65 protein-coding genes and 1 riboswitch (2 of these 66 only partly in view) are annotated in these 54,526 nt (G+C 71.8%); of the genes, 15 read left to right on the forward strand and 50 right to left on the reverse strand.

The genetic code is table 11. From position 1 onward, the window contains the following. From ACFZA2_RS02120 to ACFZA2_RS02130, 3 genes are all read right to left on the reverse strand, one after another. Nucleotides 1–306 carry the beginning of a phytoene desaturase family protein gene (locus tag ACFZA2_RS02120; RefSeq protein WP_391399982.1) on the reverse strand. It extends 1,176 nt beyond the left edge of the window, so 306 of the gene's 1,482 nt are visible here — the first part of the coding sequence; the start codon lies at nt 304–306; the stop codon falls past the left edge of the window. Continuing rightward, complete coding sequence (locus tag ACFZA2_RS02125; RefSeq protein WP_391399985.1) at nt 303–806, reverse strand: SRPBCC family protein; 504 nt, start codon at nt 804–806, stop codon at nt 303–305. The genes ACFZA2_RS02120 and ACFZA2_RS02125 overlap by 4 nt, the downstream gene beginning before the upstream one ends. Nucleotides 807–945: 139 nt before the next feature. Then, entirely contained in the window at nt 946–2,121 is a 1,176-nt protein-coding gene (locus ACFZA2_RS02130) for an ATP-binding protein (RefSeq protein ID WP_391399988.1), read from the reverse strand. Between the two features lie 110 nt (nt 2,122–2,231). On the opposite strand from ACFZA2_RS02130, the gene ACFZA2_RS02135 reads away from it, so the two are divergent. Then, nucleotides 2,232–2,510 carry a hypothetical protein gene (locus ACFZA2_RS02135; protein WP_391399990.1) on the forward strand — a complete coding sequence of 93 codons (279 nt, stop codon included), beginning with the start codon at nt 2,232–2,234 and terminating at the stop codon, nt 2,508–2,510. A 66-nt stretch (nt 2,511–2,576) separates the two neighbouring features. Here the strand turns inward: ACFZA2_RS02135 and ACFZA2_RS02140 are convergent, their stop codons facing one another. The 5 genes from ACFZA2_RS02140 to ACFZA2_RS02160 form a co-directional block, all read right to left on the reverse strand. Beyond that, nucleotides 2,577–3,893, reverse strand: a complete 1,317-nt coding sequence (locus ACFZA2_RS02140; protein WP_391399993.1) for a hypothetical protein — start codon at nt 3,891–3,893, stop codon at nt 2,577–2,579. 129 nt (nt 3,894–4,022) lie between these two features. Continuing rightward, on the reverse strand, nt 4,023–4,346 hold the full coding sequence (locus ACFZA2_RS02145) for a multidrug efflux SMR transporter (RefSeq protein ID WP_315993216.1): 324 nt from the start codon (nt 4,344–4,346) through the stop codon (nt 4,023–4,025). 13 nt (nt 4,347–4,359) lie between these two features. Further along, nucleotides 4,360–4,423: riboswitch (guanidine-III (ykkC-III) riboswitch) on the reverse strand. Nucleotides 4,424–4,589: 166 nt separating this feature from the next. Then, nucleotides 4,590–5,450, reverse strand: coding sequence for a CPBP family intramembrane glutamic endopeptidase (locus ACFZA2_RS02150; protein ID WP_391399997.1), 861 nt, complete (start codon nt 5,448–5,450; stop codon nt 4,590–4,592). After that, entirely contained in the window at nt 5,447–6,169 is a 723-nt protein-coding gene (gene trmB / locus ACFZA2_RS02155) for a tRNA (guanosine(46)-N7)-methyltransferase TrmB (RefSeq protein ID WP_391401488.1), read from the reverse strand. Before trmB ends, ACFZA2_RS02150 begins: the two co-directional genes overlap by 4 nt. A 59-nt stretch (nt 6,170–6,228) precedes the next feature. Further along, nucleotides 6,229–7,062, reverse strand: coding sequence for a DUF3097 domain-containing protein (locus tag ACFZA2_RS02160; RefSeq protein WP_391400000.1), 834 nt, complete (start codon nt 7,060–7,062; stop codon nt 6,229–6,231). Between the two features lie 125 nt (nt 7,063–7,187). On the opposite strand from ACFZA2_RS02160, the gene ACFZA2_RS02165 reads away from it, so the two are divergent. From ACFZA2_RS02165 to ACFZA2_RS02180, 4 genes are all read left to right on the forward strand, one after another. After that, nucleotides 7,188–9,296: a TPM domain-containing protein gene (locus ACFZA2_RS02165; protein ID WP_391400003.1), complete on the forward strand. Its 2,109-nt coding sequence runs from the start codon at nt 7,188–7,190 to the stop codon at nt 9,294–9,296. Between the two features lie 89 nt (nt 9,297–9,385). Beyond that, nucleotides 9,386–10,141: a PspA/IM30 family protein gene (locus ACFZA2_RS02170; RefSeq protein ID WP_315993221.1), complete on the forward strand. Its 756-nt coding sequence runs from the start codon at nt 9,386–9,388 to the stop codon at nt 10,139–10,141. 62 nt (nt 10,142–10,203) lie between these two features. Next, nucleotides 10,204–11,016 (forward strand): arginase family protein, encoded by an 813-nt coding sequence (locus ACFZA2_RS02175; RefSeq protein ID WP_391400007.1) that lies wholly within the window; start codon nt 10,204–10,206, stop codon nt 11,014–11,016. Beyond that, on the forward strand, nt 11,013–11,468 hold the full coding sequence (locus ACFZA2_RS02180; protein WP_391400010.1) for a Fe-S oxidoreductase: 456 nt from the start codon (nt 11,013–11,015) through the stop codon (nt 11,466–11,468). The genes ACFZA2_RS02175 and ACFZA2_RS02180 overlap by 4 nt, the downstream gene beginning before the upstream one ends. A 140-nt stretch (nt 11,469–11,608) precedes the next feature. Here ACFZA2_RS02180 and ACFZA2_RS02185 read toward each other — a convergent pair whose 3' ends face one another. The 3 genes from ACFZA2_RS02185 to ACFZA2_RS02195 form a co-directional block, all read right to left on the reverse strand. Next, nucleotides 11,609–12,073, reverse strand: coding sequence for an SIP domain-containing protein (locus ACFZA2_RS02185; RefSeq protein ID WP_315993224.1), 465 nt, complete (start codon nt 12,071–12,073; stop codon nt 11,609–11,611). A 69-nt stretch (nt 12,074–12,142) separates the two neighbouring features. Continuing rightward, nucleotides 12,143–12,853: a tyrosine-protein phosphatase gene (locus ACFZA2_RS02190; protein WP_391400014.1), complete on the reverse strand. Its 711-nt coding sequence runs from the start codon at nt 12,851–12,853 to the stop codon at nt 12,143–12,145. Continuing rightward, nucleotides 12,850–13,401 (reverse strand): carboxymuconolactone decarboxylase family protein, encoded by a 552-nt coding sequence (locus ACFZA2_RS02195; RefSeq protein ID WP_315993226.1) that lies wholly within the window; start codon nt 13,399–13,401, stop codon nt 12,850–12,852. The genes ACFZA2_RS02190 and ACFZA2_RS02195 overlap by 4 nt, the downstream gene beginning before the upstream one ends. 177 nt (nt 13,402–13,578) lie before the next feature. Here ACFZA2_RS02195 and ACFZA2_RS02200 point away from each other — a divergent pair, with 177 nt between their 5' ends. From ACFZA2_RS02200 to ACFZA2_RS02235, 8 genes are all read left to right on the forward strand, one after another. Further along, the gene (locus tag ACFZA2_RS02200; protein WP_391400018.1) at nt 13,579–14,562 is read left to right on the forward strand and encodes an alpha/beta fold hydrolase; all 984 of its coding nucleotides are present in this window, start codon (nt 13,579–13,581) and stop codon (nt 14,560–14,562) included. A gap of 157 nt (nt 14,563–14,719) precedes the next feature. After that, a complete protein-coding gene (locus ACFZA2_RS02205; RefSeq protein WP_391400021.1) occupies nt 14,720–16,231 on the forward strand; it encodes an ABC transporter substrate-binding protein in 1,512 nt (503 codons plus the stop codon). Further along, the gene (locus ACFZA2_RS02210) at nt 16,228–17,178 is read left to right on the forward strand and encodes an ABC transporter permease (protein ID WP_391400024.1); all 951 of its coding nucleotides are present in this window, start codon (nt 16,228–16,230) and stop codon (nt 17,176–17,178) included. The genes ACFZA2_RS02205 and ACFZA2_RS02210 overlap by 4 nt, the downstream gene beginning before the upstream one ends. Next, a complete protein-coding gene (locus ACFZA2_RS02215) occupies nt 17,175–18,044 on the forward strand; it encodes an ABC transporter permease (protein ID WP_391400027.1) in 870 nt (289 codons plus the stop codon). The genes ACFZA2_RS02210 and ACFZA2_RS02215 overlap by 4 nt, the downstream gene beginning before the upstream one ends. Beyond that, nucleotides 18,041–18,907, forward strand: coding sequence for an ATP-binding cassette domain-containing protein (locus ACFZA2_RS02220; protein ID WP_391400030.1), 867 nt, complete (start codon nt 18,041–18,043; stop codon nt 18,905–18,907). The genes ACFZA2_RS02215 and ACFZA2_RS02220 overlap by 4 nt, the downstream gene beginning before the upstream one ends. Then, nucleotides 18,904–19,695, forward strand: a complete 792-nt coding sequence (locus ACFZA2_RS02225; RefSeq protein WP_391400033.1) for an ATP-binding cassette domain-containing protein — start codon at nt 18,904–18,906, stop codon at nt 19,693–19,695. The genes ACFZA2_RS02220 and ACFZA2_RS02225 overlap by 4 nt, the downstream gene beginning before the upstream one ends. A gap of 91 nt (nt 19,696–19,786) precedes the next feature. Further along, the gene (locus tag ACFZA2_RS02230) at nt 19,787–20,845 is read left to right on the forward strand and encodes a M4 family metallopeptidase (protein WP_391400036.1); all 1,059 of its coding nucleotides are present in this window, start codon (nt 19,787–19,789) and stop codon (nt 20,843–20,845) included. Then, nucleotides 20,832–21,164 (forward strand): protealysin inhibitor emfourin, encoded by a 333-nt coding sequence (locus ACFZA2_RS02235; RefSeq protein WP_363392866.1) that lies wholly within the window; start codon nt 20,832–20,834, stop codon nt 21,162–21,164. The genes ACFZA2_RS02230 and ACFZA2_RS02235 overlap by 14 nt, the downstream gene beginning before the upstream one ends. A 56-nt stretch (nt 21,165–21,220) precedes the next feature. Here ACFZA2_RS02235 and ACFZA2_RS02240 read toward each other — a convergent pair whose 3' ends face one another. The 4 genes from ACFZA2_RS02240 to ACFZA2_RS02255 form a co-directional block, all read right to left on the reverse strand. Further along, a complete protein-coding gene (locus ACFZA2_RS02240; RefSeq protein WP_315993235.1) occupies nt 21,221–21,832 on the reverse strand; it encodes an N-acetyltransferase family protein in 612 nt (203 codons plus the stop codon). A gap of 68 nt (nt 21,833–21,900) precedes the next feature. After that, a complete protein-coding gene (locus tag ACFZA2_RS02245; RefSeq protein WP_391400041.1) occupies nt 21,901–22,587 on the reverse strand; it encodes a uracil-DNA glycosylase in 687 nt (228 codons plus the stop codon). After that, the gene (locus ACFZA2_RS02250) at nt 22,584–23,069 is read right to left on the reverse strand and encodes a phosphoribosyltransferase (protein ID WP_315993237.1); all 486 of its coding nucleotides are present in this window, start codon (nt 23,067–23,069) and stop codon (nt 22,584–22,586) included. The genes ACFZA2_RS02245 and ACFZA2_RS02250 overlap by 4 nt, the downstream gene beginning before the upstream one ends. 85 nt (nt 23,070–23,154) lie before the next feature. Continuing rightward, a complete protein-coding gene (locus tag ACFZA2_RS02255) occupies nt 23,155–23,703 on the reverse strand; it encodes a hypothetical protein (protein WP_391400044.1) in 549 nt (182 codons plus the stop codon). Between the two features lie 347 nt (nt 23,704–24,050). Here ACFZA2_RS02255 and ACFZA2_RS02260 point away from each other — a divergent pair, with 347 nt between their 5' ends. Continuing rightward, nucleotides 24,051–25,136, forward strand: coding sequence for an AAA family ATPase (locus tag ACFZA2_RS02260; RefSeq protein ID WP_315993239.1), 1,086 nt, complete (start codon nt 24,051–24,053; stop codon nt 25,134–25,136). Nucleotides 25,137–25,203: 67 nt separating this feature from the next. Here ACFZA2_RS02260 and ACFZA2_RS02265 read toward each other — a convergent pair whose 3' ends face one another. From ACFZA2_RS02265 to ACFZA2_RS02435, 35 genes are all read right to left on the reverse strand, one after another. Beyond that, on the reverse strand, nt 25,204–25,542 hold the full coding sequence (locus tag ACFZA2_RS02265; protein WP_391400048.1) for an HU family DNA-binding protein: 339 nt from the start codon (nt 25,540–25,542) through the stop codon (nt 25,204–25,206). A 431-nt stretch (nt 25,543–25,973) separates the two neighbouring features. Beyond that, a complete protein-coding gene (gene fliW, locus ACFZA2_RS02270; RefSeq protein ID WP_315993241.1) occupies nt 25,974–26,390 on the reverse strand; it encodes a flagellar assembly protein FliW in 417 nt (138 codons plus the stop codon). Beyond that, complete coding sequence (gene flgL / locus ACFZA2_RS02275) at nt 26,387–27,274, reverse strand: flagellar hook-associated protein FlgL (RefSeq protein ID WP_391400053.1); 888 nt, start codon at nt 27,272–27,274, stop codon at nt 26,387–26,389. Before flgL ends, fliW begins: the two co-directional genes overlap by 4 nt. A gap of 13 nt (nt 27,275–27,287) precedes the next feature. Continuing rightward, a complete protein-coding gene (gene flgK / locus ACFZA2_RS02280) occupies nt 27,288–28,694 on the reverse strand; it encodes a flagellar hook-associated protein FlgK (RefSeq protein WP_391400056.1) in 1,407 nt (468 codons plus the stop codon). 4 nt (nt 28,695–28,698) lie between these two features. Then, nucleotides 28,699–29,181, reverse strand: coding sequence for a flagellar protein FlgN (locus ACFZA2_RS02285; protein WP_391400058.1), 483 nt, complete (start codon nt 29,179–29,181; stop codon nt 28,699–28,701). 131 nt (nt 29,182–29,312) lie between these two features. Then, entirely contained in the window at nt 29,313–29,561 is a 249-nt protein-coding gene (csrA, locus tag ACFZA2_RS02290; RefSeq protein WP_391400061.1) for a carbon storage regulator CsrA, read from the reverse strand. Between the two features lie 92 nt (nt 29,562–29,653). Further along, nucleotides 29,654–31,714, reverse strand: a complete 2,061-nt coding sequence (locus ACFZA2_RS02295; RefSeq protein WP_391400064.1) for a flagellar biosynthesis protein FlhA — start codon at nt 31,712–31,714, stop codon at nt 29,654–29,656. An 88-nt stretch (nt 31,715–31,802) separates the two neighbouring features. Continuing rightward, nucleotides 31,803–32,906, reverse strand: a complete 1,104-nt coding sequence (locus tag ACFZA2_RS02300; protein WP_391400067.1) for a flagellar biosynthesis protein FlhB — start codon at nt 32,904–32,906, stop codon at nt 31,803–31,805. Beyond that, a complete protein-coding gene (locus ACFZA2_RS02305) occupies nt 32,903–33,664 on the reverse strand; it encodes a flagellar biosynthetic protein FliR (RefSeq protein WP_391400070.1) in 762 nt (253 codons plus the stop codon). Before ACFZA2_RS02305 ends, ACFZA2_RS02300 begins: the two co-directional genes overlap by 4 nt. After that, nucleotides 33,661–33,939, reverse strand: coding sequence for a flagellar biosynthesis protein FliQ (fliQ, locus tag ACFZA2_RS02310; RefSeq protein ID WP_391400073.1), 279 nt, complete (start codon nt 33,937–33,939; stop codon nt 33,661–33,663). Before fliQ ends, ACFZA2_RS02305 begins: the two co-directional genes overlap by 4 nt. Next, nucleotides 33,936–34,769, reverse strand: a complete 834-nt coding sequence (gene fliP, locus ACFZA2_RS02315) for a flagellar type III secretion system pore protein FliP (RefSeq protein ID WP_391400076.1) — start codon at nt 34,767–34,769, stop codon at nt 33,936–33,938. The genes fliQ and fliP overlap by 4 nt, the downstream gene beginning before the upstream one ends. 115 nt (nt 34,770–34,884) lie before the next feature. Further along, nucleotides 34,885–35,346 (reverse strand): flagellar biosynthetic protein FliO, encoded by a 462-nt coding sequence (locus tag ACFZA2_RS02320; RefSeq protein ID WP_391400079.1) that lies wholly within the window; start codon nt 35,344–35,346, stop codon nt 34,885–34,887. Beyond that, nucleotides 35,343–35,999, reverse strand: a complete 657-nt coding sequence (locus tag ACFZA2_RS02325) for a FliM/FliN family flagellar motor switch protein (protein WP_391400082.1) — start codon at nt 35,997–35,999, stop codon at nt 35,343–35,345. The genes ACFZA2_RS02320 and ACFZA2_RS02325 overlap by 4 nt, the downstream gene beginning before the upstream one ends. After that, a complete protein-coding gene (locus ACFZA2_RS02330) occupies nt 35,996–36,892 on the reverse strand; it encodes a flagellar motor switch protein FliM (protein WP_391400085.1) in 897 nt (298 codons plus the stop codon). The genes ACFZA2_RS02325 and ACFZA2_RS02330 overlap by 4 nt, the downstream gene beginning before the upstream one ends. Before the next feature lie 29 nt (nt 36,893–36,921). Next, nucleotides 36,922–37,734: a flagellar motor protein MotB gene (locus ACFZA2_RS02335; RefSeq protein ID WP_391400088.1), complete on the reverse strand. Its 813-nt coding sequence runs from the start codon at nt 37,732–37,734 to the stop codon at nt 36,922–36,924. Continuing rightward, nucleotides 37,731–38,534: a motility protein A gene (locus ACFZA2_RS02340; RefSeq protein ID WP_391400091.1), complete on the reverse strand. Its 804-nt coding sequence runs from the start codon at nt 38,532–38,534 to the stop codon at nt 37,731–37,733. The genes ACFZA2_RS02335 and ACFZA2_RS02340 overlap by 4 nt, the downstream gene beginning before the upstream one ends. A gap of 5 nt (nt 38,535–38,539) precedes the next feature. Next, on the reverse strand, nt 38,540–38,758 hold the full coding sequence (locus ACFZA2_RS02345) for a flagellar FlbD family protein (RefSeq protein ID WP_363392904.1): 219 nt from the start codon (nt 38,756–38,758) through the stop codon (nt 38,540–38,542). 105 nt (nt 38,759–38,863) lie between these two features. Then, nucleotides 38,864–40,027, reverse strand: coding sequence for a flagellar hook protein FlgE (locus ACFZA2_RS02350; protein WP_391400094.1), 1,164 nt, complete (start codon nt 40,025–40,027; stop codon nt 38,864–38,866). A gap of 66 nt (nt 40,028–40,093) precedes the next feature. Continuing rightward, nucleotides 40,094–40,525 (reverse strand): flagellar hook capping FlgD N-terminal domain-containing protein, encoded by a 432-nt coding sequence (locus tag ACFZA2_RS02355; RefSeq protein ID WP_391400097.1) that lies wholly within the window; start codon nt 40,523–40,525, stop codon nt 40,094–40,096. A 12-nt stretch (nt 40,526–40,537) separates the two neighbouring features. Next, nucleotides 40,538–42,772 carry a hypothetical protein gene (locus ACFZA2_RS02360; protein WP_391400099.1) on the reverse strand — a complete coding sequence of 745 codons (2,235 nt, stop codon included), beginning with the start codon at nt 42,770–42,772 and terminating at the stop codon, nt 40,538–40,540. Next, nucleotides 42,769–43,152 (reverse strand): hypothetical protein, encoded by a 384-nt coding sequence (locus tag ACFZA2_RS02365; RefSeq protein ID WP_391400102.1) that lies wholly within the window; start codon nt 43,150–43,152, stop codon nt 42,769–42,771. Before ACFZA2_RS02365 ends, ACFZA2_RS02360 begins: the two co-directional genes overlap by 4 nt. Continuing rightward, the gene (locus ACFZA2_RS02370) at nt 43,149–43,574 is read right to left on the reverse strand and encodes a hypothetical protein (protein WP_391400105.1); all 426 of its coding nucleotides are present in this window, start codon (nt 43,572–43,574) and stop codon (nt 43,149–43,151) included. The genes ACFZA2_RS02365 and ACFZA2_RS02370 overlap by 4 nt, the downstream gene beginning before the upstream one ends. Then, nucleotides 43,571–44,896 (reverse strand): FliI/YscN family ATPase, encoded by a 1,326-nt coding sequence (locus ACFZA2_RS02375; RefSeq protein WP_391400108.1) that lies wholly within the window; start codon nt 44,894–44,896, stop codon nt 43,571–43,573. Before ACFZA2_RS02375 ends, ACFZA2_RS02370 begins: the two co-directional genes overlap by 4 nt. Continuing rightward, a complete protein-coding gene (locus ACFZA2_RS02380) occupies nt 44,893–45,519 on the reverse strand; it encodes a FliH/SctL family protein (protein WP_391400111.1) in 627 nt (208 codons plus the stop codon). Before ACFZA2_RS02380 ends, ACFZA2_RS02375 begins: the two co-directional genes overlap by 4 nt. Before the next feature lie 133 nt (nt 45,520–45,652). Beyond that, entirely contained in the window at nt 45,653–46,747 is a 1,095-nt protein-coding gene (gene fliG, locus ACFZA2_RS02385; protein WP_391400113.1) for a flagellar motor switch protein FliG, read from the reverse strand. Next, nucleotides 46,744–48,381, reverse strand: coding sequence for a flagellar basal-body MS-ring/collar protein FliF (gene fliF / locus ACFZA2_RS02390; protein WP_391400116.1), 1,638 nt, complete (start codon nt 48,379–48,381; stop codon nt 46,744–46,746). Before fliF ends, fliG begins: the two co-directional genes overlap by 4 nt. Nucleotide 48,382: 1 nt before the next feature. Beyond that, complete coding sequence (locus ACFZA2_RS02395) at nt 48,383–48,709, reverse strand: flagellar hook-basal body complex protein FliE (RefSeq protein ID WP_315993265.1); 327 nt, start codon at nt 48,707–48,709, stop codon at nt 48,383–48,385. After that, nucleotides 48,709–49,101, reverse strand: coding sequence for a flagellar basal body rod protein FlgC (gene flgC, locus ACFZA2_RS02400; protein ID WP_391400119.1), 393 nt, complete (start codon nt 49,099–49,101; stop codon nt 48,709–48,711). Before flgC ends, ACFZA2_RS02395 begins: the two co-directional genes overlap by 1 nt. Continuing rightward, a complete protein-coding gene (locus tag ACFZA2_RS02405; RefSeq protein ID WP_315993267.1) occupies nt 49,098–49,445 on the reverse strand; it encodes a flagellar biosynthesis protein FlgB in 348 nt (115 codons plus the stop codon). The genes flgC and ACFZA2_RS02405 overlap by 4 nt, the downstream gene beginning before the upstream one ends. A 104-nt stretch (nt 49,446–49,549) precedes the next feature. Then, nucleotides 49,550–49,825, reverse strand: coding sequence for a hypothetical protein (locus ACFZA2_RS02410; RefSeq protein ID WP_315993268.1), 276 nt, complete (start codon nt 49,823–49,825; stop codon nt 49,550–49,552). A gap of 6 nt (nt 49,826–49,831) precedes the next feature. Continuing rightward, a complete protein-coding gene (gene fliS, locus ACFZA2_RS02415; RefSeq protein ID WP_315993269.1) occupies nt 49,832–50,215 on the reverse strand; it encodes a flagellar export chaperone FliS in 384 nt (127 codons plus the stop codon). A 35-nt stretch (nt 50,216–50,250) separates the two neighbouring features. Then, complete coding sequence (fliD, locus tag ACFZA2_RS02420; protein WP_391400124.1) at nt 50,251–51,615, reverse strand: flagellar filament capping protein FliD; 1,365 nt, start codon at nt 51,613–51,615, stop codon at nt 50,251–50,253. A 99-nt stretch (nt 51,616–51,714) separates the two neighbouring features. After that, nucleotides 51,715–52,539: a flagellin gene (locus ACFZA2_RS02425; RefSeq protein WP_315993271.1), complete on the reverse strand. Its 825-nt coding sequence runs from the start codon at nt 52,537–52,539 to the stop codon at nt 51,715–51,717. 143 nt (nt 52,540–52,682) lie between these two features. Then, nucleotides 52,683–53,510 carry a sigma-70 family RNA polymerase sigma factor gene (locus ACFZA2_RS02430; protein WP_315993272.1) on the reverse strand — a complete coding sequence of 276 codons (828 nt, stop codon included), beginning with the start codon at nt 53,508–53,510 and terminating at the stop codon, nt 52,683–52,685. 132 nt (nt 53,511–53,642) lie between these two features. Then, nucleotides 53,643–54,389 (reverse strand): hypothetical protein, encoded by a 747-nt coding sequence (locus ACFZA2_RS02435; RefSeq protein WP_391400128.1) that lies wholly within the window; start codon nt 54,387–54,389, stop codon nt 53,643–53,645. Between the two features lie 105 nt (nt 54,390–54,494). Here ACFZA2_RS02435 and ACFZA2_RS02440 point away from each other — a divergent pair, with 105 nt between their 5' ends. After that, nucleotides 54,495–54,526 carry the 5' portion of an MFS transporter gene (locus ACFZA2_RS02440; protein WP_391400131.1) on the forward strand. It continues 1,468 nt past the right edge of the window, so only the first 32 of its 1,500 coding nucleotides appear in the window; the start codon lies at nt 54,495–54,497; its stop codon lies beyond the right edge, outside the window.

Raw genomic sequence — 54,526 nt, forward strand, 5'->3', positions numbered from 1 at the left:
GAACGCCAGCGCGGCGCGCCCCCCGTCGAGCGGGTGCGCGTACGACACCTCGGGCACGATCAGGGGCACGCGACGGTCGAGACCGAACTCGCGGAAGAACCACGACTCGAGGGCGAGGGGGTGCACCGCCGACCCCACGTCGTGGTGGAAGCCCGGGAGCGTCAGCTCCGCGGTGGACGCGGCTCCGCCGAAGGTCGGCGCCTTCTCGTAGACGCCGACCGAGAGCCCGGCGCGTGCGAGGGTGACGGCGGCGGCCAGGCCGTTCGGACCGGAACCGACGATGACGGCGTCGTAGGTCTCGCTCATCGTCGGATCGGCTCCCTCTCGGCGCTCGACTCGTGGCCGATCGCGTCGGCACCGCCCTCGGTGCCGGGTGCGCCGCCCTCCGCGAGGTAGGCGAGACGGTGCAGCGTCTCGGCGTTGCGCCAGCGGGTGATGGCATCGAAGACGGTGTCGGGCAACAGCCGGGTCGGCCCCGTGACGGGCTCCTCCTGGATGCGCACGACGCATCCCTCGCCCCGTCGTTTGACGTCGATGGCGACGCGCGCGACGCCGATCGGGCCGCCGTGCGGTTCCAGGACCGCGCGATGCGGCGGATCCCACACGCGCATGATCGTGGTGTCGTTCACGAGCAGGGGCCACGACCCGAACGAGTGGTGCAGCGTCGCCCCCACCTGGGGCCAGGACTCCCCCACATCGCGCATCCGCGAGGTGCCGACCACCCACAACGGATAGAGCCAGCCGTTCTCGAGGACGCGGAAGACGTCTTCCGGGGTGCAGTGCAGCAGACGGGCGTTGCGGGCCATGCGTCGCTCCTCCTCGTCGTCTCGGATGCGGACGGATGCCGAGGACTTCCCCGACAGCCCTCACGCTACGGTCCGCCTCCGACATCCGTCGCGGTGGTTGCGCCTCAGCGCCTCGGCCGATATCGGCGCCGCGGTCGGCTCACGCGGCCGCGGGCAGGACGAACCACGCGCGCGTCCCACCCGCCGGGGAGGCGTCGAGACCGATCGTCCCGCCGTGCGCCTCGACGATACGTCGACATGTCGCGAGACCGATGCCGATGCCCTGCACGTCGGCGCCGTGCCCGCGCTGCATGGGCTCGAAGACACGCTCGCGCAACTCCGTCGGCACCGCATCGCCGTTGTCGTCGACGCTGATCCGCCAGCCGTCGGGCAGGGTCTCGACGCTCACGCGGACGTCGGGCACCTTCTCGGCCGCGACGGTGAACTTGACGGCGTTGGCGATGAGGTTCTGCAGGAGGACGCGCAGCAGGGTGTCGTCGCCCCGGACGAACGTCGAGGCGTCCACCGTGACCTCCGCGCCCGTGCGCACCAGCGCGCCGTCGAGGTCTTCGAGCACCGCGTCGACGGTCTCGGCCACGTCGACCTGCGTCATGTGGGGGCGGGCGCCGCCCATCCGGGCGAAGTCGAGCAGGTCGGTGACCATCGACGTCATCCGACCGGCCGCGGCTTCGGCGCGGGCGAGGGACTGCGCCGCGCGCGGGGCGTCGGCCATCTCGGGGCTGTCCGCGGCGAGCTCGAGGAAACCCGTCAACGCCGTGAGCGGGTTGCGCAGGTCATGGCTGACCTGGGTCGCGAAGCTCTCGAGCTGCTGGTTCGACTCGAGGAGGTCGCGCTGGACGCGGCGCAGCTCCAGCACGTCGATCACCTGATGGGCGAGCAGGTCGAGAGCGTGGGCGCTGGCATCCGAGAGCTCTCCCACCTCGTCGTCGAAGACGCAGAGCGTGCCGATCGCCACGCCCGACGGCGTGATGAGCGGGCTCGAGGCGTAGAAGCGCACGTTCGCGACCTCGCCGGTGACGAAGGCATTGTGGGCGAAGCGGTCATCGAGCCGGGCGTCGGCGACGACGACGCGACCCGGCCGGGAGATGACGGCCGCGCACATCGAGTCCTCGCGCTCGCACGACGCGGCCTGGATGCCGACGGCGGCGACCTGATGCTGCATCCGGTCGTCGATGATGTTGATGACGGCGGTGGGTACTCCGCACACGGTCGCGGCGAGTTCGACGAGCCCCTGGAGATCGGGTTCGGACGGTTCGCCCACGAGACGGTACTGAGCGATCGCGTCTCGCCTGGTCACATCGTGCGCAGTCGACACGGCATCCCCCTGATGTTCTCGCCGAAGAGCCTAGCGGTTGTCGATTACACCGGGACGGCCGGGAGAGGAAGGGGCTCGCGCGCAATGGACGTGTGGCGCAGAGTCGCGGCATGAGCACCCCGACCTTCCCCCAGACCCCGTCCGAGCCCACCGCGCCGACCCCCGCGGAGCCGACCACGCCGGCGCCCTCCGAGCCGACCGTTCCCCTCCCGCCCGAGACGCAGCCCGCCCCGGCCGGCGGGGTCGGCGACGATGCGAAGGGGTCCGACGCAGCCGGCGCCTTCGCCGAGGACGACGACGAGGCGATCGGCTCGGCCGAGACGGTCGCCGACAACGCGGTCGAGGAGGCCGTGGTCGACGCGGTCGACCCGGGCGGACGGCCCGACTGAATCCGAACACACGCGAAGGGGGCGATGCCGGATCGGCACCGCCCCCTTCCGCCGTTCAGGGGAGGATCACGGGTTGCCGCGCGTCCACAGCAGGAGGATCGCGACGGCCTGCAACACGAGGCAGCCGACGAGGATGGCGGTGCGCCGGCGCGGGGTCGACGACCATCGCTCGTCGCCCATGAGCGGCGCCATGGGCATGAGCAGACGGAACGTGCTCTGCTGGGGCAGGAACACCGCGAAGATGTACACGCCGTAGCTGAAGCCGTACGCGACGACCATGAGGCCGAGCTTGCGGACGGGCCGCGACCACATCAGCGCGAGGAACGCCACGATGAGGGCGATCACCAGCACGATGCCGACGACACCCAGGTGCGTACCCGCCTGACGGAACCATGGAGTGAAGGGCGTGAACTCGTCGTTGCCGACGTAGTCGAGCCACCACCCGAGCTCGGTGCGGATGTAGGCGTTGTGCGTACCCGTGACGAACTGGGCGATGTGGTTCCAGGAGAGCCCCGCCACCGCGATGACCAGCCCGGATGCCATGAGCGACGCCCATTCGCGGACCGGGAACGGGTCGACCCGACGGCGGAAGAAGCGCACGAGGAACACGATGCCCAGGGCCAGGCCCAGGGCGAGCACGCCCGGCCGCGTGTATGCGGTGATGAGGCCGATGGGCAGGATCCACAGATAGCGCCGCTTGATCGCCAGCAGCATGCCGGCGAACATCAGCAGCATGAACAGGCCCTCGCTGTAGCCGATCACGAAGAGGAACGACATCGGCGCGAAGGAGAAGAACACCACGGCCCACCACGCCGGTTGCGGCTTGGCGACGGTGCGCAGCAGGACGAACAGCAGCCATGTGGCGCCGAGACTGGCCCCGAGGCTCAGCAGGATGGCGACCGGCTGCCAGCCGAGACCGGTCGTGCCCGAGATGACGCGCACCACCGTCGGGAACACCGGCAGGAACGCCCAGTTGTTGGGGAGGATGTCACCCGAGACGTTCATCGGCAGCGACATCGGGTAGCCCTGGGCGGCGATCTGGCCGTAGCGATCGGCATCCCACCCGGTGAGGTAGTCGAAGAACGTGCCGAGACGCTCGCTGTCGGGGCCGAAGCCCCAGCGCGCCGCCTTGGCGATCGAGTAGAAGCCCCACAAAAGTCCGAAGTTCACCGTGCGTGCGATCGCCCACAGGATCAGGATGCGAGTGAAGGCCCCGCGCTCGATGGGGACGATGCCCTCAGGCCGGCGCAGGACGTCACTGCCGTACTGCCGCAGCGCGCGACCGACGCGGGATTCGCGCAGACGATCGAGACGTCGCGACGGACGCCCGATGACCCTCGACGGTTGCGTCGGGGTGACAAGCTCGCTCGGCGGTGCGCTCACTCGGAACCTTTCACAGGGGAAGACGAGGGCGAGTGACGACGGTGTCTGGCCCGGGGAAGTGCAATTGGGCGTGATCGTACCGGATCAAACTGACCGTTCCATCCGGTTGACTTCTGCGGAAACCCCAGGTCAGTGGGTGTCGCCCACGAGCTTCAGGCCGATCACGCAGCCGACCAGGCCGAGCACCAGGAGCACCTTCACCACCGAGATCGCCTCGGTGCCGGTCACCATGGCGACCACGACCGTCAGCGCGGCCCCGATCCCGACCCAGACCGCGTAGGCCGTGCCGGTGGGGATCTCGCGCATCGCCACGGCGAGCCCACCCATGGATGCCACGAGGGCCACGCCGAAGATCACGCTCGGCCAGAGCTTGGTGAAGCCCTCCGACCGACCGAGGGCGGTGGCCCAGACGGCTTCGAGGACACCGGAGAGGATGAGGATGATCCACGACATGACGATGCAGCTCCTTGGCCAGTCTTGTCGCTGTCCGGGTACTGATCCCTCGTCCGGGGACGCGGTGGGCGTCCGGTGCCCAGGCTAGCGTCCGCGCCTGGGCAGGACCCGTGCAGCGCGACTCGAGTGAACGCCGCCCCGCGGGGGAACGCTCCGGCCGGGCGTTTCCCCCACGCCGGAGCGTTCACACGGGGTCGCCCGGGCCTCGCCCGCAGACGGGCTCCCGGCATCCGGCGTCCGGCATCAGATCAGGAAGAGGGATGCCGCACCGGGATTGTGGGCGTGGACGAGCACGCCGAAGACCACGGCGTCGAAGAGCAGGTGCACCGTCACGACGTACCAGAGGGAGCGGGTCTTGAGGAAGAGGAAGCCCTGCACGATCGCGAACGGGATCGTGAGCAGCGGTCCCCAGGCCTGGTAGCCGAGTTCCCACAGGAACGAGACGAACACGATCGCCTGCAGCAGGTTCGCCGTCAGGTCGGGGAAGTGGCGGCGCAGCAGCACGAAGACCGTGCAGATGAAGAAGAGCTCGTCCCAGATGCCGACGGCGCCGACGCCGACGAACAGCCGCGCGATGAGGTCGGGCGTGGTCACCTCGGGCCAGTTCGTGTAGACGCCGGAGGTGATGAAGTAGAACGGCAGGATCAGGTAGCCGAGCACGATGACGCCGGCCAGCCACGCCCACTGCCACCAGGTCCAGCGTCCGCCGCCGCGCCAGGGGAACGCGATCGCGCGATCCCGGTAGACGAAGCGCGAGATCACGTACGGCACGACGACCGCCCCGCCGAGAGCGAGCGTGAACCGCACGAAGGCCGCGTTGTCGAGCTCGGCGTGCAGCGGGATCAGGCTGACGATGAACTGGCCGATCGCGACGAGCGAGACGTCGCGGGCGATGCTCGGCTCATCGGAGCGGGCGAGGGCGACGCCGCCCAGGCGATCCACGAGAACGGCGGATGCCACGGCGAGAGCGAGCAGGACCCACCCGAGCCACACGACCTGCACGACGAACAGCACCGGGGCGGCGAGGCACACCAACAGCGCCGGGACGAGCTTCGGCGTCCACGTGGAACGCTCGCGGACCGGCACCGCGGTGTGCGCGGTCACGGCGAGACCCGCGTGTAGGTGAGGTCGCGGATGTCGCGGCCGACCCGCAGCCCCTTGCGCTCGAACGCGGTGAGGACGCGACCTTCGAAGCGCTCGGCCCACTCCCCCGAGAACGCCCGCTCGAAGCCGGGAGCCTCGTCGAGCACGTCGCGCATCTGGTCGGCGTAGTCCTGCCAGTCGGTCGCGAGGCGCAGGGTGCCGCCGGGGCGGAGCGCCTGGGCGGCGATGCGCGCGAAGTCGGGGGCGACCAGCCGGCGCTTCGTGTGCTTGTTCTTGTGCCAGGGGTCGGGGAAGAACACCCAGAGCTCGGAGGCGCTTGCCGCGGGCAACAGATGCTCGAGCGCCTCCGGCGCGTTGGCCTCGACCAGGCGCAGGTTCTTCACGCCCTCGCGGTCGGCGTCGAGCATCGTGCGGGCGAGTCCCGCGGTGAAGACCTCGACGGCCAGGAAGTCCGCCTCGGGATGGGCGGCTGCGGCCGAGACGATCTGGTGCCCCTGCCCCGAGCCGATCTCGACGACGAGCCGCGCGGTGCGGCCGTAGACCTCCTCCAGGTCGACGGTGGCCCCGGCCTTCACGCTCGTCGCGGCGGCGGCCCGCTCGACGGGCAGCAGGTAGAACGGCGAGAGCTCGGCCCACGCGCGGTCCTGCGCCTCCGACATGCGGCCGCTGCGGCGCACGAACGACACCGGCTTGTCGCGGAACACGGGGGCGGAGTCCATGGCATCCAGGGTATTCGGCTGCCCCTCGGGGGTGTGGCGCACGGGCACCTTGCGGCCGCTCACGGGACGGTCACGAAATCGATGAGTTCCTCGACCCGGCCGAGCAGGGCCGGTTCGAGGTCGCGGAACGTGGTGACCTTCGACAGGATGTGCTGCCAGGCGCGGGCGGTGTCGGCCTGCTCCTCCGCGGGCCAGCCGAGGGCGCGGCACACGCCCACCTTCCACTCGATCCCGCGCGGCACCTCGGGCCACGCGGCGATGCCGAGGGCGCGCGGGGTGACGCACTGCCACACGTCGACGAAGGGGTGACCGACGATGCGCACGTGGGCGCCGTGGCGGCCGCGCGCGATCTTCTCGGCGATGCGCGACTCCTTGGAGTTCGGGACGAGGTGGTCCACGAGCACGCCGTAGCGTCGCTCGGCGGTGGGGGGCTCGGCATCCAGCTTCTCTTCGAGCAGATCGACGCCCTCGAGGAACTCGACCACGACGCCCTCGGCGCGCAGGTCTGCGCCCCAGACCTTCTCGACGAGCTCGGCGTCGTGCTTGCCCTCGACGAAGATGCGGCTCGCGCGGGCGGTGCGGGCGCGCTGGTCGTGTGCCGCGAACGAACCGGATGCGGTGCGCGTGCGCCCCCTGGGCGCCGCGGCGGGCGCGGTGAGCACCACGGGCTTGCCGTCGACGAGGAATCCCCCGCCGAGCGGGAAGAGGCGGCGCTTGCCGAAGCGGTCCTCGAGCTCGACGTTCATGCCCTCGACCCGCGTCACCGCGCCGACGTAGCCGTCGCCCGCGACTTCCACGACGAGATCCGCGGATGCCGCGACCTCGGCGGGCTTGATGCGTCCGGCGTCGCGCCATCCGCGGGCGAGCACGTCCGTTCCGTACCGGTCGTCCATGGTGCGTACCTCCGAGCGTTCGAGCCTAGGCGTCGCGCCTGTCCGCCGGCAGCGGACGCGCCGCGCCTATCCCGCTGTCGGCGGTCGTTTATAGGGTGGATCCGTTGCGCACCGAAGGGGGATGCATGCGGGTGCCGAAAGTGGTCCGGGCGGTCGCCGTCGCCTTCCTGACGCTCGTCGCGATCCTGGGGGTGCCGCTCGCCGCGGTCGCCGTCCCCCCTCCCTCCCTCGGCTCGAGCTACGTCGTCGACCGCATCGACGCGCTCACCGATGCGCAGGAGTCCGAGGTGCAGTCGCGGCTGGTGGCGCTGTCGGAGCAGACGGGCCTCGATCTGTGGGTCGTCTACGTCGACGCCTTCACCGATCCCGCCGACGCGCAGGACTGGGCGAACGACACGGCCAATCAGAACAAGCTCGGACCGCACCAGTACGTGCTCGCGATCGCCATCGATGGCGACACCTTCTCCTTCTACCTCTCCGGCGATGTCGATGACGGCGAGCTCTCAGCCGCCCAGCTGACGTCGATCGAGCAGGACCGCATCCAGCCGGCACTGGAGGCCGGAGACGACGCGGGCGCGGCGATCGCCGCCGCCGACGGCATCCGCACCGCGCACGCGCAAGCCGGGGGCAACATGCCCGTTCCCCCTCCGACTCCCGCCACCGACAGCGGGCCCGCCCTCGGGCCGATCATCCTCGTCGCGGTGCTCCTGCTGGCCATCGCCGGCGTGCTGCTGTGGCTCTTCCTCCGCAAGCGTCGGTCGGCCGCCACCGCGACGCCGCCCGCGGAGAGCGTCGACGACCTCGCCCGGCGCGCAGGCTCCGCGCTCGTCGCGACCGACGACGCCGTGAAGACCAGCGAGCAGGAGCTCGGTTTCGCCCGCGCCCAGTTCGGCGACGAGGCCGCGGCCCCGTTCGCCGACACCCTCGCTCAGGCCAAAGCCGACCTCGACCGGGCCTTCGCCCTGCAGCAGCAGCTCGACGACGACACCCCGGAGACCCCCGATCAGCGACGAGCCGGCTACGCCGAGATCCTGCGCCTGTGCCAGAGCGCCGACGAGGCCCTGGATGCCAGAGCCGCGGCCTTCGACGAGCTCCGCGCCCTCGAAGCGGACGCCCCGGCCGCCCTGCAGACCGCCCGCACCCGGCGCGAGGCCGTCGCCTCCGCCCTCGCCGCGGCGGAGCACGAGCTGCAACGCCTGCGCGCCCGCTTCGCCGACGACGCGCTCAGCCCCGTCGCCGACAATCCCGCCCAGGCCCGCTCGCGTCTCGACCTCGCCGCCGCCCAGGAGACGGAGGCCGACGCCGCCCTCTCCGCGGGACGCACCGGCGAAGCGGCCGTCGCCATCCGCGCGGCCCAGGCAGCCGTCGCCCAGGCCGACACGCTCGAGAACGCGATCACCACCCTCGGCACCGCCCTCGATGACGCCGCCCGGCGCGCAGGGGCCCTGGTCGCCGAGATCGAGGGCGACCTCGTCGCCGCCGAGGGCCTGCCCGACCCCGACGGCCGGGTCGCCGCCGCGGCCGCATCGACCCGCTCGCAGCTCGACGCCGCGCGGGCGCTCCTCTCGGCCGAGCGTCCGAGCCCGCTGCGCGCGGTCGACGGACTGCAGCAGGCGAACGCCACCATCGACGGCGTGCTCGACGCCGCGCGCGACGCCGCGGAGCGCCGCCGACGCGCCGAAGGCCAGCTCGACACGGTGCTCGCCCAGGCCCGCGCGCAGGTCAGCGCGACCGAGGACTTCATCGCGGCGCGGCGAGGCGCCGTGGGGCCGACCGCTCGCACCCGCCTCGCCGAGGCCGGTGCCGCGCTGGTGCAGGCCGAGCAGCTGCGGGCGAGTGATCCGGCGGCGGCGCTGACGACGGCCCAGCGTGCGGCGCAGAAGGCCGGCGAAGCCGCCTCGCTCGCCCAGAACGACGTGGGGTCGTTCGGCGGGAGCGGGGGCGGCGGCGACCTCATGGGCGCCATCCTCGGCGGCATCGCCATCAACGCGCTCTCCGGCGGCGGACGACGCCGTGGCGGCTTCGGGGGCGGCGGTCTCGGCACCCTCGGCGGGCTGGGCGGACTGAGCGGCCTGGGCGGCGGCGGATTCTCCGGCGGACGTTCGCGTTCCGGCGGCGGTGGGTTCGGCGGTGGGTTCTCGGGCGGCGGACGATCGCGCAGCGGAGGCGGCCGCGGCTTCTCGAGCGGAGGCGGCCGCGGCCGCACCGGGGGCGGAGGAGGCCGACGCCGCTGATCCCCTCGCGGCGCAGCCGCCGATCACAGAGAATTCGTAGCATCCGACACCAGACTCGACATCGTCGCCCTCAGGAAGGAACACCCCGAATGGCCAAGCAGTCCATCTTCGGTCGCATCTCGACCCTCGTCCGCGCGAACATCAACGCGCTCCTCGATCAGGCCGAGGACCCGCAGAAGATGATCGACCAGCTCGTGCGCGATTACTCGAACTCGATCGCCGACGCCGAGTCCGCCATCGCCGAGACCATCGGCAACCTGCGTCTGCTCGAGCGGGACCACCAGGAAGACGTCCAGGCCGCGGCCGAGTGGGGCAACAAGGCCCTCGCCGCCAGCCGCAAGGGCGACGAGCTGCGCGCGGCCGGCAACGTCGGCGAGGCCGACAAGTTCGACAACCTCGCGAAGATCGCCCTGCAGCGCCAGATCACCGCCGAGGGCGAGGCCAAGGCCGCCGCTCCCACGATCGCGTCGCAGACCGAGGTCGTCGACAAGCTCAAAGACGGCCTGAACGGCATGAAGACCAAGCTCGAGCAGCTCAAGGCCAAGCGCAACGAGCTCACGGCCCGCGCCAAGGTCGCCGAGGCGCAGAACAAGGTGCACGACGCGGTCAAGTCGATCGACGTCCTCGACCCCACCAGCGAGCTCGGGCGCTTCGAAGACAAGATCCGCCGCGAAGAGGCCCTCGCCGCGGGCAAGCAGGAGCTGGCCGCATCGAGCATCGACGCGCAGTTCAACGCGCTCGAAGACGTCGGCGAGCTGACCGAGGTCGAGGCGCGTCTGGCCGCTCTGAAGGTCGGCGGCCCGCAGCGCGCGGCGATCGACGCCCCCAGCCCCGACCAGCTCTGATCGACCCTCGAGCGCGCCGTCCGTCCACCGGGCGGCGCGCTCCCGTCTCCGGCGAGGACACCATGGCCAGATTCATCGTCGCCCCGCAGTGGCAGGGCTCCTCGTCGTCGCGTGCGATGCAACTCGTCGACGGTGCCGAGGCCATCGCCGGCGACCTCCCCCGCGCCTCGACGACGGTGCTCGCCGCACCGACCGAGGCCGGGGACGCACAGGGCACGCGTGTGCACCGCCTCAGTGCTCTCGTCCGCATGCGCGAACGCATCGAAGACGCCGTCCGCGGAGCAGACGGGCCCGCCGTGGTGATCGGCGGCGACTGCGGAGTCGCACTCGGGGCCGTATCGGCCGTCGCGGGCGACGACCTGGCGGTGGTGTGGATCGACGCGCACGCCGACCTGAACACCCCGGAGTCCTCCCCCAGCGGGGCGTTCCACGGCATGGTGCTGCGCGCCATCGCCGGCGAGGGGGAGTCACCCCACCGCCTCGAGCCCGCAATCTCCCCCTCCCGCATCGTCCTCGCCGGAACGCGGGCCCTGGATGCCGAGGAGCAGCGCTACATCTCGGAGCACGGCATACGTGTCCTCGCCCCTGCCGACCTGGCGGATCCCGATGCCCTCGCCGACGCGGTCCTCGCGACCGGCGCCGCGCGGGTCCACGTGCACGTCGACCTCGACGTGCTCGACCCGGCGGAGATGACGGGCGTCGCCCTGCCCGAGCCGTTCGGTGCGCGCGCGGCCGACGTCGTGGCATCCGTCCGCCGTCTGCGCGAACGCCTGCCGCTCGCGGGGGCCACGCTGACCGAGTTCTCGCCGTCGAGTCCCGCGGCGGCCGTCGACGACCTGGGCACCATCCTCCGTCTGATCGGAGCGCTCGCGTGAGCCCGATCCCCCGCCCGCCGGCCGGCTGGCGCGAGCGCGCCGATCGCGCCGTGGCTCGGGGTCGCCGTCTCGACCGGTTCATTCCCGGCATCCTGCTCGACTCCCCGATCAGCCGCGTCGGCTACTGGTACGGGTGCACCGTGGGATGGGTATGGGGCTCGATCTGGAGCACCGGGCGCATCGAGAGGCGCGACGGCCTGTGGGTGTTCCGCGGCCTGCCCGCGTGGGCGTTCCCCCGCGGGGGCGTGTGCGTCGGCGAATGCTTCTTGACCGGCGACGACCGGCCCACCGACGTGGTCCTCGGACACGAGGCCGTGCACCGGCGGCAGTGGCAGCGCTACGGCTTCCTCATGCCCCTGCTCTACGCGCTCGCGGGACGGGATCCGCTGCGCAACCGTTTCGAGATCGAGGCCGGGCTCATCGAGGGCAACTACGTGCCCCGCGGCAGCTGACCCGCCCTCCCTTCACCGCCCGCCCCGCTCACCGCGACCGCTACCGCGGATCGAGTGTCCAAGACACACCGGCCTGGCCCCGGGGATCCGGCGTGTCGTGGACACTCGACCGAGGGCGACGGGATCGCGCGGCGGAAACGTCAGCGCGCGGTGGCGAGGCCGAAACGCTCGGGCGTGTGGATGGCGAGCGGATCGACGCCGTGGCGCGAGATCAGATCGTCGACAATCTCGGCGGTGCCGAGGTATCCGCCGAGCAGGATGACGCGGGTCGCGTCGTCGTCGCAGCAGAGCATCTCGCCCGCCCAGCCCGAGACCGCACGAGCGAGGGCCTGCCCCGGAGCGCAGCCACGACCCGTACCGGGCGCCCCGCCGCGGCGCGAACGGTCGAGCCACGCGATCGTCATGCGGGCGGGTGCGGCGACGCGACCGATCCACGACTCGTCGGGGACCTCGATGAACACGCGCCCGGTCGAGCAGATGGGCAGCGTCGCCAGCAGCGCCTCGAGCTCGGCGAGAGAGGTCTCGTCGGCGGTCACGAGGTGCTGCACACGGGTGTGCCGCGACGCACGGCAGGCGGCGTCGTTGTGCTCGGAAGAGGTGGGCATGATGAGGTCGAGTATACCCCCGACGAAGGGTTGCCTAACCTGGGTTCCGGCTGGTGATCCACACGTGGATCACTCCACGAGCACCTCGCGCAGACGGTCGATCTCGGCATCCGTCATGCCGTGCGCACGCAGATACCCGGCGGCGGAACCGTAGGTGCCGTCGAGATGCGCCAGCAGCGCGCGCATGGCCCGCGCCGGTGAGCGGGTCGCGAGATCCTCGGCGTGCACGTTCTCGGGGTGCAGCGCTCGGATCGCCGAGAGCACCCGCGCGTTGCGACCGGCGGGGAGCAGGCCTTCGGTGCGCGCGTAGTCCGCCACGACGGCCTCGGCGTCGACGCCCGCCGCGGCGAGCGCGATCCCGACCGTCACGCCCGTGCGGTCTTTGCCGATCGTGCAGTGCACGAGCACGGGCTGATCGACCAGGATGCCGCGGACGGCGGCGACGACGCGGTCGGCGGAGGCGTCGGCGATCTCGATGTAGAGCTGCTCGAGACTGAGGTCGCGCGCGAAGAACGAAGCGACGGATCCCAGGAAGAGGGGCTCGTGCTGCACCTCGACGGGCAGATCGTCGAGCCTGCTGGGGTCGACGGCGAGCTCGCTCTCGTCGCGGAGATCGATGACGCGACGCAGGCCGATCGCGCGCAGGGTGTCGATGCCGTCGTCGTCGACCGCGACCAGGTTGCCCGAGCGGAACAGGACGCCCTCCCTGGTGCGGCCCGCGCCCGCCGGGAGCCCGCCGACGTCGCGGAAGTTGACCGCCCCCGAGACCAGCGAGCTCACGCGGTGCCGTCCACGTGCACGTGCGGAGCGCGCGGCGCGGTCGTCGCGGGAGGAGCGGCATCGTCCGCGACGACAGCGCCCGCGGGCGTGCGGGGCGGCACCGGATAACGGCCCGCGATCGCGACGCGGTTGAAGGCGTTGATGGCCACGAGCACCCAGCTGAGGGCGACGTACTCGGCCTCGCTCAGGATGCCGCCCGCCTGGTCGTACACCTCGTCGGGGATGCCGTCCTCGTGGATGAACGTGAAGGACTCCGTCAGCTCCAGCGCCGCCCGCTCGCGGTCGTCGAACACGCCCGACTCGCGCCACGTCGCGATCTGGGCGATGACGTCGGCGTCGAGCCCCGCCTTCACGGCGCCGTCGACGTGGACGCGCACGCAATACGCGCAGCCGTTCAGCTGGGAGGCGTGGATCTGGACGATCTCGCGCAGCCGCGCATCGATGCCCGCGTCGGCGGCGAGCCGGCCCACCGTCGTCGAGAACGCGCGCAGCGCCGCGTACGCCTCCGGAGCCGACTTCGACAGGTGCACACGCCGTTCCTCGCCCATGGCGACAGCCTAGGACGACCGTGGTCGACCGGCGCGGGAACGGTCGGCGACACCTCGGCATCCGCCCGAGCCGCGGGACCCGGGGACGGGCCACCGCGCGCAGGATGCGGCGCACCGCGTGACGCCGCGCGGCACCCCGGTGGCGGCGTCCGGGCGACGGGTGACAGGCTGAACCCCATGCCCGAGCTCGACGAGTTCTCGTTCCTCCCCGCCCAGGCCGCCGGTCTCGGCGCCGCCGTCCCCGCCGTCTCCCGCGTCGACCTCGTCCTCGCCGACGGGCGTCGATTGAGCGCGCTGCGGTGGGGCGCCGCTCCCCCGGCGGTGACGCTGCTGCACGGCGCCGGACTGAACGCGCACACGTGGGACACGACCCTGCTGCACCTCGGGGTGCCCGCCCTCGCGCTCGATCTGCCGGGGCACGGCGATTCCTCCTGGCGCGACGACGCCGCCTACGTCGCGCGCGTCCTCGCCCCCGACGTGGTGCGCGCTCTCGAGACCTGGACCGATCGGCCGCAGGTGCTGGTCGGCCACTCGCTCGGCGGTCTCACGGCGGCGGCCGTCGCGGCATCCCGTCCCGACCTGGTCTCACGACTCGTCGTCGTCGACATCACCCCCGGCGTCGATCCGAGCGCGGGACCCGCGCAGATCCGCGCGTTCTTCGCCGGCCCGACCGACTGGGCGTCGCGCGAGGAGCTGGTGCAGCGCGCCCTGTCGTTCGGACTCGGCGGCTCGCCCGAGGCCGCCGCGCGCGGGGTCTTCCTCAACTCCCGGGTGCGCGAAGACGGACGCGTGGAGTGGAAGCACCACTTCGCCCACCTCGCCGCCGCCGCCGCGAACGCGGCATCCCTGGATGCCCCCGCCGCGAACGAGGGCTCCCCGGTCGCCCCCGCCGCGGACGCGGGCGCCGAGCCCACGACCCCGGATGCCGTGCGCGCGGTGCTCGCGAGCACCGGGTGGGACGACCTGGCCGAGGTCGGCGCGCCGGTGACCCTCGTCCGCGGCGAGCGCGGTTTCGTCACAGAGACGGATGCCGAGGAGCTCCGGCGTGGCGTGCCCGGTGCGGGCGTCCGCGTGCTCGCCACCGGTCACAACGCGCAGGAGGAGGATCCCGCCGCCCTCGCCGCGCTCATCCGCGAGGTCGTCGCCGACGCCTCCGCGTGAAGCGGTCGGCGAGACCCTCGCGTGCGCGCACCGTCATACACCGTCGCGCATCGTCACACGGGGCGATGAGGGAATGCCGGTGAAAGTAGGCTGTTTCCACCCCTGCACGGCATCCACAGCACTCGGATGCCCTCGGCCTGCGAAAGGACACCCCGCAATGCTGCGCCGCACCGCCCTCGCCTCGAGCGCGCTCCTGATCGGAGCGCTTCTGCTCACCTCGTGCACCGGCACCACCACCTCGCCCGGACCGGTCGGCGACCCCGACCCCAACGCGACCCTCACCGTGCGCCTGTCGCTGGAGCCGTCGAACCTCGACATCCGTCGCACCAGCGGCGCGTCGTTGGAGCAGGCGCTGATCGACAACGTCTACCAGGGTCTCGTGACCCGTGACGGCGACCAGGACAACGCGATCGTCCCCGCCCTCGCCACGGCCTGGGAGGTCTCCCCCGACGGCCTCACCTACACCTTCACCCTCCGCGAGGGCGTGACCTTCCACGACGGGAGCGCGCTCACCGCCGACGACGTCGTGACCTCGCTGCAGACGGCCAAGGACGACGCGACCGTCCAGAACAGCGCCGACCTCGCCGGAGTCGCCTCCATCGCCTCGCCGGACGCGACGACCGTCGTCGTCACGCTGGCGCAGCCGAACATCGACTTCCTCTTCGCACTCACCGGCCGCGCCGGGCTGATCTTCAAGAACGGCGACACCACGGACTTCCAGACCGCGGCCAACGGCACCGGGCCGTTCCGCGTCGAGAGCTGGAGCACCGGGCAGAGCCTGACCCTCACCCGTTTCGACGACTACTGGGGGGAGAAGGCGGGCGTCGCCGAGGTCGTACTCGACTACATCCCCGATCAGAGCGCCGCCACGAACGCCGCCGTCAGCGGTGACGTCGACGTCGCGCTCGAGATCGACCCGGAGCTGCAGAGCCAGATCGAGGGCACCGGGAACTTCTCGATCGTGTCGGGCCTGACCACCGACAAGGGCACCCTCGCCTTCAACAACGCCAAGGCCCCGTTCACCGATCAGCGCGTCCGCGAGGCCCTGCGTCTCGCGATCGACCACGACGCCCTCGCCGAGACGCTCGTGACGGCGCAGCCTCTGAACGGACCGATCCCCCCGCTCGACCCGGGGTACGAAGACCTCACCGGCAGCATCTCGTACAACCCTGACCGCGCGCGCGAGCTGCTCGCCGAGGCCGGTGCGGAGAACCTGAACCTGACGCTGACCATCCCCAACGTCTACCCCGGCACCCTCGCGACCTTCCTGGTGTCGTCGTTCGCCGACGTGGGCGTGACGCTGAAGGTCGACCAGGTGGACTTCTCGACCTGGCTGACCGACGTCTACCAGAACCACGACTACGACCTGAGCTTCGTGCGCCACGTCGAGGCGCGCGACTTCGGCAACTGGGCCAACCCCTCGTACTACTTCGGCTACGACAACCCCGAGGTGCAGAGCCTCTACGCCCAGGCGCTCGCGACCACCGACGAGCAGCAGTCCTCCGACCTGCTCGCCGAGGCCGCCCGCATCGTGGATGACGAGGATGCCGCCGACTGGCTGTTCCTGTCGACCCCGCGCACCGCGGTCGCGAACGACGTCGCCGGCTTCCCGAAGAACTCGCTCAATGTGCGTCTGCCGTTGGCGGGCGTGACGGTCGCGGCGGAGTGATCCGCTACACGCTGACACGGCTGGGCCTGCTCGTGCTGGGCCTGGCCGTGGCCAGCGTGCTGATCTTCCTCTCGCTCCGCGTGCTCCCCGGCGACGTCGCGCAGCTGGTCGGGGGCACCCAGGCGAGCCCGGACCAGATCGCGGCGCTGCGTGAGAGCCTGGGCCTGAACGTGCCGCTGTGGCAGCAGTACACGGCGTGGATCGGCGGCCTGTTCCGCGGCGATCTGGGCACCTCGCTGATCACGGGGACGCCGGTGGCCACCGAGCTGCTCGACAAGGCGCAGGTCACCGTCCCGCTCGCCGCGATGTCGCTCACGGTGGCGCTCGTCGTCGGCATCCCGTTCGGCGTCCTCTCGGCGCTCGGCCGTCGCCGGGCCGGGGGGACCGCGTTGAGCGTCGGCGCTCAGGCCCTCGCCGCGGTCCCGGTGGTGTGGGCCGGGATGATGCTGGTCGTCGTCTTCGCGGTGTGGCTCGGGTGGCTGCCGCCGCAGGGCTTCCCGCGCGTCGGGTGGAACGATCCGGGGGCGGCGGTGCGCGCCCTGATCCTGCCCGCCCTGACCATCGGCGTCGTCGAGGGGGCGATGCTGCTGCGCTTCGTGCGGAGCGCGACCCTGCAGGCGCTGGGCGAGGACTACGTCCGCACGGCCGCGGCCAAGGGGCTCACCCGCACGCGCGCGCTGCTGAGCCACGGTTTGCCCAACGTCGGCCTCTCGGTCATCACGGTGCTCGGTCTGCAGATCGCGGGCATCATCGTGGGAGCCGTCGTCATCGAGCAGCTGTTCACGCTGCCCGGGGTGGGCCGCATGCTCGTCTCCGACGTCGCCGGGCGCGATCTGCCCAAGGTGCAGGGCGAGCTGCTCGCCCTGACGGCGGTCGTCCTGATCGTGGGAGCCGTCGTCGACCTCGTGCACCGTCTGATCGACCCCCGCCAACGGGAGGCCGCATGAGCACCCTGAAACGCCTCTTCGCGCTGGGGACCGGCCGGTTCGGCATCCTCGTGGCGGGCCTGGTCGTCGTGGTCGCGCTGATCTCGCTCGTGTGGACCCCGTTCGACCCGGGGGCGGTCGATGCGCGCAACCGGTGGGCCGACCCCTCCTGGCCGCACGTGCTCGGCACCGACAACAGCGGACGCGACATCGCCAGCCTCCTCATGGCCGGAGCCCGCACGACGGTCGTCGTCGCGGTCGGCGCGGGGATCGTGGCGTCGCTCCTCGGCATCGCCCTGGCGGCGCTCGGTGCGCTCACCGCCCGATGGGTCCGCGAGAGCGTCGCGGTTCTGGTCGACATCCTCGTGGCCTTCCCCGTGCTGATCATCGCGATGATGATCTCCGCGGTCTGGGGCGGGTCGCTCGCGGTCGTCATCTGGTCGGTGGGCATCGGGTTCGGCGTCAACGTCGCCCGCGTCACGCGCCCCGAGCTGCGGAGGGTGCTGCACAGCGACTTCGTGCTCGCCGGGCGGGCGAGCGGGCTGTCGACGTGGCAGAACCTCACCCGTCACCTGCTGCCGAACGTGGCCCCGGTGTTCATTGTGCAGTTGTCGTGGGCGATGGCGGTGGCCGTGCTCGCGGAGGCGGGCCTGTCGTACCTCGGCTTCGGCGCCCCCGTGACGCAGCCGTCGTGGGGCGTGCTGCTGAGCGACCTGCAGGCGTACATCGCCGTGCACCCCCTCACGGTCGTGTGGCCGGGAGTGGCGATCACCCTCACCGTGCTCGGACTCAACCTGCTCGGCGACGCTCTGCGCGAGGCCGCCGACCCCACCCTCGCCGAGCGGACGCCGTCGGCGCGGACGCCCGTTCCGGGGGTGGTCGCGTGAGCCTCGCGGTGAAAGACCTGCGCGTCGAGATCGGCGGGCACGCCGTCGTGGACGGTGTGTCGTTCGACGTCCCCGACGGCGCCCGCGTGGGTCTCATCGGCGAATCCGGTTCGGGCAAGTCGCTCACCGCCCTCGCGATCCTGGGCCTGCTGCCCGAGGCGGCGCGCGCGACGGGCAGCGTGCGCTGGGACGACCGCGAGATCCTGAACCTGCCCGACGCCCGGCTCGCGGCCCTGCGCGGCGACGACATCGGCATCGTGTTCCAGGAGCCGCGCACGGCACTCAACCCGATCCGCACCGTCGGCCGCCAGATCGGCGAGTCCGTCCGCATCCACGAGGGCGTCTCCCGCCGCGAGGCCCTGCGCCGTGCGGTCGTCGAAGCCGAGCGGGTCGCCCTCCCCGACCCGGAACGGCTCGTCTCGCGCTACCCGCACCAGCTGTCGGGCGGACAGCGCCAGCGCGTCGCGATCGCCATGGCCCTCGCATGCCGCCCGCGCCTGCTGATCGCCGACGAGCCGACGACCGCGCTCGACGTCACCATCCAGGCCGGGATCCTGTCGCTGCTTCGGACCCTGGTCCAGGATGCCGGCATGTCGCTCGTGTTCATCACGCACGATCTGGCGGTACTGGCCCAGGTCGCCACCCACGCCGTCGTGCTCGAGCGCGGGCGGGTGGTCGAGGAAGGCGCGGTGACCGACCTGCTCCGCGCACCGTCGTCGCCGATCACGCAGGCGCTGCTGCGCGATGCGACGGCGACCCTCTGGCATCCGGAGCGCTCCGTCTCACGCGCTCCGGCGTCGAACGAACCGGATGCCGAGATCTCGGCGGCGGCGGACCGCAGCGATGGCGAGGCGGAACGGTGAGCGACACGGTGATCCGGGCGCGCGGGCTCTCGCGCGACTACCTCGCGCCGCGCACCCGCGGCTTCGGTCGCACCGAGCGTATCGCGGGACTCGCCGACGTCGATCTGTCGGTCACGGCGGGCTCCGCGGTGGGGATCATCGGCGAGTCGGGCTCGGGCAAGTCGACCCTCGTGCGTCTGCTGCTGGGTCTCGACGTGCCGAGTGCCGGGAGCGTCGAGGTCGAGGGGCGTCTCGTCGACGGCCGCGGCTCCGCGCGCTCGCTGCACTGGCTGCGGCGTGCGACGGGCATCGTCTTCCAAGACCCGTACGCCTCCCTCGACCCGCGCATGAACGTCGGGCGCATCGTGGGCGAGCCACTGTGGGCGCTCGGCATCGACGGCGACCGTTCGCAGCGCGTTCGCGACGTGCTCGAGCAGGTGGGCCTCGACGCCGACATGTCGGCGCGCTTCCCGCACGAGTTCTCGGGAGGCCAGCGGCAGCGCATCGCCCTCGCGCGGGCGATCGTGCATCGTCCGCGCATCCTCGTGGGCGACGAGCCGCTGTCCGCCCTCGACGTCACCGTGCGCGCGCAGATCCTGCGTCTCATCGCGCGGCTGCGCGCCGAGGAGCAGCTGACGCTCGTGCTCGTCTCGCACGACATCGGCGTGGTGCAGAGCGTCTGCGATCAGGTCGTGGTCATGAAGGACGGGCACATCGTCGAGCAGGGTCCCACCGAGAAGGTGCTGCTGCAGCCGCAGGCGGCCTACACCCGCCAGCTGCTCGCGTCGATCCCGACGCTGCCGGCCTGAGGCTCCTCCCCCGTCCGCGTGAGTGAGAATCCGCTCACAGGTCAGGGGCAAGGGATGCCGCGATGTCGGGGGTCGGCGTTAGCCTCGCCCCATGACCCCCGGTATCGTCCCCCCGTTCCTGCTCGACCGCCTCGCGCAGACCGACGACCCCCGCCTCGCGCGGGCGGCGGCCGCCGCGCGCAAGACCCTCGCCCTGCCGCGTCCGCCCCGCCCCACGCGCACGCGCCTGCGCCTGTCGATCGAGGGCGACGCCCTCGTGGCCGAGACCGGCCCCGCCCCCGATCGCGTCATCTCCGACGCCGCCAACACCGAGAACCTGCCGGGGCGTCGCGTGCGCAGCGAAGACGACGCGCCCACCGGTGACAGCGCCGTCGACGAGGCGTACGACGGCCTCGGCGAGACCTACGACTTCTTCTGGGACGCGTTCGCGCGCGACGGCATCGACGCGGCGGGCGGATCCCTGCTGGCCACGGTGCACTACGGCGACGACTACGACAACGCGTTCTGGAACGGCGAGCGCATGGTCTTCGGCGACGGCGACGGCGACGTGTTCGTCGGCTTCACGCGCTCGCTCAGCGTCATCGCCCACGAGCTGGGGCACGGGGTCACGGAGGCCGCCGGAGGACTCGAGTACCAGGGGCAGTCGGGAGCCTTGAATGAATCGCTGTCCGATGTGTTCGGCGCCCTCGCCGAACAGCACCATCGGAGCCAACGCGCCGACGAGGCGTCCTGGCTCATCGGCGCGGGCATCTTCGCCGCTGCGGTGCAGGGCGACGCCTTGCGATCGATGAAGGCCCCGGGCACCGCATACGACGACGACGTGCTCGGGAAAGACCCGCAGCCGGGCCACATGCGGGATTACGTCGAGACCGAGGATGACAACGGGGGCGTGCACATCAACTCCGGCATCCCCAACCGCGCGTTCTACCTCGCCGCAACGGCTCTCGGCGGCTTCGCCTGGGAGCGCGCCGGGCTCATCTGGTATCGCACGCTCACCGGCGGCGCGCTGTCGCCCACGGCCGATTTCCTCGCCTTCGCCTCGGCGACACTGCGCACCGCCGCCACGGAGTACGGTGAGGAGTCCGAGGAGGTCGCCGCCGTCCGAGCCGCATGGGCCGGGGTCGGCGTCGTGAAGGATGCCGCAGCCTGACGCCGACACCGCCGAGCACGAGCGTCTCGTCGTCGTGGTGGTGCGGTCGGGCGGCATCGCCGGGCTGTCGAAGCAGTGGCGCGCCGAACCCGCACCGGAACGTGTCCCGCACTGGCGGGACCTCGTGGAGCGTTGTCCGTGGGACGCCGCGGAGGCCCCGTCGACGGGCGCCGACCGGTATCAGTGGCGCATCGACGTCCACCGGGGCGACACCGCCGTGCATCGCGCGCGCCTCGGCGACGGGCAGATCGAGGGACCGTGGCGCGCGCTCGTCGATGAGGTGCGCCAGGCCGCGGCGCCTCCGTCGCGAGATTCCTGAACCTCGGCGGCGTAGGCCGAGGGCACGCGACGGGTCGATCGCGTTATTCCGACCGCTCAGCCGAACAGCTTCCGCCGCTTCTTCTTCGACGGGATGCTCTTCTGCAGGTAGACGACGCCGAGCCAGCGTCCGAACTTGAAGCCCACGCGCCCCATCCGCCCGACCTCGGTGAAGCCGAGCTTCTCGTGCAGGGCGATCGACGCGTCGGCGCCCTTGTCGCTGATGGCGGCGACCATCTCGCGGATGCCGAGGTCCTGGCACGCGGCGATCAGTGCCTCGAGCAGCGCTCGCCCCAGCCCTTTGCCCGCCGCGGCCTGCCCGAGGTAGATCGAGTTCTCGACCGTGTAGCGGTAGGCCGACTTGGACTGCCACGGTTGCACGAGCGCGTAGCCGAGGATCTGGCCGCTGGGCGACTGCGCCACGAGAAAGGGCAGGCCCAGCTTGTGCAGGGTGGCGAACTTGTCGCGCCACTTGGCGATCGTCCAGGCCTTCTCGTCGAAGGTCACGACGGAATTGCGCACGTAGTAGTTGTAGATCTCGCGGATGTCGGGGATGTCGGCCTCGGTGGCCGGGCGGATCTCGAACGAGAACGGCCTCTCCGGCTCGGGCGCGCGGCGCAGGTGCGCGGGCAGACGCCGACGGCTCTTCTCGTACTCCTCTTCCAGCACCCCGCCACTCTACGGGCGCGGCGGTTTCGGGCGTGTGTCCGCCATCCGTCCCGCGGGGCGCGGGGGTGTCAGGCCGGAAGCCGCCAGTCCACGGCATCCGCGCCCTGCTGCTCGAGCAGAGCGTTCACCTGTGAGAACGGGCGCGATCCGAAGAAGCCGCGGCTCGCCGACAGCGGTGACGGGTGCGGTGACGACACCGTCGCCGTCGCGCCGAGGAGCGGCGCCAGGTTCGTGGCATCCTTCCCCCAGAGCACGGCGACCAGGGGCTGATCGCGCGCGACGAGCACCCGGATGGCGTGCTCGGTCACGCGCTCCCACCCCCACCCGCGGTGGGATGCCGGCTGCCCGGGCGCCACGGTGAGCACCCTGTTCAACAGCATCACGCCCTGCGCCGACCAGGCGGAGAGGTCGCCGTGCGGCGCGGGGGCGATGCCGAGGTCGTCGTGCAGCTCTCGGTAGATGTTCGCCAGACTCCGCGGGAGGGGCCGCACGTGCGGGTCGACCGCGAACGACAGCCCGATCGGGTGGCCGGGCGTCGGGTAGGGGTCCTGCCCCACGATGAGCACCCGCACGGCATCGAGAGGGGTGCGGAAGGCCCGGAGGACGAGCTCACCGGCCGGGAGGTAGGGCACTTTCTCGGCGCGCAGTCGCTCCCCCAGGGCCGCGATGTCGTCGGCGACGGGGGCGAGGGGCTCGACCCACGAGGCGTCGATGAGCCCCGCGTCGGCGAGCTCGGCGAGCGACTTCGCTGTCACGCGGCGTCTTCTTCGTGCACCGATCCCTGGTGCGACCACGGGAAGTCGATCCAGAGCGAGGTGTCTTTCCAGGCGTAATCGGGCTGCACCACGGTCGTCGGCTTGGTGTAGATGACGGCTGAGCGCGCCTCGGCCCCGTGACGATCGAGCAGCTTGATGGCCAGATCGAGGGTGCGGCCGCTGTCGGCGACGTCGTCGACGAGCAGCACACGGCGCCCCGAGAGGTACGACAGATCGAGCGCCGGAGGCAGCACCTCGGGGGCATCCAGCACCGTGCCGACACCGGTGTAGAACTCGACGTTCAGGGCACCGCAGTTCTTCACGCCCAGGCCGTAGGCGATCGCCCCGCCGGGCAGCAGACCTCCGCGCGCGATGGCGACGACCACCTCGGGGTGGAATCCATCGGCGACGATCGCGCGGGAGATGTCCCTCGTCGCGATCCCGAAATCGTCCCAGCTCAACCGTTCGCGTTCGTCAGCCACCCGCGGGCCCCTCTCATCGTCTCCCCTCACCCTAGAGCGCACGGCCTCCCGCACCCGCCCGGAGCCGGCGGTGCGGGGGCGCTGCTCACGGTCGGGAGCCCACGGGCAGCAGCATCGCCGCGGTTCCGGGAATGTCGACGAAGCCGATACTCGCCCAATGAGCGCGGCGGGCGGCTACCTCAGCCGGGTCGACCACCGGCCCGCCCATCGCGGCGGGAAACGCCCCCGTCAGGAGGATCGCGATCGTGTCTCCGTCGAAGACGCGGGCGACGCCGCGGACGAGCGCGTGGCTCACGAGCGAGCCGACCGCGGCGGCGTCGATGTCGACGGAGGAGATCACGCACAGGCTGTCGGTGAACAGCGAGGACTCGTCGATCATCGAGATCAGCTCGCGATCGGCGAACGCGGACCCGATCGACGACAGGTCCGGCACGGCCTCGCGCAGTTGTTCGGCCCACGATGGATCGGCGTAGTGGACGCGGTGGAGCGTCGCGGCCGTCAGGACACGCGCGCCCGCACCGGACTCTTCGCCGGAGCGGATGACCGCACGCCAGACTTCCGGCTCGGTCCGTCGCTCATCGATCCGGACGGTGAGATGGAGCGCCATCGCCCCGACATCGGCGTCACCGTGCATGTGGCCCCCAGGGGTCGTCGCGCGTCATCCGATCGCCGCCCCTCGTCATTCGATCCATCGTTCTTCGTCTTTCACGGGCATTGCGCGCACGGGCACCGCAGGGCCGCGAGCGGCGCCGGTCGTCGCATCCGGCCCTCTCACACCCCCGCCGCGTTTCCTCTCCTTTTCGAGTCGTTTCGCGCCCTCCGCGCTCAGCCGACCCCGCAACGCTCCCGTCTCCCATTCCTTCACCGCAAATGGTCTTGCGGCACGCCTTCCGGGGCTTACATTAGAAAGTACTCATCTCATTCTTAGGGTATTGACAGCCCTTTCGGAACGCCCCTTCCCCCCTAGAGGAGCACGACCACGTGAGCAGCACCTACATCGAGACCGGCGGTCAGGTCCGCGTCTACGATTCCGCCGTCAAGGCTCACGATCGCCTTCCCCTCGGCACCTATCGCGTGCGCTTCAGCAGCAAAGAGGGCTTCAGCCTCGTGCGCACGGCGGATCTCGCCGTCGGCGCGGAGAAGGTGTACGGACAGCGCGAAGCCAAGGTCGACAAGATCTTCCGCACCTACGCCCGACTCGACCGCAACCTGGGCGTGATGCTGTCGGGGAACAAGGGGCAGGGGAAGTCGATGTTCCTCCGCATGGTGGCGGAACGGGCGATCGCCCAGGAGCTGCCGGTGGTGCTCGTCACCGAGGATGCCGACGGCATCGTCGACTTCCTCGACACCCTCGACGAATGCCTCGTCATCTTCGACGAGTTCGAAAAGGTCTTCGCATCCGGTCGCGGTCACCTCGCGGAGCCGAACCGCCAGAATCAGTTCCTGACGCTCTTCGACGGGATGTCGTCGGTGCGACGCATCTATTGCGTGACGGTCAACGACGTGCAGGACGTCAGCCACTACATCGTCAACCGGCCCGGTCGCTTCCACTACCACATGCGCTTCGACTACCCCGGCCCGGACGAGGTGCGGGAGTACCTCGCCGACCAGGCCCCGCACGCCGCGCCCTCGGAGGTCGAGAACGCCGCACTGTTCTCGCGTCGGGTGAACCTGACGTACGACCATCTGCGGGCGATCGCCTTCGAGATGAACCACCCCGAGGCGAAGTTCTCCGAGATCGTCGAAGACCTCAATATCAAGGCGATCGAACCGAGCACCTATCGCGTCGAGGCGAAGTACCCCGACGGCACGATCCTGGCGGACGAATCGGTGCTCAACCTGCACGAGCGCAGCGATGTGCAGCGCACCATCGAACTGCGCAGCACCCAGCGCACACTGTTCTTCTCCTTCGCCCCGCGCGACGTCGTCTTCGAGGACGACGGCAGCATCTCGATCCCCGTCCACACGATCGACGCGATGGACGAAGACGAGGAGATGCCCGACGAGCTTCCGGCGCGGATCACTCTGACCCTCGTGGGCCAGGTCAGCTACTCGTTCGATCGCTGAACACGACACCGCGCTTCGCGCGATCCCCCACGCGTCGGCGTGGGGTCGAGGATGCGCGCCGCGCGGGCTACGAGTCGTCGCGGGAGCGGGGCGGAACCGTCACCCTCTTGTTGACGTCGCGCGTCGCCGAGAACTTCAGTACCGCGTAATCGTCGACGTGCCCGCGGGCGTGGGCGTCGTCGCGGATGTTCAGGACGACGTCGTGCCCCTTGTGCGGCTGTGCGTAGAACTTGCCGAACCCGGTCAGCGTGACGCGGTTGCCCGCGTTGACCAGCTCGAGGATCTCCTCGAAGATCGCGTCGTACGCGAGCTGGGTCGTCCGCAGGGACAGACCCGCGCGCTTGGACACCCGCTGGACGAACTCGCGCTTGCTCACCTTGGGCTCGTCGGACCTCGTGACAGGCATATCTTCACCATCCAATGCTCTTGCTCGTGAACGAGCGTATGTGTCGACCCTCCGACCGGCATCGGGGTTGCCGAACGGGGGCGACAGGTAGACCGTGCTGCGACGCGTGAGCGGATCCTTCGGGTGAAGACGCCGGCGGTACGCGTCGTCGCCCGCTGAGGTGGCCCGTCTCCGCGGACGCGACGGACGCTCCGGCGGCGCGTGCGCACTGCCGGTCTCGCCGCCGACGCCCCCTCGGAACCGAGGTCACGCACCGCGGGCTGACTCCGACCCGCGCCCCTTCGGGAGGGCGCACACCGCATTCGGGTTGCGATGCTCGTCGGTTTTCTGCTCGTTTTCGTGATGATCTTAGCGCCTCGCAGCACCTTCCGCGCGAGATGTTCCGCCGCGGATCCCCGCGGTCGCCCGTGCGGCTCAGGGTACGCCGGCGGTCAGGCCGTCCCCAGCTGCGCGCGCAGAGGGTACGACGTGTCCTCGAAGATCAGCTGCGCCGCCGATCCCGTCCGCGCGTTGATGAGGACGGGCGCACGCAGGTTCACGAACACCCCCTCCTCCGAGGGGTTGGCCACGACGAACAGGCGGACGGCATCCTCGTCGGCGCCGACCTCTCCGCGCATCCCGGCGGTGATGCGCGGGCGATAGTCCGCGACCACGGTCGCGGGGTCGACGAGGAACAGCCGCACCTCGTCGCCCCTCGAGCGCAGCGAGTACAGCCCCCGGGCGCCCTCGATGCGCGCGAGACGGAAAGAGGTGAGCGGGCCGAGCCCCGGAAGGGATGCCGCGAACTCCACGTCGAGATCGCCGAGCTCGGCGGTGGTCCCGGGGGCGGTCGTCGGGGAGGTGGTCATCGCAGGAACTCCAGGAGGTTGGTCTGCAGGGTCTTCGCGGTCACCTGCAGGGCGGATTGATACACGAGCTCGGCGGATTGCAGGGCGATGTACACCTCGAGGGTGTCGACGTTCTCGACCTCGGCGCGGCGCGCCTCGAGGTCGACGGCGACGCTGGTGTTCGCCGCCGACGCCCTCTCGATCTGGGCCTGGCGGGCCCCGGCGACACCCCGCGCCGTCGCCAGCTCCTTCAGGTGCGCGTCGATCGTGGCCAGTCGCGGTCCGACCTCCTCGCCCGCGCGCAGATCGGCGGCGATCGCCCGCAGAGCCGCGAAGACGCTGTCGGCACCCTCGCCGAACACCTGCGCGCCGTCGAGGTCGACACGCACCTGCTCGCCGTCGGAGAGGCGCCGCTGGACCCCCGCACCGCTCGTGCCCGAGAATGCGAAGGTCGCCGGGTCGAAGGCCGAGCCGCTGTCGTCCGTCCCCGCGAAGACCGTACGTCCGAGCACCGTCGTGTTCGCCTGCGACAGCAGCTCGGTGCTGAGACTGTCGAGTTCGGCGGCGATCGATTCCCGGGCCGACGCGCTCAACGCGCCCGAGTTGGCGCCCTGGGCGGTGAGGTCGCGCGCGCGGTTGAGCAGGTCGATGCTCGCTCCCAGCGCCGTGTCGGCGGTGGTCACCCAGGCGAGACCGTCGCTGATGTTGCGAGCGTACTGCGACGTGCGCGCCTGCTCGCCGTGCACCCCCAGAATCGCGGCGGCGGCCGCCGGATCGTCGCTGGAGGTGCGGATGGCGCGCTGCGAGGTCGCCTGATCCTGCAGCCGCGCCCGGTCGGCGAGGCCCGCCTGCAGGGTGCGCAGCGCCTGCTGATTGACGGTGCTGCTGGTGATGCGTCCGATCATGGCCACTCCGGGGTCAGCGGCCCACGAGGCCGACGCGGTTGATGAGCAGGTCGAGGGCCTCGTCCACCGCGGTCAGCACGCGGGCCGCCGCCTGATACGCGGTCTGGTACTTCAGGAGGTCGATGGTCTCTTCGTCGCCGTCGACCGAGGCCTGCGACTGCTGCCCGCTGATCGCCGCGATCGCGCTGCGATCCGCCGTGTCAGCGCGCTGCACGTCTCCCCCGACCGCCACGCCGTACCCCGTCACGAAGCTCGACCACGTCGCCGACGGACCGGTGGGAGAGGTTCCGAGCACCGAGAGGCGATCGGCGATCGAGGTGTCCCGCGCACCCGCTCCCGGTGCCGCGAGGGCGAGCTGGTCGAGCCCCGTCGGCACGACCCGCAGTCCGCGTGCGGCCGGACCCGTGGCATCCACCGAGAAGAAATCCCCACCGGCGGCGCCCGTCGCGGTCTGACCGGAGCGATGGATGCCGTTGACCGCGGTCGCGAGCGAGGTCGCGACGGCGTTGTACGCGTCGGCGACCGCCGCCAGCGTGCCCCCCTCGGATGCCGGTGCGAGGACGCTCAGCGCACCTCCGACCGACCCGCCGGTCACGGCGACGGGGACGTCGGGACGGTCGGTCCAGGAGATCGAGAGGCGCGTGGGATCGGTCATCTCGCGCGGTCCCGCAACGGCCAGGGCGCGGCTGGAATCGCCCGCGACCAGCGCGTTGCCGTCGAGGCGGAGGGTCATCGTGCCGTCGTCCTCGAGCCGTCCGGTGGCCCCCACGACGGTGGACAGCTGCTGCGCCAGCACGTTGCGCTGGTCGATGAGTTCGTTGGCCGAGCGCCCCGACTGCAGCGCCGTGCGGATCTGCCCGTTCAGGGTCGCGACCTGGGCCGCCGTGACGTTGACGTCGGCGATCTGCCGATCGACCTGAGCGCGCAGGTCGCTCCACTGCCCCACCACACTGTCGTAGCCCGAGGCGATCTGCGCGGCCAGCACCGAGGCGTTGGTCAGCACCACCTGCGCGGCGGCGGGCTCGGGGGTGTTCGCCAGATCGGCCCAGCCCGCCCAGAATCGGTTGAGGTTCGCGGCGAGACCGTCTTTCGTCGGCTCGGCGAGCACGGCCTCCGCCGCGCTCGCAGCGGCGGCGCGCGTCGACCAGAACCCGGATGCCGACAGCGCATCGCGCACGCGGGCGTCCAGCACCTCGTCGCCCAGCCGCGCCACGCCCGTCACCGCGACGCCGCCGCCGACGTTCAGGCCCGATCCCCACGCCGCGACGGTGCCGGCGGGCGCGACCGAGGTCTGCTCGAGGCGCTGGCGGGTGTACCCGGTGGTGGTCTCGTTGGCGATGTTCTGCCCGGTGACGGTCATGCCGGCGCGCGCGGCGGCGAGGCCCGACGCGGCGACCTGGAGTCCGGCGAAGGTCGACATGCGCTCAGACCTGCACGTCGAGGAGACGCGATCCGCCACCGCCGACGAGCGCCCCGCTCGCGGCGTACTCGCCGGTGGGTTCACCCAGCCCGGCGATCGTGTCCTGCGTCACGCGCAGCGCCGTGCGCAAGTGCTGATTGACGGTGTTCCTCTTCTGGGCGATCTCGTCGGCGAGCCCGGTCATCACCGCGTGGTGGGAGCCCATGACCTCGCGCCACGCCTCGGTCGGCGCGATCTCGACGAGCTCGCGCAGCGTGGTCGCCTCCGGAGCGCCCCACTCCGTCGCGACGTCGACGAACATCGTGTCGCGCAGGATCGCCCCCGAGGCGAGGGCCTTCGCGACGCGCTCGACCTCGGTCGTGGCGTGCTGCACCCAGCGCGTGCGCCCGGTCGTGACGAGCATCTCGAGCTCCTCGAGCTTGAACAGCATGAGCTCGAGCAGTTCGCGCTGACGCAGCAGCTGCATGCTCAGGTCGGTGGCGGCCACGGGGTCTCCTCGTTCGGGTCGAGTCGTCGTGACAGGTCCACCCGTCACGACAGCCACTATCGCGACGCGGCGACGCCCCAGTAACCCGCCCCGGCGGGGGCCCGTGCCGCGACGGCCCGCGGGCGCGCGGCCTACTCGGCCGGCGTCGACGCGCGAAGCGCCGTCAGCAGAGCGTTCTGCGCGTCGTCGGAACGGGCCGCTCTCAGGGCGTCGTGGTTCTCGGTGCCGACGGCGACCACGATCTCGCTGCGGTGGATGCGGGTGTCGCGGGGAGCGTCGATGCCGATGCGCACGCCCGTCGCCGTCACCCCCAGCACGGTGACCGTCACGTCGTCGCCGATCATGATGCTCTCGTTGGGTCGTCGTGTGAGTACGAGCATGTCGGAGTGACCGCCTTCCCTGGCTTCTGCGCGGAGCGCCGTCCTGCCGACGAATATACCTTTTCCGCTCGATGACGAGCGGATCCAGCACCTCACACGGAGCCGATGGCGACCTGCTCGAGGCGCACGACGCCGACGACGTCGGTCGCGAAACCGCCGATCGCGGCTTCGTCGTACGACAGGATCGGCATCCCCGCGACCTGCCCCGACACGAGGGCGCGCACCCCCTGGCGCAGCGACGGCGCGCACACCAGGATCGGCTCCGCGCCCGCGGGGTCGAGCTCGCCGACGGTGCGGCGGATGCCCTCGAGCAGCTGCATCGTCGCCTCGGCGCTCAGCACGATCTGCGGACGCCCCTCGACCTGCCGGAGCCCCTCGAGCATCTGCTGCTCGAGCACGGGGTCGAACATGACGACGCGCAGGCGCCCTTCGCGGGCGAAGCGCGCGGCGATCGCCGGGCCGAGGGCGCTGCGGGCGGCCTCGACGAGGGAGGGGATCTCGGTCGACGATTTCGCGCGGAGGGCGAGGGCCTCGTAGATGCGTCCGAGGTCGTTGATCGACACGCGCTCGGCGAGGAGGCTCGCGAGCACCCGGTGCACCACGGCGAGGGGAAGGAGGGTCGGGGTGAGCTCCTCGACGGCTGCGGGGTTCGTCTGCTTCAGGTGCTCGGTGAGCTGACGCACGTCCTCGAGCGAGAGCAGCCGGTGCGCGTGCGCGTGCACGATGTCGGAGAGGTGGGTGATGATGACGCTGGATCGGTCGATGACCGTCGCCCCGGCCAGGTCGGCCGCGTGCGACATCTCCGTGCGCACCCACTTGCCCTCGAGGCCGAACACCGGGTCGACCACCGCCGTCCCGGGAAGGCCCTCCAGTCCCGTCCCGAGGGCCAGCACGTGCCCGCGGGGCACGATCCCGCGGCCCGCCTCGACGCCGGCGACGAGGATCGCGTAGGTCTCGGACGGCAGCTCGACGTTGTCGCGCGTGCGCACCGGCGGCATGAGGGCGCCGAGCTCGAGGGCGACCTTGCGCCGAAGCGCCTTCACCCGGGTGAGCAGGTCGCCCTGCCCTCCCGCGGCCAGGTCGACGATGTCGGGGGCGAGCGAGATCTCCAGCGCGTGGACGCGCATCGTGTCCATGAGGTCGTCCGGCCGCTCCGCCGCGGCCTCGACGGCGAGCTGCGCCTGCGCGTCGGCCTCGTCGGCCGCGGCCCGATCCGCGTTCGCCTTCACGCGCGACGCCGCGAAGAGCAGGACCGCACCGATCGCGAGGAAGGCCAGGAAGGGCATCCCCGGGATGAGCCCCATCCCCAGCGCCGCGATCGCCGTGATGATGAGCGCGTTGCGCGACTGGAGCAGCTGGCGCCCCGCGGCCCGGCCGAGCTCGGCCTCGGCGTTCTCGCGCGTGACGATCATGCCCGTCGACACGGCCATCAGCAGGGCCGGGATCTGGGTGACGAGCCCGTCGCCGATCGTCAGCAGGCTGTACGTCTCGAGCGCCTTGTCGATGCTCATGCCGTGCATGGTCATGCCGATGACGATGCCGCCGGCGAAGTTGATGATCAGGATGACGATGCCGGCGATCGCGTCGCCCTTGACGAACTTGCTGGCTCCGTCCATCGCGCCGTAGAAGTCCGACTCGGCGGCGACCTCGGCGCGCCGGCGGCGGGCCTCCTCGTCGGTGATGAGGCCCGCGTTCAGGTCGGCGTCGATGGCCATCTGCTTGCCCGGCATGGCATCCAGGGTGAAGCGGGCGCCGACCTCCGCGACGCGCTCCGCGCCCTTGGTGACGACGACGAACTGGATGACGGCCAGGATGAGGAAGATGACCGCACCGATGACCAACGAACCGCTGATCGTGATCTGACCGAACGCCGCGATGACCTGGCCGGCGTGCGCCTCGCCCAGGATCAGGCGCGTGGACGCCACGTTCAGACCGAGCCGGAACAGGGTCGCCACCAGCAGCAGGCTCGGGAAGACGGAGAAGTCGAGCGGCTTCTTCACGAACATCGCCGTGAGCAGGATCAGCAGCGCGAAGGCGATGTTCGACACGATGAGCACGTCGAGCAGCGCCGCCGGGATCGGCACGATCAGCAGCAGGATGATCCCCACGACGCCGAGGGGGACGGCGCCCTTCGACAGCACTCCACCGATCATGATTCCCGCTCTCTCGTGGTGTTCCCGTGGCCGGGTCGGTTCGTCGCCGGGCGCGCGGTCGCTCGGCGCGCGGCCTCGGGGCGCGCGGTCACAGCTCGCGCCCGACGAGGGCCGCGGGGGGCATGGTGTGCGTTCCCGCCCGCGCCCCCCTCTTGTGCAGCTGCTGCACGAAGGCGAGCACCTGCGCGACCGCGGTGTAGAGGTGCTCGGGGATCTCGTGCCCCACGTCCACCGCCGCGTGCAGCGCCCGCGCGAGCGCGACATCGCGCACCATCGGCACCTTCGCGCTCTCGGCGCGCTCGCGGATCTTCTGCGCGATGACCCCGGCGCCCTTCGCGACCACGCGCGGGGCCGACCGGCCCGGCTCGTAGCGCAGGGCCACGGCGATGTGCGTCGGATTCAGCAGCACGACGTCGCTGTCGGCGACGGCCGCGATCATGCGGTTGCGGCTCACCGCCATCTGACGCGCTCGACGCTGCGACTTGATGAGCGGGTCGCCCTCGCTCTTCTTGTGCTCGTCGCGCGCTTCCTGCTTCGTCATGCGCGTGTGCTGGCGGTTGCGCTTCATCACCACGAAGACGTCGATCGCGGCGAGGAGCAGGCCCACGGCCACCGCGACCTGCAACAGGGTCGCCACTCCCCCGCCGGCCAGCTCCAGAAGCCAGCCGACGGTGTGACGACCGCTGCCCATCAGCACGGGGACGAGGCCGGCGACGACGATCCACAGGGCGGCGCCGATGGCGGCCGTCTTCAGCAGCGCCTTCGCGCCCTCCCACAGCGCTGCCTTGCCCACGATGCGTTTCAGTCCCGCCACGATGTCGAACTGCTCGACGCGCGCCGGGATGCCGCGCAGGCGGATGCCGCCCTGCGCGATGGCCGTGGCGGTCGTGGCCACGAGCACCACGACGAGCAGCGGGGCGAGTACCTCGCCGACCGTGCTGACGGCGGCGCCGATCGCCTCGATCGCCCGCGCGGGATCCGGGTCGCGCGCCACCGACGCGAGGGCCGCCAGGGGCTCAGACACGGCTCGGGACGCGGCATCCACCGTGGACGGGATCATCACGCCCGCGGCGCCGATGCACACCCACGCCGTGAAGTCCTGGCTCCGGCCGATCTGCCCCTTGCGGATCGCCTTGCGCAGGCGCTCCGGGGTCGCCTTCTCGGTGCGCTCCCCCGTATCGGTCCCGCTCATCGCGTCACCCCGATCAGCACCTGCGCGGCGTCGCCCGCGAGCGAGGAGACGATGGCCGGCAGGGCGGTGAAGACGAATCCGACCAGCAGCAGGGTCAGCGCGATCTTGATGGGGAAGCCGAGGGCGAACGCGTTCAGCGCCGGTGCGACGCGGGAGACGAGCCCGAGGCCCACGTCCGCGAGGAACAGCACGATCAGCAGCGGGCCGGCGATCTGCACGGCGCTGACGAGCATCTGCCCGACCGCGTCGGTGAGCACCTCGGCGGGTCGTCCGAGGTCGATGGTCCCGGCGACGGAGACGGCGTCGAACGAGCGGAACAGACCGCCGAGCACGAGCTGATAGCCGTTGGAGGCGAAGAGCAGCAGGATCGCCGTCATCTGGAACAGGCGCGTGAACTGGGCGCCGTTGACGTTCATCCCGGGGTCGTAAGCCTGGGCGAGCTGGAAGCCGCCGAAGGTGTCGACGAGGAAGCCGGCGCTCTGCACCGCGCTGAAGAGCACGAGCACGAGGAAGCCGAGCAGGCTGCCCACGAGCACCTGACCGGCGAGCGCGAGCAGGAACCCGCCGGTGTCGAGGCGCTGATAGCCGGCGACGACGACGGGTGAGACGGCCAGGCCCAGGCCGACGCCGAGCATGGCGCGGATGCGCAGCGGGATCGCCCCGTGGCTGAAGGGCGGAGCGATGACCAGGAACGCCGTGATGCGCACGATGGCCAGGGCCGTGGCCTCGAGCCACACGAAGTCGATCGCGAGGTTCATCCGCCGCCGTTCAGCAACGAGGGGATCCGCGCGAACAGGTCGTTCGTGAACGCGATGCTCTCGGCGATCATCCAGTTGCCGCACACCAGCAGGGCGATGCCCACGGCGATGAGCTTCGGCACGAACGACATCGTCATCTCCTGCACCTGCGTGATCGACTGCAGCAGCGAGATCGCGAAGCCGACGACCAGCGCCGTGATGAGCAGCGGCGCACTCAGCTTCGCCGCGAGCATCAGGGCGCTCAGGCCGATGTCCATGACCGCCTCGGGCTTCATCCGGCACCCCGATACGACTGCACCAGCGAGGTGATCACCAGCCCCCACCCGTCGACGAGGAGGAACAGCAGGATCTTGAACGGCAGCGAGATCATGACCGGCGGGAGCATCATCATGCCCATCGACATCAGGGCGCTCGAGACGACGAGGTCGATGATCAGGAACGGGATGAAGACGATGAAGCCGATCACGAACGCCGCCCGCAGCTCGCTCAGCATGAAGGCCGGGATGAGCGTGTACAGCGGGATGCTGTCGGGCGCCGCCGGGTTGTCCATCTGCGCCGCGCGGTGCATCAGGGCGATGTCCTCTTCGCGCGTGAAGTGCAGCATCCACGTGCGCAGCGGCTGCTGGGCCGCGTCGAAGGCCTGACCGAAGTCGATCTGCCCGGAGGTGAAGGGCGTGACGGCCAGCTGATTGATGTCGGCGAGCACCGGCCACATGATGAACAGCGTCAAGAAAAGACTGAGGCCCGCGAGCACCTGGTTGGGCGGGATGGACGGCAGCGACAGCGCGTTCCGGGTGAGCGCGAGCACGACGAAGATCTTCGTGAAGCTGGTCATCATCAGCAGCAGTGCCGGGGCGACGCTGAGCACCGTGATGCCGAGCAGCGTGGTGATGCTGTCGGAGGGCGACCCGTTGATCCCGTTGATGCTGATGCCGCCGGACTCCCCGGTCGCGGCGGACGCGCTGTGCGCCGTGAGCAGGTCGAGCGCGCCGACGAGCGCGAGCGCAGCGACGCCCGCGGCCGCCCACCCCGCGACGCGCGTCCGTCGCCGCGGATCCCGGCGATCCACGCGCACCGCGACGGCGCGGGAGGGGGATGCGGGCACGACGGCACTTTCGCGAGGGTGTCGAGGCCGATCCGTAGCCAGGGGTGCGAGCGATCCGTGCTCGCGACCGACTATCGCGACGGTGGCGGCGGGCGTAACCGACCACGCGGCCCGATCAGGCGGCGGTGCTCGTCCCGGCATCCTCCCCGCGGGTCCCGCCGGCGTCGGCGAGCGAGATCACGTTCTCGGACGCGTCGTCCCCGGGCGCGTCCCCCTCGGACGCGTCGACCGCGGCCGTCGGGGCCTCCTGGGTGTCGACGACGTCGATGCCCTTCTCGCTCACGCCCAGGACGTAGCGGATGCCGCCGAACTCGGCGACGACGAGCTGCGCCTTGGCGCCGAGGGTGGTGCGGGCGACGAGCGTGATCTTCTCCGCCTTGGCGCGCGGAGCGGCGGCGGCACGCGCGCCGGTGAGCTCCCGCAGACGGCCCAGGCGACGCGGCACGAGCGCTGCGAAGGGGCTGCCGCCCGCGGCCTGACCCTTCTGCAGCCGACGGCCGAGGAACAGCAGCAGCCCGATGACGGCCGCGAGCGAGACGATCGTGCGCAGCGCCAGGAGCAGCTCGTCGCCGCTCATGCGGTCTCCGCCTGGTCGATGATGCGCTCGACGCGCACCGCGTAATCGCCGTCGGCCACCACGACGGTGCCGTGACCGATCAGGCGTCCGTTGAGGGTGATGTCGGCGGGTGAGCCGGCCGCGCGGTCGAGCTCGACCACCCGACCGGGTTCGAGCGAGAGCACGTCGCGCACCGCCATGCGCGTGCGGCCGATCTCGACGACGAGCTCCATCTCGACGCCGGCGATGCGGCTGATGCGCGTGGGGGCGGCCGGGGCCGCCGCCGCGGATTCGTCGATGCGGATCGCCGCGCGCGCGACGACCGAGCCGTCCTCGCGCACGAGGTCGAAGACCTGGGCGCCGGGAACCGTGAACACCCCCGCCGCGTCGACCTCCTCGCCGTCGCCGAGCGTGCCGGCGCCCAGCACGGCGACCGCCGCTTCGAACACGGGATGCAGACGGTCGGCGAGGGCGCTCCCGGCGGAGCCGTCGTCGAGCGTCGCGACGTCGGCGACCTGGATCGCGACGGTGGCGCCGGGGGCACCGGCGAAGGCGACGGTCACGGCGCGACCGGTGGCACCCGGGTCGGTCGAGGGGGCGGGGAGCACCGGGAACGCGAAGGGGAGCTTCGCCGCGATCGCGGCGGCCATGGCGGCGGCGTGGAAGGTGCTCATCGGGTCTTCTCCTCGTGGATGGTGGTGATGGTGCAGGCGAGGCGCGAGCCCTGCGCCCCCGGGACCGCGCGGGCGATCGGGGTGTCGCCGACGACGAGTTCGAACGGTTTCGTCTCGGGGTGGGCGAAGCGCAGCAGGTCGCCGGGCGCCAGGTCGAGGACCTCGCCGGCGCCGATCACCCGGGGCGAGATGCGCAGTGACACCTCGAGCGGGGTGTCGTTCAGCTGGTCGCGCATCGCGCCGTCGCGGTGGGCGTTGGCGGCGTGACGGTCGCTCTCGGCGAGCTGGTCCACGACGATCGCGGCCGGGAGCATCACCGTCGCCGTGCTGCGGGCCTCGCCCGCGCTCATCGCGAAGCGCGCCACGATGACGGCCTCCCCCGGCGAGATGACCTGCATGTACTGCGGGTTGTAGTGCAGTCCCGAGAAGGTCACCGCCCCCGGCAGCAGCGGGCCCATGCACGCGCTGAGCAGCTCGAAGGTGTCGTCCATCACCTGCAGGATCAGCGCCGTCTCGATCGGCGTGAGCGTGCGCGCCTCGACGCCTCCGCCGGGCTTCCCGCCCAGCATCTGCACGACCCAGGCCAGCGCGCTGTCGAGACCGAACTGCACGACGCAGGGCTCCTCGCGCCCCGCGGTGGAGCCGGCCACCATGGCCGTGGTCGTCGGGAGGGTGTCGGCGTACTCCTGGTACGACACCAGCTCGAGCCCCTCCGGGACGAGGTGGGTGCGCAGGCGCACCTTGGCCGTCAGCTGCGAGGCCCACTGGCGCGCGAACGTCTCGAACGCGGCCTCGAGCTGGCGCGTGTGCTCGCGGCCCAGCTGCGCCGGTCGACTGAAGTCGTACGCGGGATAGCGACGAAGGGGGTCGTCGCGAACGGCCGCTGTCGTCATGGCCTGTCCTCCAGGGGATTGTTCACGGGTCAACTCTGCGCGGCGGCCTGCACGAGGCCGGGGATGAGGGAGCGCACCTGCTCGTCGGCGGTGGACAGCACGACGATGTCGACGCGGCGGTTCGCGGCGAGGTCCTCGACGCTGTCGCCGACGACGATCGGACGCTGGTCGGAGAACCCCACCGCCTGGACGCGCGTGCCGGCGATGCTCTTCTGCTCGACGAGGAAGCGCGCCACCTTCGTGGCGCGTCCGCTGCTGAGCTCCCAGTTGCTCTCGAACGGCGGGACGGCGGCGCGGTGATCGGCGTGGCCCTCGATGCTGATCTGGTTGTCGGTGGCCGTGAGCACGTCGCCGATCAGGCTGAGGACGCGATCGGCCTTCTCGCTCAGATCCGCCCGGTTGTCGGCGAAGAACGTCTCGGCCCCCACCAGCCCGATCTTCAGGCCGCGGTCGTCGATGACGAAGTCGACCGTGTCCTGCAGACCCTGGGATGCCAGGGCGTCGGTGATCTGCTGACGCATCTTCTCGAGGCCGTCCAGCTCCTGCGCGGCGCGTGCCGCGACATCGCGCACGCCGTTGTCGTCGAGCAGCTCGGGCGGGATGACCAGCCCCTCGGTGAGATCGCCGCCGCCCTCCACCTGCGACTGGCCGAATGCCGCCGCGAGGCCGTTCTTGAGCTGGTCGTACTTCGTCTCGTCGACGACCGACACGGCGTACAGCACGATGAACAGGCACATCAGCACGGTCACCATGTCGGCGTACGACACGGCCCATCGCTCGTCGGGCTCGTCGTGCGCGGCATCCTCATGCCCCCGTCCGCCCGCGCGCCGGGCGCTCGTCACGCGGCGTCCTCCACCGCGGGGGCGGCGTCGGTGCGCGGTGGCTTCTTCTTCGCCGGGGCGGAGGTCGTCATCGCGAGCAGACGCTCCTCGAGCAACCGGGGCGGACTCCCCGCCTGGATGGCGAGGATGCCCTCGCACACCAGCGTCATCCGCTCCTGCTCGAGGGTGGCCATGCGGTTCAGCCGGCCCGCGATGGGGTTCCAGATGAAGTTGGCCGAGAGCAGACCCCAGAGCGTGGCGACGAAGGCAGCGGCGATCATGTGCCCGAGTTCGTCGGGCTTGCTGAGGTTCTCGAGCACGTGGGTGAGCGAGACGACCGTGCCGACGATGCCGATCGTGGGGGCGTATCCGCCGAGCGAGGCGAAGAACTTCGCCGAGACGCGGTTGCGCGCCGATTCCGAGTCGATCTCGTCGAGCATCAGGGTGCGCAGGTCTTCGGCATCCACCCCGTCCGCGAGGGCCTGCACCGCGCGACGCGTGTAGTCGTCGGGGGCGGAGTCGAGCTCCTCCTCCAGGCGCAGCAGCCCGTCGGTGCGGGCTTTCTCGGCGTAGCCGACGAGGACCGGGATGACGGCGGAGGGGGTGGACCGCGGACCGCGCACCATACGACCGAGGGACCCGAAGGCGGCGATCGCGTCGCGCAGGGTGTGGCTGGCGATGCCGACGCCGATGGTCGACCCGAGCACCAGGATCATGGGGGCGGGGAGGAACAGCGCGCTCAGCGACGCGCCCTCCATCGTGATCATGGCGTACAGGGCGCCGAAGGCGGCGACCACGCCGATGATGAATGCGATGTCCACGTCGGTCAGTCCTGCGCGGCGGGAGCCGAGAGCGCGGACGCCGCGGCGAGCACGCGTGCCCGGTAGGCCACGATCCGCGCGATCAGCTCGTCGAGGCTCTCCTCGACGTTGTACACCCGGCCGTCGACCATGTGCAGGGTCGTGTCGGGAGACTCGTGCACGCGCTCGATGAGATCGGGGTTCACCGCGAACCGCGTGTGGTCGAGGCGGGTGAGCGTGATCATTCGGGGACGGTCTCGGCTATCGCTGCGGGAGGGGACGGGGCGGACTATCGCGACGCGGCCCGCCCGGGGTAACTCGGGCGGGCCGCGCGGGTGGCGATCGCGGGATCAGCGCTTGAGGTTGGTCAGCTCCTGCAGCACCTCGTCGCTCGTGGTGATGACGCGCGCGCTCGCCTGGAAGCCGCGCTGCGCGACGATGAGGTTCGTGAACTCCTGCGAGAGGTCGACGTTGCTCATCTCCAGCGCGCCCGACAGCAGCGAGCCGACACCGGCTTGTCCTGCCTCGCCGATCTGCGCCTCTCCGCTGTTGACGCTCGCGCGGTAGGACGTGCCGCCGACCTTCTCGAGTCCCTCGGCGTTGGCGAAGGTCGCCATGGCGATCTTCGCGAGGGTCTCGGTGCGCCCGTTGCTGAAGGTGCCCACGATCGAGCCGTCCGCCGTGATCGCGTAGGACTTCAGCGTGCCCGCGGCGGCGCCGTTCTGGCCGGTGAGGGCGACGGTGCTCATGTCGGCGAAGCCGGTCACCGCGCTGAGATCGACGGCGATCCCCCCGGCGTTCAGCGTGAGACCGGCGGTCTGACGTCCGTCGGTGAAGGCGAGGGCACCGGTCGCTCCGCTGACGGGCTCGGCGACGTCCCAGCCGGCGGCCGTGCGCGTGAACGTCAGGCTCAGCGAGGTCTTCGTGCCCTGGGCGTCGTAGACCGCGATGTCGCGCACGAGCTGCGTTCCGACCGCGGCGGTGGAGGGCAGGTTGCCGGTCGCGGTCGAGGTCGTGGTCGCCCGGGCGGCCGAGACGAGGTCCTGCGGGATCGAGATGGTACCGGGCACCTGACCGGTGTCGACCGCCCCGTTCTGCGCCGACCAGCCCTGCACGAGCGAGCCGTCGGCGGTGACCATCTTGCCCTGACCGTCGAACGAGAAGCCGCCCGCGCGGGTGTAGAGGGTCTCTCCGCCCGAGCGCACCGCGAAGAACCCGTCGCCCTGGATCATCAGGTCGCTGCCGCGGCCGGTGGTCTGGGCCGCCCCCTGGGCGAAGTTGGTGCGGATGCCGCCGACCTGCACGCCGAGACCCACCTGCGCGGGGTTGCGACCGCCGTTCGCGGCATCCGGGATGCCGGCTTCGCCGACGACCTGCGAGAGCGAGTCCTCGAAGAGGACCGAGGAGCCCTTGAAGCCCGCCGTGTTGACGTTGGCGATGTTGTTGCCGGTGGTGTCGAGCATCGTCTGGTGGGAGCGGAGTCCGGAGATCCCGGAGAAGAGCGAACGGAGCATGAGGGTCTCTTTCGTGTGGGTGGTCGAGCGGTGGAGGTCAGGGGGTGGTCGTCAGAACGGTGGTCGTCAGGGGGTCGCGGAGGTGGCGGGGGTGACCGAGGTGATCGCGTCGAGGGCCACGGTGACGTCGCCGATCGTGACCTGCGGGATGGATCCCCCGAAGGACACCTTCGAGACGATCCCCGAAGCCGGGGCGCCGGCCGCGTCGACGTAGCCGACCCGCTGGCCGATCAGGGCGGTGGCCGCCTGCCGCATGTTGAGGGCGAACGCCTCGGAGCTGTTGCGGCTCATCGCGGTGAGCTGCTCCATCATGGCCAGCTGGGTCGTCTGCGAGATCATCTGGTTGGTGTCCATCGGGGTGGACGGGTCCTGGTTCGTCAACTGCGTGACGAGCAGCTTCATGAACACCTCGCTGTCGAGCTCCTTCTTCGGAGCCGCGGCGGTGGGGGAAGCGGTCGCGAACGGGCTCGCTGTCGCGGTGACGGCGTCGACGGTCATGGGGGGGTCCTCTCAGGCGAAGATGTCGAGCCCGCCGGCGCGGGCGACGTCGAGCGACGCGGCAGCGCCGATCGGGGGGATCCGGGGGTCGGAAGCGGGGGACGCCGACGCGCGGGCGCGGTCGCGCGGGTCGGGCTGGGCATCGGAGGGCGCACCGCCCGACCCGGCGGACGGGCCGTGATCGCCCGCACCGCCGTCTCCGACCCCCGGCCCCACCGCGAGGTGGGCGTGGGGCACGACCGCGGCGAGGTCCCGCCGCAGATCGGAGACCATGCTCCGCAGGATCTCGCGTGTCGCGTCAGTCGCTCCCGAGAGCTCGACGCGCACGTCTCCGCCCGCGCCGATGCGGGCGCGGACCGTGACCGGGCCGAGGGCGTCGGGGCGCACGGTGAGCACGAGCTCGTGCACTCCCGCCGGACGCTGGGCGAGATGCACGATCGCGGGCGCGACCTGCGCCGCGACCGCGCGCGGGACCGCGGCCTCCGTCGGCGGCGGCGGTGTCGCGGGCGCGACCGGGGTCACGGCGGGAGCGGAGACCGCCGAAGCGGCGGCGGTACCCGCGGTCTCGGCGCCGCCGACGGCGGGCGAGAGCGGTGCGAGGACCGCGGAGCCCGCGGGGGTGCGCGGGGGCGCGGATGCCGCAGTGGAGACGACGGCGGCGCCCGGTGCGGGGGCGGGCGCGGGGGCCACGGCGGATGCGGGCGCCGACAGGCCGGCGGCGCCCGGTGCGGGGGCGGGCGCGGGGGCCACGGCGGATGCGGGCGCCGACTGGCCGCCGACGGGGGCGAGCACGGGCGCCGGTGACGGCGCGACCGGGATGGGCGGCTCGGTATCGCCGACGGGCACGGTCGACGCTCCGTGCGCCCCCGCCGTCTGTTCGGTCGATGCGGGGCGCGGGTCGGCGGTGGGCGGGACGGAGGGCGAGACCGTTCGCCCCGTCAGCGCGGGAGACCCGGCGGCGGGTGCGGCCCCGGCGGCGGGGGCGGGTGCGACGGCTCGGGCAGCCCCGGCGGCGGGTGCGGGTGCGCTCGCGGGTGCGGCCCCGACGGCCGGTGCGCCGGCGGCGGACGGGAGGGATGCCGGCGCGGCGAGACCCGGCACCACGGCCGCGGGCGGAACCGTTGCGACGGGAACCTCTACGGGCGCGGGAGCCGCTCCGGCGGGCGAGGTCGCTACGCCGGCGGGCGAGGTCGCGACGCCGACGGGCGAGGTCGCGACGCCGGCGGGCGCGGCTGCGGCGGCGGCAGGCGGGGCGACCCCGACGGCGTGCCCGACGGGCGCTGCGGGGGCGGTGTCCGTTGTCGCCGGGAGCTCCGCCGAGGCGTTGATCCCGTCCCCCGAACGCCCGCCGAATCGGGCGCCGCCGACGGGAACGCCGTCGATCGGCCATCGAGCGTCCGCGGGCGGGGTCGCCGCCGCCGCGGCATCCCCTCCGGCCCCGGAAGTCCCCGGGGTCGGTGTGAGGGTCGCCTCGGCGGGCATCGTCCGCAGAACGGGGCGGGGTCGCTCCCCCTCCCCCGGCGCGCTGCCGGGCAGCGCGCCGTCGATCCACTTCGGCATCGTCCGCAGCACCGGCGGCTCGGCGGCATCCGCGGCGACCGTGGGCGTCGCGGCACGGGGGGTCTTCTCCTGAGCCGTCGTCGCACCGGTCGGCCCGGCCGGCACGCTCCCCGCGGCCGGGACCGCCGCGGCAGCGCCGCCCGTGGTCGACGCCCCCGCGGGCGCCGCTTCCCCGTGTGACACCTGCGCGGGCACCACTCCGGCGGGCGCCGCCTCCCCGGGTGACACCTGCGCGGGCACCGCTCCGGCGGGCACCGGCCCCTGAGGCAGCGGCACGACCCAGGGCGCCGGCATGGTCATCAGCGGCGGATGATCCCTCGCGGGCGCCGTCGTGTCGGCGTCGCGCGTCGTCGCGGGAGCCGACGGACCGCCGACCGCGGACGTCGTCCGAACGGATGCCGCCACCCCACTCTCCGCCGACGTCGCTCCCCCGCGGGGCGCCGCCTCACCCGACCCCGCCGGAGATGCGATGGAGGAGGTCTCCGGCGACGCCGGTCCCCCGGCATCCGTCGATGACACCGGCACGACGCGGACGTCGGCACCCCGCGCGAGCGCGTCGGCCGCACGGACGAAGGCGTCGCCGAACGCCGACGCCGTGTCGGAACCGGAACCCGACGGGGGCGCGGTCGCCGCCCCGGCGAAGAACGCGTTCGCCGGCGCGGAGACCGGCGGAGGCGGAAGCGTCATGCGCCACGTCCCGTCAGGGTGGACGCGATGCCCGAGACGCCGAGCCCGCCGCTTCCGGTCGTGCCCGCGGCGAACAGCGTCTGCAGCGCCGCTGCGAGATCCCCCTGGCTCGCGGGACGCGTCGCGGTCGATGCGGAGGCGGGGGTCGCCGACGTGGTCGGTGTGCCGAGCTCGCGCGCGGCCGCCGCGGCCTCTTCGAGGAGGTCGGCGAATCGCGTCGCCGCGCTCGACGAGGTCGTCGCCGTGGCCGTGGTCTCCGCGACGCCCCCCGCGGCGGTCGTCTGCGCGGGGGCGGTCTTGGCGGTGGCGGACGACGGGTGCAGCGAGGAGATCTGACCCGTGATCGCCTCGATGCGCCCGAGCACGCCGTCGACGCTCACGCCGCGCTCCCCTCGCCGCGACCGGCGCGCGTGGTGGCGATCTCGTCGAGCGCGTTTTGCTCGGCACGCGCCTCGGTCTCGAGCTCGCGCGCCCGGTGCGCGCCCTCGAGCCGCTCGAGACCCTTCAGTTCGCGGCGGGCCTCGACGTGCGCCGCTTCGGCGGTCGCCGCGTCGTCCCGCCGAAGGCGCGCGAGCACCTGCAGGTCGGCCAGCGACGCCTGCCCGGCCGCGCGCGCGGCGGCCATGGCCCGCAACGTCGCGGGGTCGTCGATCTGCGTCGCGATCGCGCTCAGGCTCGATACCGCCTGCTCCGCGGCGGCTTCGGCCGCCCGCGCCTCGGTGCGCGCGCGGGCGACGTCCTCCGCCGCGACGCGTTCCTGGACGCCGCGCACACGCAGCAGACCCGCGAGGGGAAAGGTCATGGGTTCAGGCCTCCGAAGGTCTCGGTGAGGGCGGTCAGATGCCGCCAGGATTCGTCCGTCGTGGAGTGCTCGTCGATCGACTGCGTGAGGAACGCATCGATTCCGCGCTGGTGGAGCAGAGCGGCATCCACCAGGGGGTTCGCCCCCCGCGTGTACGCGCCGATGTCGATCAGGTCGTTCGCCTGCCGACGCGCGGCGAGGACGCTGCGCAGGATCACGGCCCGCTGCCGTTGATCGGGCGTGGTCACCTTGCCCACCACCCGCGAGACCGATCCGAGCACGTCCACCGCGGGGAAGTGCCCGCGCACCGCGAGGGCGCGGTCGAGCACCACGTGACCGTCCAGGATGCCGCGAGCGGCGTCCGCGATCGGTTCGTTGTGGTCGTCTCCGTCGACGAGCACGGTGTAGAGCCCCGTGATCGAGCCCGCCGGGCCCGTACCGGCGCGCTCCAGAAGGGCCGCGAGCACCGAGAACGTCGAGGGCGGGTAGCCCCGTGTCGCCGGAGGCTCCCCCGCCGACAGGCCGATCTCGCGCTGGGCCATCGCCACCCGCGTGAGCGAGTCCATCATCAGCACGACGTCGCGACCCTCGTCGCGGAACGCCTCGGCGATGCGCGTGGCGAGGAACGCCGAGCGCAGGCGGGCCATCGCCGGCTGATCCGAGGTGGCCACGACCACCACCGAGCGGGCGAGGCCCTCGGGCCCCAGATCGTCTTCGAGGAACTCGCGCACCTCGCGACCGCGCTCGCCCACGAGCGCGATGACGGTGACGTCCGCGGTGGATCCGCGCGCGATCATCGACAGCAGCGACGACTTGCCCACGCCCGAGCCCGCGAACAGACCGAGGCGCTGTCCCACCCCGACCGGCGTCATCGTGTCGAGCACGCGCACCCCGAGGCCGAGCTGACGATCGATGCGGCGGCGGCCGAGCACGCTGGGTGCGTCGTTGCCCAGCGCGACGCGCCGGGCGGCGATGAGCGGTCCCCGATCGTCGATGGGGCGTCCGAGTCCGTCGAGCACCCGCCCGAGCAGCGCGGGTCCGGTGGGCACGAGCGCTGCGGCGCCGACGTGGTGCACCGCCGCACCCGCCGTGATCCCGGCGAGCGGTGCCAGGGGCATGCAGTGCGAGCGCGCCCCCTCCACGGCGACGACCTCCGCCTCGACGCCGCGCCCGTTCGCCGCCGCAATGCGCACGCGATCGCCGACGGCGGCCCGAATGCCGAGCACCTCGACCCCGAGACCCACCACGGCCGTGACCGTGCCGGCGCGCTCCGGTCGCGCGGCGGTCAGCACGCGTCGCCACGACGCGGTGGCGGTGCTCACGCGGGCTCACCCCCCTCGGCGCTGCGCAGCGCCGCGCGGGCGCGGGCGAGGGCCGAGGAGACACGGGTGTCCACGCGGGCGTCCGCGAGCTCCACGATCGCCCCGCCCGCGTCGACGGCGTCCGAGGCGACGACCTCCGCCGTCGCCAGGACCGGCGATGCACTGTCGCGGAGCGTGCGCACGTCTCGCTCGGCGAGGTGCGCGCGCACCCACGTCGAGACGGGGGCCTCGGCCACGGCGCGTCGCATCGCGTGCGCGGCCGAGCGCGCGGCATCCGAGAGCTCCCCGTCGAGGATCGTCTCGGCGAGGTCGATCGCCAATTCCTCGAGCCGCTCGGCGTCGGCGGCGACGAGAGCCGCGAGACGCCCGTCGAGATCGGTGCGGACCGCGTCCACCGCGGCGAGCGCCGTGCGCAGCGTCTCCCGTGCCTCGGCTTCCTGCTGCGCGATGCGCGTCTCGAGCGCGGCGCGGGCCTGCGCGAGCTCCTCCGCGGCGCGCCGACGCCCCTCCGCGAACCCGTCGGCGTACCCGCGCACGCGCGCCTTCTCGCTGATCGCGCGAGCATCCGGCACGCTCCCGCCCAGGCGCGGCGGCACCAGCGGTGTGAAGGTTGCATCGGTCACGGCGGTCACCCTGCGGGTTGTGGCGAAGCCGATCCGTGGCCAGGTCGTCGAGCGATCCGTGCTCGCGCCCCACTATCGCGACGCCTCTCGTCCGCGGTAACCGGTGATCGCGCTCCGCGCGTCGTCGAGGGCGTCACTCGATGAGTTCGTCGTCGTCTTCGCGCGAGATCGTGATCTCCTCGGCCGCCTCGAGCTCGCGGATGATGCGCACCACCTCGGCGCGCGCCTCGTCGACCTGCCGCATGCGCACCGGCCCGAGCGCCGACGCCTCCTCCGCGAGGTTCTCGCGGTTGCGTTCGGTCATGTTGCGCCGGATGACCTCGCCGACCTGCTCGTCGGCGCCCTTCAACGCCAGGGCGAGCACGCGCAGATCGATGCCGCGGAGCACGCGCTGGGCGTCGCGGTCCTCGAGCCGGGAGATGTCGGCGAAGGTCACCATCCGACTGCGCACCTCCTCGGCGAGGTCGTGGTCGCGATCCTCGAGACTGGCCAGCAGAGCCTTCTCGAGCACGGTGTCGGAGCGGTTGATGATGTCGACGAGGGGCTGCACGCCCCCGGTCGCCTCGTGCGCCTCGCGCATGCCGAAGATGCCGGTGCGCGCGCGCAGCGACTCCGCGACGACCGCGATCGCCTCCTGCGAGGCCGCCCCCAGGGTCGCGATGGCCTGCGCGACGTCGGTGCGCAGCGGGTCCTGCAGGGCCGCCAGCACCGCGGCGGCGCGGTCGGCGCGCAGGTTGGCCAGGACGACAGCGACGGTGGTGGGCATCTCCCCGTCGAGGATCGTGGCGAGCTGGGTCGGGTCGGCGCTGTTGAGGAACTCGAACGACACCACCCCCTGCGACATCACCCGCCCGACCATGCCGACGGCCTTCTCCCGGCCGAACGCGGTCTCGAGCAATCCGGTCGCGAATTCCTGGCCGCCGCGGCTGACGGCGGATCCCCCGGATGCGATGCGGCGGAAGTCGGCGAGGGCGGCGGCGATGGCGGCGGTGTCGATGCCGCCCAGCTGCGCCAGCTCCGCCGCGAGCAGTTCCGCGCGGGCCTCGCCGAGATGCCGCAGCACCTCGGCGCTGACGTCGCGGTCCATGTTGAGCATGACGATCGCGGCCTTGCGCACCCCCGACATCGCGGGCGCGGCGGGAGCGACCGGCATCACCTCGGTGGCCGCCGTGGGGCTCACCGCGGGGGCCGCGTCCTCCGCGGGCACACGCGTCTGCAACAGGCTCATACCCTCGCCTCGTCCATCATGCTCGCCAGCGCCTTGGCGGCGTTCTGCGGGTCGTTCTTGGCGAGCTGCTCGACGTCACGCCGTCGCTGCTCCACCAGCACCTGCGTGGCCTCGGGCTCCTCCTCGATGTCCAGGACGGTCGGGAGCACCTTGGTCGGCGGGGTGGACGCGGGCAGGGCGATCGGTTCAGCGAGGCCCTTCAGACTCTTGAGCTTCTGCTCCTCGGTCTCGGTGATCGTCGAGAAGTACTCGATGGGGCCTTCGTCGGTGTACAGGGTGCGCCGTTTCATCCGGCGGCGCACCAGCAGGGCGACGACGAGGATGATGGCCGCGAGCACGATCGAGCCGCCGATGATCGCCGCCCGCAGCAGGTCGGCCTGCATCTGCGCCGCCTTCTCCGCCTCGGCCGCGTCGAGGGCCGCTTGCACCGCCGCCGCGCCGGTCTGGCTGAACTCGACCATCTCGACCGTGACGGTGTCTCCGCGCTGGGCGTTGATCCCGGCCGCGGTGGAGACCAGCGCCTGCACCTGCTCCGCGGTCACACCGTTCACCGCGCCCCGGTCCAGGGCGACGCTGATGGTCTGGCGGGTCACCTCGCCGGCGGGGGTCGTGGTCTTCTCGGTGCTCTTGTTCACGGCGTTGTTGCGCGTGGACTCCTCGGCCTGGTAGTTGCCGCCGCCCGCCGCGTTCGGCACCGCGATGTTGTCGGGACCCAGGACACCCGTGCCCGTCCCCTGCCCGCCGGTGTAGGTCTCGGTCTTCGTCTGCTCGTTCGACATCACGCCGCCCTCCGGGGCGGTGTAGGTCTCGTCCATCCGCTCCGACGTCGAGTTCGCGACGTCCGCCGCCACGCTGACGGTGGCGTTGCCCGGGCCGACGATGGTCTCGAGCATCTTCGTCACCGTCGAGGCGACCTTGGCCTCGTACTCGGTGGCCTGCGTGTTCGCGGAACCGGTGAGTCCGGTTCCCACGGCGGCGAGCACCTTGCCCGACTGGTCGGTGACCGCGACGTCCTCGGGCGTCATCCCCGGGATCGAGGCACTCGTGAGGTGCACGATCGCCGCGACCTGGTCCTCGGTGAGCGATCCGCCGCCCTGCGTCTTGACGAAGACCGAGGCGGTGGGATGCCGTTCCTCGGCGACGAACACGCTCTGCTCGGGGATCGCCAGCTGCACGGATGCCGCGGTGACTCCCGACATCGCCCCGATCGTGCGGGCGAGTTCCCCCTCGATGGCGCGTTTGTAGGTGACGGACTGCTGGAACTCGCTCGCCGTCACGCCCATCTTGTCCAGCAGCGTGTACCCGCCGCTGGTGTCGCTGGGCAGCCCTGCGGCCGCCGCGGTGAGCCGCTGGGGATAGACCTGCGCGTCGGGGACGAGGATCGTCGCTCCGCCCTCGGTCAGCTCGTAGGGAACACCCGCCGATTTCAGCTGCTCGACCACGGCTGACGCGTCTGTCGCGCTCAGGCCCGTGAACAGCGGGCTCATCTGCGGTTTGGACAGCCAGCTGCCCAGGGCGATCACGCCCATCACCAGCAGCGCCGCGCCGATGACGGCGATGGTGCGCTGCGCGACCGTGAAGCCGCCCGCGATCTGCTTCGCGCGGCCGATGGTCGTCGCAAGGAACGGGGGCATGTCAGGCCTGCATCCTCATGATGTCGTTGAAGGCGGCGACGCCGCGGTCGCGCACCGCCACCATCAGGTCCAGCGTCACTCCCGCGCGCGACGAGGCCAGCGTGGCCTTGTGGATGTCGTCGAGGTCGCCCGTGACCGCCTGCACGGCGAGCTGGTTGGAGGTGGACTGCAGCTGCTGGAGGTTCTCCACCGCCGCCGTGAGCGAGACGGCGAACGGCTGCGCACCCGCGGTGGCGCCCACGCCCGACGGCGCCGGCGTCGTCTCGAAGCTGAGCGGTGCGAGCGGGCTCACGCCCCCTGCGGCGACGGGGTCGATCGGAGTGCTCATCACGACCGCCCGATCTGGAGGGCGGATTCGTAGGTCGTCTTCGCGCGGTCCACCACGGCGGCGTTGGCCTGGTACCCGCGTTGGGCGAGGATCAGCATGCTCATCTGGTCGCCGAGGTCGACGTTGGGGTACTGCACGTACCCGTCCTCGTTCGCGTACGGGTGGTCGGGTTCGTAGACCAGGCGCCCCTCGGCCGTCGATTCCTGCACGCCCGTGACGTACACGCCCGGGCTCTGGGTGCCCTCGGCGACGGTGACGTACTTCTCGCGGAACATGTCCTGCCCCGCCGGGGTGGCGGTGTTGACGTTGGCGATGTTGTCGCTCAGCGCATCCATCCATTTGCGGTGCGCGGTCAGCCCGGTGCCGGCGATACCGATGGTGTCGAAGGTCATGCCGAGGCCTGCCCGATCGCCTTGGTGATGGATGCCGCCTGGCCGCTCAACGCCTGCGCCGCGAACTGGTAGCGCAGCACGGTGTCGATGTTCGACAGCGTCTCGGTGTCGAGGTTGACGTTGTTGCCGTTGCGGCGGGTGGGCTCGAGCGAGCGTTCCACCGTCGGTGCGACCCCGCCGACCCCGCTCTCGACGGCGCTGCGCAGGCGGTCCTCGAACAGCACCCGCTTGGCCTGGTAGTCGGGGGTGTTGACGTTGGCGATGTTCTCCGCGATCGAGCGCTGGCGCAGAGCGAGCCCGTCCAGCGCGCTGGACAGGGCGGTTGAGGTGACGGAATCGAGCACGCGGCACTCCGGTCGAAAGAACGAGCCGATCCGTGGCTGTGTGGTCGAGCGATCCCTGCTCGGGCGCGACTATCGCGACGCGACGGCGATGGCGTAACCGGGTGTCACCCCTCCACGTCGAGATACACCGGGGCGTCGGGGGCGACCGAGGGGATCCGCCGGATCGCGGCGAGCTCGCGGGCGACGTTCTCGCGCGCCGCCATCAGGCCGCTGATGCTCGCCCGCTGGCGCTCCAGGACGAGGCGGGCGCGCTCGACGACCTCGGGCGGCGGCGGCCCGGGTGGTTCCTCGACCGGACCGTCGGCGGGATCGTCGGGGGCGTCGAGCGATCGTTCGAACGCGTCGAGCAGCCGGTTCCACGCCGCGAGGTTCGTCGACACGGGGCGTCAGACCGGCGTGATGGCGTCGGCCGCCGCGTGCCAGGCGTCGCGGAGCGGCGCGATGAGGTCGCGGCACTCGCGGGTGGCGTCGGCGTCGCGCGCGACGTTGGCGACGATGAGGCGCCCCGTGATGTAGGTGTACAGCGCCCGCAGCCCGTCGGAGCCGTCCCACGTGTCGTCGAGCGATCCGCTCAGCTCGGCGATGATGGCCTGCGCGTGGGTGAGGTAGGTGCCGGCGGATGCCGCATCTCCCCCGGCCTGCGCCGCGGCGGCCCGCTCGACGTCGACCAGCAGCCGGTCGTAGAGCATGGTCACCAGTCGCTGCGGGGTGGCGGCGTTGACCTGCTGCTCCAGGTACTCCTGCTTGGCGCGTTCGAGGGCGGTGGGCACGAGGGGTTCTCCTTCTCGGGGACGGGATGCGGGGACTACTTCGACGACGGCGTCAACGCCGACAGCTGCGAGGTGAGCCAGTCCGACCGCGACTGCAGGCCCGACAGGCGCACCTCCATCGCGGCATACGTGCGCTCGAGGGTCGCCCGCCGCATGTCCAGGCGCAGGTCCATGCGCTCGACCTGTTTCTCGAGGGTCTTGACCTCGCTCTGCTGGCCCGTGATGCGCTGGGTGACGAGGCCGTCGTACTTGTCGGAGTACTGCGCCGTGGTGTCCTGCACGCGGGCCGAGACCGCGGCGAAGACCGCCTGCACCGCCTCCGGATCCTCGGCCATGGCCGCGGCGAAGCGGTCGGCGTCGAAGGAGAGAGCCCCCGCCTTGTCGACGCTGATGCCGATGGTCGAGGGCGAGACCCCGTCCACCGGGCTCTGGACGGCGGAGGCGAGTGCCGCCCGCAGCGACCGCACCGTGCTGTCGCCGGTGAACACGCCGAGAGTGGTCGTCTTCCCGGGAGCGGCGACCGTCGCCTTCGATCCGTTGTCGATGCGGGTCAGCAGCGTCGCGATCTCCTTCACGAACGCCGAGGCGGCATCCGACTGCGCTTTCGCATCGGGCGTCACGGTCACGGTGACCGGGTCGGCCGAGACCGCCTTCACCGTGATGTCGATCCCGTCCCCGATGCCGGTGAAGGTGTTGGACGCACTCGTCACCACCTGCTCGGCCGCCGTCCCGGCGAACAGGCGGATGACGGCATCCGTCCCCCGCGCGAGCACGGCCGCGCCCGGCTCGGTCGAGACGTCGATCGACGCGGATGCCGCGACCTCGGCCGCGGTGCCACGGTGCAGGCTGAACGCGCCCTCCGCACCCGTGCGGGTCGAGGTGATCTGAATGCGCGAGAGCGCCGCCCCCTGCGCGTCGCGCCCGCCGGGCACGACCGTGGCGGTCACCCCGGCCTTGGCGGCGTTGATCGCGGCGGCGAGATCGGCGGCCGATCCGCCAGCCGGCGCGAGCTCGGTGACGGTGCCGTCCGCTGCGACCAGCGAGAAGGGACCGGCGAACGCCGACGCGTCGCCCGCGGCGGTAACCACCGCGTGCGCCCGTGCCAGCGTGTCGACGACGACGTCGGTCGAGAACGCCCGTGCCGTCTCCCCCGCGACGACGGTCACCGCCTCCGATGAGCTCGATGCGGTGTACCGGGCGAGGGAGGTGGAGGATGCCGCGGCCTTGGCCTTGTCGGTCAGGCTCTGCAGCGCGGTGTTGAGCGACTGGAGGTTCGAGATGACGCTGTTGCGATCGGTGATCCGATTGGCGACGAGGGTCTTGGGGATCGCCGCGACGTTGACCAGGGCGTCGATGAGGTCCTTGGTCTTCAGGCCCGAGGCGATGCCGTCGATCTGCATGATCCTGCGTCTTCCTTCTCTCGAGATGGGGGGTTATGCGAAGGCGCCCGGGCGGGAGAACTCCCCCGCCCGGGCGCCCGAGGGCAGCAGTGCTGCGACTCAGCGCAGGAGCTGGAGAACGCCCTGGCCCGACTGGTTCGCCTGCGCGAGCATGGCGGTACCGGCCTGCTGCAGGATGTTCGAGGCGGTGTACTTGACCATCTCGGATGCCATGTCGGTGTCGACGATGCGGCTCTTGGCGGCGGAGAGGTTCTCGGCCGAGACCTGCAGCGAGTTGATGGTCGACTCGAAGCGGTTCTGCACGGCACCGTAGCCCGAGCGAGCGGTCGAGACGTTCACGATCTCGGCGTCGATGGCGGCGATCGAGGTGAGCGCGTTGGCTGCCGAGTCGACGTCGAGGGCCTTGACCGTCGCACCGAGACCCGAGAAGTCGGTCAGGGCGACCGCGATCTGGTCCTCGGCGGCCGTGGAGCCGGCGCCGACCTGGAACGTCAGGGTGTCGCCGCCCGAGAGCAGCTTGATGCCGTTGAAGTTCGTGCTGGCCGCGACACGGGTGAGCTCGTCGCCCAGCGTGTCGAGCTCGGTCTTGATCGAGGTGCGCGAGTCGGCGTTGTTGGAGTCGTTACCCGCCTGCACCGCGAGGTCGCGCACGCGCTGCAGGATCGAGTGCACCTCGGTCAGGGCGCCTTCCGCGGTCTGGATGACCGAGATGCCGTCCTGAGCGTTGCGCGCGGCGACGTTGAGGCCGTTGACCTGCGAGCGCAGGCCCTCGGAGATGGCCAGACCGGCGGCGTCGTCCGCGGCCCGGTTGATGCGCAGACCGCTCGAGAGCTTCTCGAGCGACTTCGAGACGTCGGCCTGGTTGGCCGACAGGTTGCGGTACGCGTTGAGAGCACCGACGTTGGTTGCGATCTGAAGACCCATGTTGTTCCTCCGTGGATGGGATTACCGTGCGGGGGCCGTCCGTGGCCCTCCATCCCCCACCTTCGCGACGGGCCGGCATCGCGGTAACCGGGACCGCGCGATTTCTCCCGCGCGTTCGCCAGTTGCTCCGTGCTCGCCCCGCCTCAGGCGGGGACGGCGACGACGGGAGCCGCGGCGGCGGGCCCGAAAACGCCGTCGAAGAACGCCGCCTTGGCCTTGGTGGAGCGGTCCGGCGCGGTGCCGTTCTCCCAGGAGTCGAGGGCCTCGCGCATGAGGGTCAGCCCGATGCGGCGCAGCTTCGAGACGTAGGCGTGGCTGACGTCGAGGTCGTGGGCGACGTCCTTGACCATGCGCTCCTCGAGGTAGACCCCGCGGATCACCTGCCGCATCTGATCGGGGAGGGCCGCGACGATGCGCTCGAGCATGCGCTGGGTCTCGGCCTGCTCGGCGGCGTGCTCGGGCAGGATGACGCTGTCGGTGAGGTCGGCCGCCTGTCGCCCGTCGTCGCCCTCGAACCGCGCCTCGAAGCTCGTCGCCGTGCGCACCATCTCATCGAGCAGCTGCATGCGCGCGACGGTCTCGGCATCCAGTCCCGATTCCGCGGCCACCTCCGCGAGCGTGGCGGGCCGCCCGGTGCGCACCCGGACGAGCTCCGTCGCCACGCGCACCCGCTCGATCTTGTCGCGGCTGCGCTCGCCGGCCGGGTCGGCGGCGCGCATCTCGCTGAGGATGGCCCACGTGATCTTCGTGCGCGCGTACGCCCCGAAGGGCACCCCCCGCGCCGGGTCGTATTCGAGGGATGCCACGGCCAGGCCCAGGTACGCCGCCGACAGCAGGTCGTCGAGGTCGACGTGCAGCGCGGTCCGCGCCTTCTCGACCGCCAGGTACTTCGCCAGGGGGAGGTTCTCCCGCGCGAGTCGCTCGGCAGAGAGGGGCACGTCGGAAACGGCGGGGAGGACGGTGCTCGACATCACGACTCCTGCTGTTTTTGCTTGTTTATGAGCAAAAACTAACACACGAGAAGTCTCGGTCGCATCCGGGTCGACCGCGGCGTCGGCCTCGCACCCGCGGGCCGCCGGCGGTGCCCGTCCGCGATGCGGCGCTCAGCCGCGGACGCGACCGACCACGCGGAGTTCGACGGTCGCCGTGGTCCCGCCCACCAGGGGGATCGCCGCGACCGTGGGGTTCCAGATGACGAGGGGAACGCCGGGCGTGGGGGCGACCTGATCCTCCTCGAGCCCGAACCGGGCACGAAGGCCGTAGTGGTGCAGCACCGTCGCGAATCGCTCCCACTCGACCCAGCGCCACGGTCGGATGGCACTCACGTGCACGCCGGCCTGCTGCCAGGGGCGCGCCGGATGCGAGAAGCCGCGCAGACCGTCCCGACGCACAACCGGAGCACCGGGCGACAGGACGTCCACGCCGAGCGCCTCGCAGCCGCGCCGCAGGTCGTCGTCGAGCCGTACGAGCTCGGCGCGGGTGCGCAACCGCGCGATCGCGGCCAGGGTCAGCACGACCGGGTGGTGACCGAGCGTCCGCACGCGCGTCCACGTCACGCCCCGATGAGCGACGAGGCCCCGCGCCGCCAGCCACCGGTCGAAGAACCGATCGGCGATCGCCGCGTCGACGGCTCCGCCGGCTGCGCCGCTCTCGGCGGCGAGACGATCGGCGACCAGGCGGGCGCGCAGGAAGGGCGCCGGCGCGGTCGCGTCGGCGATATGCTGCATCGCGTCGCGCGGATCGAGGCCGTTGAGGCGGGCGAACCGCTCGAGCATCTCGGCGGTGCTCATGCCGGCCCGCAGGCCCGCCTCCCCGCCGCGCACGGAGGGTCGTCGCGCTTGGAACGTCACGGTGCTCCCTCGGATCTGCACGTTTACGAGTGAAAATAGCACGCCGGCGAGGGCGCCGCGCGCCAGCGCCGAACGTGCTTCGAGGGCCGGTGCTACTCTCGCGCCATGTCGCGCGTCTCCGGCGCGGTCGCGAGGGT

Origin of the sequence: Microbacterium sp. NPDC007973, assembly GCF_042958465.1 — a bacterium.
Lineage (GTDB): Bacteria > Actinomycetota > Actinomycetes > Actinomycetales > Microbacteriaceae > Microbacterium > Microbacterium galbum.

Bases quoted from the DNA above. Each gene is read 5' to 3' on its own strand.
- ACFZA2_RS02125 (WP_391399985.1), bottom strand. From the start codon at position 806: ATGGCCCGCAACGCCCGTCTGCTGCACTGCACCCCGGAAGACGTCTTC.
- ACFZA2_RS02135 (WP_391399990.1), top strand. From the start codon at position 2,232: ATGAGCACCCCGACCTTCCCCCAGACCCCGTCCGAGCCCACCGCGCCG.
- ACFZA2_RS02145 (WP_315993216.1), bottom strand. From the start codon at position 4,346: ATGTCGTGGATCATCCTCATCCTCTCCGGTGTCCTCGAAGCCGTCTGG.
- trmB (WP_391401488.1), bottom strand. From the start codon at position 6,169: ATGGACTCCGCCCCCGTGTTCCGCGACAAGCCGGTGTCGTTCGTGCGC.
- ACFZA2_RS02160 (WP_391400000.1), bottom strand. From the start codon at position 7,062: ATGGACGACCGGTACGGAACGGACGTGCTCGCCCGCGGATGGCGCGAC.
- ACFZA2_RS02165 (WP_391400003.1), top strand. From the start codon at position 7,188: ATGCGGGTGCCGAAAGTGGTCCGGGCGGTCGCCGTCGCCTTCCTGACG.
- ACFZA2_RS02170 (WP_315993221.1), top strand. From the start codon at position 9,386: ATGGCCAAGCAGTCCATCTTCGGTCGCATCTCGACCCTCGTCCGCGCG.
- ACFZA2_RS02175 (WP_391400007.1), top strand. From the start codon at position 10,204: ATGGCCAGATTCATCGTCGCCCCGCAGTGGCAGGGCTCCTCGTCGTCG.
- ACFZA2_RS02185 (WP_315993224.1), bottom strand. From the start codon at position 12,073: ATGCCCACCTCTTCCGAGCACAACGACGCCGCCTGCCGTGCGTCGCGG.
- ACFZA2_RS02195 (WP_315993226.1), bottom strand. From the start codon at position 13,401: ATGGGCGAGGAACGGCGTGTGCACCTGTCGAAGTCGGCTCCGGAGGCG.
- ACFZA2_RS02200 (WP_391400018.1), top strand. From the start codon at position 13,579: ATGCCCGAGCTCGACGAGTTCTCGTTCCTCCCCGCCCAGGCCGCCGGT.
- ACFZA2_RS02205 (WP_391400021.1), top strand. From the start codon at position 14,720: ATGCTGCGCCGCACCGCCCTCGCCTCGAGCGCGCTCCTGATCGGAGCG.
- ACFZA2_RS02215 (WP_391400027.1), top strand. From the start codon at position 17,175: ATGAGCACCCTGAAACGCCTCTTCGCGCTGGGGACCGGCCGGTTCGGC.
- ACFZA2_RS02230 (WP_391400036.1), top strand. From the start codon at position 19,787: ATGACCCCCGGTATCGTCCCCCCGTTCCTGCTCGACCGCCTCGCGCAG.
- ACFZA2_RS02235 (WP_363392866.1), top strand. From the start codon at position 20,832: ATGCCGCAGCCTGACGCCGACACCGCCGAGCACGAGCGTCTCGTCGTC.
- ACFZA2_RS02255 (WP_391400044.1), bottom strand. From the start codon at position 23,703: ATGCACGGTGACGCCGATGTCGGGGCGATGGCGCTCCATCTCACCGTC.
- ACFZA2_RS02265 (WP_391400048.1), bottom strand. From the start codon at position 25,542: ATGCCTGTCACGAGGTCCGACGAGCCCAAGGTGAGCAAGCGCGAGTTC.
- fliW (WP_315993241.1), bottom strand. From the start codon at position 26,390: ATGACCACCTCCCCGACGACCGCCCCCGGGACCACCGCCGAGCTCGGC.
- flgL (WP_391400053.1), bottom strand. From the start codon at position 27,274: ATGATCGGACGCATCACCAGCAGCACCGTCAATCAGCAGGCGCTGCGC.
- flgK (WP_391400056.1), bottom strand. From the start codon at position 28,694: ATGTCGACCTTCGCCGGACTCCAGGTCGCCGCGTCGGGCCTCGCCGCC.
- csrA (WP_391400061.1), bottom strand. From the start codon at position 29,561: ATGCTCGTACTCACACGACGACCCAACGAGAGCATCATGATCGGCGAC.
- ACFZA2_RS02295 (WP_391400064.1), bottom strand. From the start codon at position 31,714: ATGATCGGTGGAGTGCTGTCGAAGGGCGCCGTCCCCCTCGGCGTCGTG.
- ACFZA2_RS02300 (WP_391400067.1), bottom strand. From the start codon at position 32,906: ATGAGCGGGACCGATACGGGGGAGCGCACCGAGAAGGCGACCCCGGAG.
- ACFZA2_RS02305 (WP_391400070.1), bottom strand. From the start codon at position 33,664: ATGAACCTCGCGATCGACTTCGTGTGGCTCGAGGCCACGGCCCTGGCC.
- fliQ (WP_391400073.1), bottom strand. From the start codon at position 33,939: ATGAAGCCCGAGGCGGTCATGGACATCGGCCTGAGCGCCCTGATGCTC.
- ACFZA2_RS02320 (WP_391400079.1), bottom strand. From the start codon at position 35,346: ATGAGCGGCGACGAGCTGCTCCTGGCGCTGCGCACGATCGTCTCGCTC.
- ACFZA2_RS02325 (WP_391400082.1), bottom strand. From the start codon at position 35,999: ATGAGCACCTTCCACGCCGCCGCCATGGCCGCCGCGATCGCGGCGAAG.
- ACFZA2_RS02330 (WP_391400085.1), bottom strand. From the start codon at position 36,892: ATGACGACAGCGGCCGTTCGCGACGACCCCCTTCGTCGCTATCCCGCG.
- ACFZA2_RS02345 (WP_363392904.1), bottom strand. From the start codon at position 38,758: ATGATCACGCTCACCCGCCTCGACCACACGCGGTTCGCGGTGAACCCC.
- ACFZA2_RS02350 (WP_391400094.1), bottom strand. From the start codon at position 40,027: ATGCTCCGTTCGCTCTTCTCCGGGATCTCCGGACTCCGCTCCCACCAG.
- ACFZA2_RS02355 (WP_391400097.1), bottom strand. From the start codon at position 40,525: ATGACCGTCGACGCCGTCACCGCGACAGCGAGCCCGTTCGCGACCGCT.
- ACFZA2_RS02360 (WP_391400099.1), bottom strand. From the start codon at position 42,772: ATGACGCTTCCGCCTCCGCCGGTCTCCGCGCCGGCGAACGCGTTCTTC.
- ACFZA2_RS02370 (WP_391400105.1), bottom strand. From the start codon at position 43,574: ATGACCTTTCCCCTCGCGGGTCTGCTGCGTGTGCGCGGCGTCCAGGAA.
- fliG (WP_391400113.1), bottom strand. From the start codon at position 46,747: ATGAGCCTGTTGCAGACGCGTGTGCCCGCGGAGGACGCGGCCCCCGCG.
- fliF (WP_391400116.1), bottom strand. From the start codon at position 48,381: ATGCCCCCGTTCCTTGCGACGACCATCGGCCGCGCGAAGCAGATCGCG.
- ACFZA2_RS02395 (WP_315993265.1), bottom strand. From the start codon at position 48,709: ATGAGCACTCCGATCGACCCCGTCGCCGCAGGGGGCGTGAGCCCGCTC.
- flgC (WP_391400119.1), bottom strand. From the start codon at position 49,101: ATGACCTTCGACACCATCGGTATCGCCGGCACCGGGCTGACCGCGCAC.
- fliD (WP_391400124.1), bottom strand. From the start codon at position 51,615: ATGCAGATCGACGGCATCGCCTCGGGCCTGAAGACCAAGGACCTCATC.
- ACFZA2_RS02425 (WP_315993271.1), bottom strand. From the start codon at position 52,539: ATGGGTCTTCAGATCGCAACCAACGTCGGTGCTCTCAACGCGTACCGC.
- ACFZA2_RS02430 (WP_315993272.1), bottom strand. From the start codon at position 53,510: ATGTCGAGCACCGTCCTCCCCGCCGTTTCCGACGTGCCCCTCTCTGCC.